The sequence below is a fragment of the Spirillospora sp. NPDC052269 genome (genome assembly GCF_040679435.1).
Lineage (GTDB): Bacteria > Actinomycetota > Actinomycetes > Streptosporangiales > Streptosporangiaceae > Spirillospora.
This window is the reverse complement of the sequence record NZ_JBFAUU010000012.1, coordinates 220821-278236: the sequence shown is the minus strand read 5'-3', so window position 1 is coordinate 278236 and position 57416 is coordinate 220821. Positions and strand designations below refer to the sequence as shown.

The following is a 57416-nucleotide window of genomic DNA, read 5'->3' as shown; positions in this document are numbered from 1 at the left end:
TTCCGGCCGGCATCACGCGGCGCGCGCCGAAGCGGACCACGAGCCGTCCGGTCAGCAGCGGGACGAACAGGACGGGCACGGTCATCGGCAGGAACGCCGCCCCCGCCCGGACCGGCGAAAGACCCTTCCCCACCACCATCCACTGGGTCAGCGCGAACAGGAGCCCGTAGTAGACGAACTGCGACATCACGCCCACGACCAGATCGACGCGGACGCGCCTCAGCGCCATCAGCGCGGGCGGCAGCACCGGCGACGCCGCGCGCCGCTGCACGGCCGGCAGGAAGCCGATGGCGATCGCCGCGACCACGAGCCCCGCGATCGGACGCGTCCGGAGCCAGCCGCCGGTCCCGCCGTCCACCAGGCTGAACGTGAGCGCGACGAGTCCGGTGATCGACAGCAGGATGCCTGAGCGGTCGACGGGCCTCGCCGTCTCGCCGCGATGCCCGCTGAGCCCGCGCGACGCCGCGAGGGTCAGCAGCGCGATCGGGATGTTCACCAGGAAGACCAGCCGCCAGCCGCCGAGCGCGACCAGCGCGCCGCCGAGCACCGGTCCCCCGACGACACCGATCCCGGTGATCGCCACGGACGCGCCGATGCGTCGCGACCGCTGGTCCGGGTCGGGGAAGAGCGCGGCGAGCAGCGCCATCGACGCGGGCGCGAGCCCGGCCGCGGGCACGCCGAGCAGCGCGCGTCCCGCGATCAGCACGGCGGCGTTCGGCGCGAACGCGCACAGCAGGGAGGCCAGGGCGAACCCCGCCAGCGCCACGCGGTAGACCCGGCGCGGCCCCCAGCGGTCCGCGATCGAGCCGGACGCCAGCATCAGCCCGGCGAGGACGACCGTGTAGGCGTCCACGGCCCACGGCAGCGCCGCCGCCGACGCGTGAAGGTCGGACCGCATGTCGGGCAGCGCCACGTTCAGGATCGTCGCGTCCAGCGCGATCATGAAGTTCCCCGCCACGATCCCGACGAACCGCAAAGCCGTCCGCCCCTCCGCAGAGGCCTGCTGCCGCGCAGACGCCACCTTCCCGGCGGGCGCCGCGTTCCCGGCGGGCGCCGCGTTCCCGGCGGGCGCCGCCTTCCCGGGGGGTGCTGCCTGTGCGACGGACTCCGCGTGCGTGACGGACGGTGCTTGCTGAGTGGGTGCGGCGTGCGCGATGGATGCCGTGTGCTCAGCGCACGTGGCTTGCTCGGTGGTTGCCACGTGCGTGGCGGATGTGGTCTTTGCGACGGATGTTGCCTGATCAGCGGATGCCGCCTGGGCGGCGGACGCCGTCCTCTCAACGGACGGTGCTTGCGCGACGGAGGTTGCTAGCTCAGTGGGTGCCGCGTGCGTGACGGGTGTCGGCTGTTGTGCTGGTGTGAGTTGCTCGGTGGGTTTTGGGCGTCGTGGGGGTGTCGGTGTTGCGGTGATGGCTTCGGAAGGTTCGGTGCTCACGGACATGGCTGCGGGGCTCCTGGTGGAGGGGGAGTGGGACGGTCTCCACTCCACTCCTCCGGCGTGTGCCGAACCAGGGGCACTACGCGCGCGCAGCGATCACGATCCGAGATCGCTGCCCGGGAGGCGGCAGGCGGCCAGGAGGGCGTCGGTGCGTCCGGGGGTGTTCGGCGGGACGACCAGCACGGCGGGGAGCGACAACGGCGGCCGGACGGGCCGGAAGGCGACGCGGGTGGTGCGGACCTGGTCGGCGGCGGTGGCGTAGAGGACGGTCCATCCGTCGGCGCCCGCGGCCAGGGACGCGAGGGTGTCCTGGAGCGTGCTGTGCGGCGGCCCGGGCACGGGAGTGAACCCGGCGTCCTGGCATGACCGGGTGACCAGGTCGACGAGCGCGGGGTTGGCCCGCCGCTCGGTCAGCACGAGGGGAAGCCGGGCGAGATCGCCGAGGTTCAGCGTGGACGCGTCCGCCAGTGGATGGCGGCTGGGGAGGGCCACCAGAAGCTCGTCCTGCCAAACAGGGATCAGGCGGACGTCGTGGGCGGTCTCGTCGTCCAGGCCGCGGATGAACGCGGCGTCGAGTTCGCGCTCGGCCACGCGGCGGAGGCGTTCCTCGGGGGAGACCGCGACCAGTTCGACCTGGTATCCGCGCGAGCTGAGCGCCTCGAGGACGTGCGTGAGCCGGTCGCCCATCCCGCGGCTCGTCCCGATGCGCAGGACGGTTTCACGTGAATCGACGTACGCGCCGATCGTGTCGAAGGCGCGGCGTTCGGCGGAAAGGACGGCGCGGGCGGCGGGGAGGAAGACGGCGCCCGCCTCGGTCAGCCGGACGTGCCGGGGCGAGCGGTCGAACAGCTCGACGCCGAGCTCCCGTTCCAGCCGTCCGATCTGCTGGCTCACCGCCGACTGAACGATCATCAGACGCTCGGCGGCGCGTCCGAAATGTAGCTCTTCGGCGACGGTGACGAAGTATCTGAGCTGACGCAGTTCCATGGCCTGATCAGGGTAATCCGTGCCAGGTGGCCACATTTGCGTGCCTGTGGCGGGACGGTATGGTCCGGGGCCCGCCTCGTGCGCGCGCGTGTCCGCGATGCTGGGACGCCCGGCACGAGGAGTCGCCATGTACGACGAGACGCAGAGTCCCGCCCGGGACGAGATCCTCGAAGTGGCTCGCGCGGACCGCACCTCGCTCTACACGCACTCGGTGATCGGCGCCGCCGCGCACGTGCTCTACGACATGGAGGAAGTGCTGTTCGAGCACGGCGTCTACGACCCCTACACGCGCTGGTCCGGGCCGCTGCCCGCGCGGATCCTGCGGGCCTGCGCCGACCGTTTCACCCGCGAGTGCCTCTATGTGGACGAGGACGTCGAGCCGGTCAAGCTGCTGGACACCGTGGTCTGGCAGGCGTCCGTCCACCTGGACGCCGAGCTGACGCCGGTCGAGGGGCCGGTGATGGCCGTCTGCCGCGCCGAGGTCGGCTACGTGAGCCTGCCGCGGGCGGACGCCGCTCCCCTGCTGGTGACGCTCGGCCGCCCGGACGAGTCCGCCGCGCAAATGATCATGAGCTCGGGCGGCGGCTTCCTCGGGCCCTACCGGCCCGGCCCGTGGACGTGGAACCTGACCACCCGGACGCCGGGCACGTACTTCATCGGCGATGGGACACGGATCGTCGCGCCCGCGCCGTCCCACGAGACCGCCGCCGAGGTCGGCGCGCTGGTCGCGGGCGTCCTGGTGGGCGACATCGTCCCGCCCTGCGGCGTCGACTGACCTCGGCCCCTCCATCCCCGGCCCGACCGCCCTCGGCCTTCCCCGACCGCCCTCGGCCCTCCGCGGCTGACCCTCGACCTTCCATGACCGGACCCCCGGCCTTCCGCGACCGGTCCTCAGCCCTCCACATCGGCCTCGGTCCGGCGTCGCAGGATCAGCCGGCGGCCCGCGAGACCGAGCGCGAACATCGCGATCCCCGCGAGGACGGACTGCCACGGCAGCGTGACGACCAGCACCAGGCAGCCGACGAGACCGAGCACGTTGAGCCTGCGCGGCCAGCGGCGGTCGGACGCGGGTTGCGTCAGCGCCGACGCGTTCGCGATGGCGTAGTAGACGAGCACCCCGAAGGACGAGAAGCCGATCACCCCGCGCAGATCCACCGTGGCGACCAGGACGCTGACGACGACGGCCAGCGCGATCTCGGCGTGGTGCGGAACCTTGTGGCGGGGATGGACGGCGGCGAGCCAGTGGGGTAGATCGCGATGGCGCGCCATGGCGAGTCCGGTCCGTCCGATCCCGGCGATCAGGGCTAGCAGCGAGCCGAGCGCCGCGAGGGCCCCGCCGATCCGGACCACCGGGGCGAGTCCCGGGGAGCCCGCCGCCTCGACCGCGGCGGTCAGCGGCGCGGACGCGCCGGCGAGCACGTCCGGCCCGGCGCCCAGCAGCGCCGCGACCCCGACGACCAGGTACACGATCACCGTGATGAGCAGCGCGATCGGGATCGCCCGGGGGATGACCCGACGCGGGTCGCGGACCTCCTCGCCGAGGGTGGCGATCCGGGCGTATCCGGCGAACGCGAAGAACAGCAGGCCGGCGGCCTGGAGGACGCCGTAGGGCCCGCCGGTCGTCCAGCCGTCCAGGTTCGCGGTGGTGGCGTGCCCGCCCGCCGCGATCCCGATCACGACGACGGCCAGCGCGGTCAGGCTCGTCCCGACGAGGACGCGGGTGATCGCCACGGTCTTGGTGACGCCGCGGTAGTTGAGCGCGGCCAGCGCCAGGACGCCCGCGACCGCGACGATCCGCTGCGCCCACCAGGGGCCCGGAACCGCGTACGAGGCGAAGGTGAGCGCCATGGCCGCGCATGAGGCCGTCTTGCCGACCACGAAGCCCCATCCGGCCGCGAACCCCCACCAGTGGCCGAGGCGCTCGCGTCCGTAGACGTACGTCCCGCCGGACACCGGATAGGCCGCGGCCAGCTGAGCGGACGCGACCGCGTTGCAGTAGGCGATCAACGCCGCGAGGACGAGCCCTATGAGCAGTCCGGTCCCGGCGGCGCGCGCGGCCGGGCCGAACGCGGCGAAGACCCCGGCGCCGATCATCGAACCGAGTCCGATCACCACCGCGTTGCCGGTGCCGAGCCGTCGCGCCAGCGCGCCGTCCTGAGCCGCCTCCGCCGATGTCCGCTTTCGCACCGGGTCATTCCATCAAACGAACGCCGAACACCTACGGCCCGGGACGTTCCTCACGGCTCACGGCTCACGCCTCATGCGCGCGCGTTGGTGCGAAGGTGGTCGGCCAGGGCGAGGAAGACGAAGAAGTTCGGGATGCTGCTGACGGACGTCGTCGACAGCGACAGCCACTTGCCGGTGACGCGCAGCGAGACGATGCCGTTGCGGATCTGCACCTCGTCCACCTTCGGCCAGGCGACGGACTTGCTGCGGGAGCCGACCTCGGACGCCGTCAGCCACAGCGGGCCGAAGTCGAGGCGCTCCCCCGCTCGAAGACGCGCGACGGCGTTCGGGAGCTGCGCGTCCGTCACGGCCTTCTGGATCGCCGGCCCCCACAGCTCCGGGTGGGCGAGACCTTCCCTCAGCGTCATCTTCTCGCCCGACAGGTCGGTCATCGTGTAGGCGTAGGTGATGCGGACGGTCTGGCTGCCCCTTTTGTGCCGGGTGATGGCCTGCTGGACGCTCGTGCGGTCGTAGCGGAAGGCGCGAAGCCGCCCCTCGAAGGCGAGGATGAGGCCGCGTTCGAAGAGGTCGAGCCGTCCGTCCCTGTTGCGGCCGGCCACCCGCGCGAGGCGGATGGCGCGGAGCCCGGCCACGAAGACCGCCACGCCGCAGATGGCCACCATCCACGCCACCTGGAAGGCGAGGAACGCCAGCGCGAGAACGAGCGAGCCGATCGCGATGCGGCCGAAGAACTTCGCCTGCCGCGCCTGGGCTTCGGCGAGGGACCGGTAGGTGGCGCGGTGGGCGCCGAAGTCGGAGCGTGCCGCCAGGTCGCGGATCTGCTGCTCGGTCACCGTGCTCGCCCCTTGGATCGACCGCCGGGTGCACCCGGACACCGATCCCGGGTCGCCCGCGAGTTTCCATCAGCCATGTGTGCCTGGCAAGGACGGATGAGGAGCGGTACGACCCGATAGATCACGATTTGGTGTTCACTGTCAACCGCGGGCTCCCCTGGCGCGTCGCCCTTTCACCTACTTCTGTTCCACCCCACGTTCACACCCCACGCACACCCCACGTTCTCGACACCCGCTTCCTCCACACCCACCTTCTTCACACCCGACGCGGAGGGAACACCCTTGCTTCGCATCGCCACGGTCGGCGTGACGAGCACACTGCTGCTCGGCACCCTGGCCGCCGTCCCGGCGTTCGCCGAGGACGGGACGGCCACGATCACCATCGCCGCCGCGCCCGCCTCGGTCGACCCCGAGCACCCGACCGCCACGCTCACCGGCAAGGTCACCGGCGCCGACGGCCTGCCCGTCGCCGCCGGAACGGCCGTCGAGCTGTCCGCCCCGGCGGGCCAGGGCGACGTCACCGGCGGCACCACCGACGCCGACGGCAACTACACCGCGACCCTGTCGCCGAACGGCACGTCCGACTCGGTCCCCGTCGAGGCGAGCGTGCCGTCGCTCAACCTCAAGTCCGAGTCCGTGACGGTCTCGATCGACCGCGGCCAGACCAACACGGTCATGAGCGCCGACAAGTCCATCCTGGACGAGGGCCAGGCGCTGACGCTGAGCGGCGCCGTCACCTACAAGGGCGCGGCCGTCGCCGGCGGCACGGCCGTCATCGGCCAGACGCCGGACGGCTCCTGCACCGGGACCCCGATGTCCCCGGTGACGCTGACGGTCGGTGCGGACGGCAAGTTCAGCACATCCGTCAAGCCGCACTGCGCCGGGACGTTCTACGTCGACACCGCCCCGGCCGGCCTGTTCAAGGGCGGGCGGGTCGCGCTCGGCCACACCAACGTCCGGTACTCGGGGAACCTCGCGTTCTCCGCCACCATGGACGCCTACGGACAGGTCACCGCCTGGACGAACCTGAAGTCGGCGTCGGGCGGCGGTCAGGTCTACGACCGCAAGGTCATCCTGGAGTACTCCAGCAACGGCACGTCCGGCTGGAAGAACATGAAGACCTTCTCGGGCTGGGGCACCGGCTACAAGGCCACGCTTAGCGTCTACTACTCGGGCTACTGGCGGGCGCGCTTCCTCGGTGACTCGGGCTACGCGCCGGCGGTGTCGCCCACCAAGAAGCTGTGGCGCTGGTCGACCAAGATGTCGAAGCTGAGCGCCTCCAAGACCTCGATCAAGAAGAACAAGTACATCTACGTCTCCGGGAACCTGTACCGCTGGAGCACGGCCAAGAACGGCTACGGCGCGTTCGGCGGGCAGAGCGTCCGGATCATCTTCCGCTTCAAGGGCAAGAAGACCTGGTACCACGTCAAGTGGGTGAAGACGGACCGCAAGGGCCACTACAGCGCGAAGGTCCGCGCCTACGGCGACGGCTACTTCGCCGCCGTCTTCGCGGGCACCAGCGACACGTGGTCGGCGGGCACGCCGAACGACCGGTACGTCAACACCTACGCCGTCCCGTCGCCGGGTCAGCGCTCCGGTCCCGCGCCGATCGTGGACGTCCGTCCGTGGCGCGGCTGACCCGACCGCACATGACCGGCCGCGGGCCTACGCGCGGGCGCGCGGCTGTGCGCGGCTAGTCGTACTTGGGTGACGTGTAAGGGAGGCCGGGGACGCCGGGCCGTTGTTGATACGGCCGCGGCCCGCCCGGCCTCCTGTAGTCCACGCCCATGGCGCCCAGCCGGGCGTAGTGCTCCTCGCGCATGCGGCGCTCGAAGTCGTCGTAGTCGCGCCCCTCGGACGGGGACCAGACCGCCTCGGCGAACGCGACGAGGCGCGGGAACACCATGTAGTCGATGCGCTGCTGGCTTTCGGTGTGTTCCGTCCACATGTTCGCCTGCGCGCCCAGGACACGGTCCGTGCTCTCGGTTCCGGCGAGTTCTGCTGGGACGGGCTCGAACTCGTAGATGTCCCTTAGCGTCTGCACCCAGCCGAACGCGATCGGCTCGTCCGGACGCGCGCTCTGCCTGTGGTCGAGATAGACCTCTTGCGTCGGGCACATGATGACGTCGTGGCCCGCCTTGGCGGCGGTGACGCCACCTTCACGTCCACGCCAACTCATTACGGCGGCCACCTTCTGCGAGGCCGCCTTCGAGGATCTCGTCCCAGCCGACCAGTCGACGGCCGCGTTCGGTCAGCCAGCGGTCGAAGTGACGGATGATCCACGACTGGAGGCCGTCCTCGTCGCCGACGCCGAGTTCCCTGATGCGGCCCTGAGCGGACGGCGACGCCTTCCACTCGTCCTTGGGGCACTCGTCGCCCCCGATGTGGACGAACGGGCTCGGGAAGATCTCGAGCACTTCCTCCAGGACGCCCTCGAGAAAACGCAGCGTCTCCTCGTTCGCGTTGAGGACGTGCCGGTTGACGCCCCAGTCCGTCTTCACGCCGAGCGCGGCGGTGTCGACGACGTCGGTGTTGCCCAGCTCCGGATACGCGGCGATCGCGGCCTGCATGTGCCCGGGAAGGTCGATCTCCGGAACGACCGTGATGTGCCGCTCCGCCGCGTAGGCGACGATCTCGCGGAGGTCGTCCTGGGTGAGGAACCCGCCGTGCGAACGCTCGTCCCAGAGCTCCGATCCGTTCCGGCCGATCCGCGTCCTCTGGCGGGACGATCCGATCTCCGTCAGCCTCGGGTGCCGCTTGATCTCGATGCGCCAGCCCTGGTCGTCGGTCAGGTGCAGATGCAGGACGTTCAGCTTGTGCGCGGCGATCAGGTCGATGTACCGGAGGATGCCGCTCTTGGGCGTGAAGTGGCGCGCGACGTCCAGCATGAACCCGCGCCAGCGGAAGCGCGGCGCGTCCTCGATCTCGACCACGGGCAGCTCGCGCGGCGCGTCGAATCCGGCCTGGCGGAAGGCGTTCGGGCCGAGCATCTGGCGGAGGGTCTGACGTCCCCAGAACACGCCCGCCTCGTCGCCGCCGACGATCTCGACGGCGCCGTCCGCGCCGACCGTGAGGCGGTATCCCTCGGGCGGAAGCGCGGCGTCGACGCGGGTGCGGACGACGCCGTCGAACGGCACGCGCGCCGCACCGGACGAGCCTCCGGACGCGCCTTCGGACGAGTCGCCGTGTGAGATCAGGACAGGACGGGGCACCAGATTCGAGATCGTCACCCTGACGATCCTCTCCGCGTCCACATCCCTCCAAACCGGCGCTTTACGCCCGCCACCGGCGACAACACGGTGTCCTGGGCGGGACGAAGAAGTGGCCGGAACGCGGCGCACAGGATTTTGGCCACTCTTGCCATATTTCGGACGTGCCCTGGTTGGCGAACATGACGGTGTTCGTCCCCTCGCCAAGGAGGCCCCGTGAAGCAGCTCGTGAAGCAGAACACCCGGCGGACGGCCCGCGCGTCCTGGACCAAACGCGCCGTCGTCTCCGTCGTGGCCGCCGCGTCCGTGACGGGTGTCGTGGTCAACAACGTCCCGGCCGCCAACGCTTCGGTCTACCAGACGTGCACGATGTCGACGTGCGCGGACGGCAGCGCCGCGGCGTCGATCTGGGCGTCGAAGGGTTGGCCGTCGAGCAGCGGCTGGTACTCGTGGCCGGACGGCCTCTACAACTACACCGGCGGCGTGTTCCAGAACCGTGAGGGACAGCTGCCGAGCGGCGTGTCCTACCACGAGTACGACGTGTACTCGCGGGCCAAGGGCGCGCACAGGGACGCCGTCCGGATCATCCACAGCAGCACCGGCACGGTCTACTACTCGCCGGACCACTACGCGAACTTCTACCTGCTCAGCAAGTGAAGTCTGAGCGCTAGCTGAAGTTCCAGCGCGCGGGACGGGCTGTTCCAGTCGTCGCCGAGGAGCTGCCGAACGCGGTCGAGCCGCTGCACGACCGTGTTGACGTGGACGTGGAGGGCCTGCCTGGCCTCGGTCAGGCTCGCGCCGCTCCGGTAGTACGCGTCCAGCGTCCGGACCAGCTCCGTCCCGCGCCGCCGGTCGTAGTCGATGACCGGCCCGAGAACGTCGCGCACGTACCCCTGGACGTCCGCGCGATCGCCCAGCAGGACGCCGAGGAAACCGAGCGCCGAAGCGTCCGCGCCGTCGCCCGTCCGGCCGAGCGTGTGCAACGCGCGGACGCACCGCAGCGCTTCCTCGTACGCACCGGGAAGACGCGCCGGCCCCGTCACCGCATCGGACGCGCCGGTCGTCACCGGAACGCCTCCCAACACCTCGCCCAACTCGTTCGACAACGTCTGGGCAAGTGCGCCGGATGCGTCGGTCGGTGCGAGCAAGACGACGTTCCCGTTGTGCGTTCCGGCGAGCCCTTCCAACGCGCGCGCACGACGCGAGACCTCGGCCAGCAACCGCTCCCGCCGGGACGCGTCGCAGTGCAGAACGAACACCGCGTGCGCACGAGAGAAGACCACGCCGAGCTTGCGCGCGCGCAGCGTCAGACTGTCGGCATGGCCTCCGGTCAGGAGGTCGCCCAGAAGGTCTCCGCGCACGCGGTCTTCCGCTTCCGCGACCGACCGCCGAAGCAGCAACAGAAGCGCCGTGACGAGCCCGGCGCGTTCGAAGAGCCGGCGGTCGCCATCGGTCAGATCGGGGCGGTCGAGCAACGCCATCGTGCCGAGCGGTTCCGCGCCCGCGAGCACCGCGTAGATCCACGCGCCGTCCACCGGGACGGCCTGCCCGCTCGCGCCCGACGCCGCAACGCCTTCCGCCGGCGGGACGAACGGCTCGGCGCCGACGCGGGCGAGCTCCGCGCCGTCCGCGTCGTGCACGACGAGCCCGCCGCCGAGCAACGCAACGATCTCGCGTGCTACGTCCGTCGCGTCCCCGCCGCGTAGCACGAGCTCGGTCAGCCTGTCGTGGATCGCGGCGGCGCGGCGCATCTCCGCGCTACGCGCGCGTGCGGTCTCGGTCGCCGTGTTCAGCTCGGTCAGCGTCGCGCGCGTCTCCTCCAGCAACCGCGCGTTGTCGATCGCGACGGCGGCGTGGTCGGCGAGCGACGACAACAGCGTCACGGCGTCCGGATCGAATTCGCGCGGGCGCCGGTCCGCCGCGTACAGAACGCCGATGACGCGCGTCCCCACGCGCATCGGGACGCCGAGGATCCCGCGCAGCCCTTCCTCCCCGACCGCGTCGTCGATCGTGGTCGTGTGGTGGAAGCGCGTGTCGGTTCCGTAGTCGCGGCTCGCGTAGGGGAGCGCGGTCTGCGCGACGAGCCCGCCAAGCCCCTCGCCCATACCGAGTCGCAGCTTCTGGAAATTCGCGGAGACCGAGCCGTCCGTCACGCGCATGAACGTGTCCCCGGCGGTCGGGTCGTTGATCGTGAGATACGCGGTGTTGGTTCCGAGCAACGTGCGCGCGCGGTGCACGATGGCGCGCAGCACGGCGTCCAGGTCGCGGAGCGCGGCGAGGTCCCCAGCGCTGTCGAAGAGCGCCGCGAGCTCCCGTTCGCGGCGGCGGTGCTTCTCGAGCGTCCGCCGGATGTCGAGCGCCGTGCGGGTCGCCTCGTCCACCAGCGCCTGCTCGTCCGGGACGACCCCGGCGGCGCGCGCCTCGGCGGCGGGACGGGCGAAGTCCTCGGCGGGGGCGCCGTCCGCGAGCAGTCCGAGCAGGACGCGCATCGCGGACAGGGCGGGGTGGTCCATGCGGTTCATCGTCGCAGCCTCCGCGCCGAGGCCGTCCGTGCAGACGGACTCGGCCATCGCACTGGGTCCGTCCGTGCGGGCGGACTCGGCCATCGCGCCGGGGCCGTCCGCGTTGGCGGACGACCCCGGCGTCCGTGGACGGTCAGGTCGTGTTCTCCGCAGAGCGCGTCACGTGGCGCGGGCGGTCACCGCGGTGCGGCTCGTGCCGTCCGCCTCCGCGCGCGCGAGGTCGCGTCCGCGGGTCTCGCGGGCGACGGCCACGGTCAGCGCGGTGACGAGGGCGGCGAGGCCCATGTAGATCGCGATCGGGACGGACGAGTCGTACTCCTTCAGCAGCTCGACCGCGATGATCGGAGCGAGCGCCCCGGCGAGGATGGACGACAGCTGCGACCCCATCGACGCACCCGAGTACCGGACGCGCGTGTCGAACAGCTCCGACACGTACGCGGCCTGGGGCCCGTACATCGCGCCGTGCAGGACGAGCCCGGCCGTCACCGCGAGCGTGATCGTCGCGAACGACCTGGTGTCGAGGAGCGTGAAGAACACGAGCGTCCACAGCGCCATCCCGCCCGCGCCGACCAGCATCACCGGACGCCGGCCGATCCGGTCCGACAGCGCGCCCCACGCGGGGATCACCAGGAAGTGCACGGCCGAGCCGATCAGCACGGCGTCGAGCGCGGTGGACTTCGGCAGCTTCAGGTGCTCGGTCACGTACACGAGCAGGAACGAGGTGAGGATGTAGTACGAGATGTTCTCGCCGAACCGCGCGCCGATCGCGACGAGGACCTGCCGCCAGCTCGTCCGGAACACGTCCACGACCGGGACGCGCTCGTCCGTCCGCTCCCGCTTCCTCGCCTCCAGGAACAGCGGCGACTCGCTGACCGACACGCGGATCCACAGGCCGATCACGACGAGCACGCCGGACAGCAGGAACGGGACGCGCCAGCCCCACGCCCGGAACGTCTCGTCCGACTGGACGGACGCCAGCAGCGCCAGCACGCCGGTCGCGAGCAGGTTGCCGCCGGGCGCGCCGGACTGCGGCCAGGACGCCCAGAACCCGCGCTTCCGGTCGCCGCCGTGCTCGGACACGATCAGCACCGCGCCGCCCCACTCGCCGCCGAGCGCGAACCCCTGGACGAGCCGGAGCGCCGTCAGCAGCATCGGCGCGCCGACCCCGAGTGTCGCGTACGTCGGCAGCAGGCCCATCGCGAACGTCGCGCCGCCCATCATCACCAGGCTGACGACGAGCAGCTTCTTGCGTCCGACGCGGTCGCCGAAGTGACCGAACACGACGCCGCCGAGCGGCCGCGCCGCGAACCCGATCGCGTAGGTGAGGAACGCGATGAGCGTCCCGGTCAGCGGGTCGGCCTTGGGGAAGAAGATCTTGTTGAAGACGAGGGCGGCGGCGCTTCCGTAGAGGAAGAAGTCGTACCACTCGATCGTGGTGCCGATGAGGCTCGCGCTGACGATCCGCGCCATGCCTTTCGAGCGCTCTCTCCCGTTTTCGGGCATGGCTGTATCGGGGTGGGACATGGGGGGCTCCGTCCTGGGCTGAGGATGGGGGACTTGCGGTGCCTGTGGGGAGGGGCGACTAGGCGGTCTTGGGGAGGGGCTACTGGGCGGTCCAGCCGCCGTCCATGGAGAGGGACGAGCCGGTCACGAAGCTCGCGTGCGGGCCGCAGAGCCAGAGGACGGCGGCGGCGACCTCCTCCGGCTCGATGAGGCGCTTCACGGGCGTGCGCGCGAGGAGGACGTCGTCGACGACCTCGTCCGGCGGGACGCCGTGGACGGCCGCCTGGTCGCGGATCTGCCCCTCCACGAGCGGTGTCCGGACGTATCCGGGGTCGACGCAGTTGCTCGTGACGCCGTGCGGGGCGCCTTCCAGGGCGGCCACCTTGCTGAGCCCTTCCAGGCCGTGCTTGGCCGCGACATAGGCGGACTTGTAGGCGCTGGCGCGCAGGCCGTGGACGCTGGAGATGTTGACGATCCGTCCCCAGCCTCGCGCGTACATGTGGGGGAGCGTCCGCCGCATCAGCAGGAACGGCGCGGTCACCATCACCTGCTGGATGCGGACGAACCTTTCGGGCGGGAACTCGGGGATGGGCGCGACGTGCTGGAGGCCGGCGCTGTTGACGAGGACGTCGGCCGTGGCGGGCAGCGTGTCGACGGCGGACGGATCGGCGAGGTCGGCGACGTGCGCCCGCCCGCCGATCCGCTCAGCGACCGCCTTCGCCGCCTCGCCGTCCAGGTCCACCACGTGCACCTCGGCCCCCGCGGCGGCGAGCGCGGCCGCGCACGCCCGGCCGATGCCGCTGCCACCGCCGGTCACGAGCGCCGTCCGGCCGTCCAGCGCGGTGGCGCCGTGCCGCGCGGACGGGCCGTCGAGCGGTGGTGTTCCCGCAGGCCAAGAGTTCGTCATGGCCCGAACTGTAAGGTGGGTCACACGCGCTGCCCATGGTGTCGACCCACACACTGTGTCCGTTCCGAGTGGTGGTTCAGCCCAAGGGGCAGGACGTGACGAGGTCCGTGTCAGGCGCGTCCGGGCGCGGGACGGTCCGGCTGGGCGGAGGCGCCTCGGCGCGTCCGATCCAGCTTTCGAGGGCGGTGAACGCTGCCCGGTGACACGGGACGAGCGGACGCAGCCGGTCCGGGAACGCATCGAAGAGCGAGTCCACGTGCGTCCCGTCCTCGATGCGGTAGTACCGGAACATCGCGCCGCGCCCCTGCGCGCGCACGAGCCGCGCGTACACGTCCGAGTCCTGGCTGATCGGAAGCAGGCCGTCCAGCGTTCCGTGGATGGTGATGAGCGGCTTTCCTATGCGTCCGGTCAGCGCCACCTTGGCGACGGCCCGGTGCACGCTCGCCGGACGGCTTCGGTAGTCGTAGTCCTCGTCCGCGCCTGTGTAGCCGGGGTCGAACTCGGCGCGGTAGATGCGTTGCGTGAGCCCCCAGTAGTACTGGCTGTAGAACGGCCACAGGAACTCGGATTCGGCCGGGAACCCACCCTGCTGTGGCTGGCCGCGTAGTGCGGGCGGCAGGAAGGTGAGCAGGTTCGGTCCGTCCGTCCGCCAGAGCGTCCCTTCCCAGTCGACTCCCCCGTCGTACAGCTCGGGATGGTTCTCCAACTGCCAACGCACGAGATACCCGCCGTTGGACATGCCCGTTACGAGCGTCCTACGCGCCTGCTCGCGATACCTCTGCCGGACGACCTGCTTGGCCGCCCGTGTCAGCTGCGTTAGGCGGAAGTTCCACTCCGCCATGGCATCGCCCGGTCGCTTGCCGTCCTTGTAGAAATCGGCTCCGGTGTTGCCCTTGTCCGTAGCGGCGAACGCGTACCCGCGCGCGAGCACCCAGTCGCCTATGGCGCGGTCGTTGGCGTACTGCCCGCGCACGCCCGGGGAGCCGGACACGACCAACCCGCCGTTCCAGTGGTCGGGTAGCCGGATGACGAACTGCGAGTCGTGATTCCACCCGTGGTCGGCGTTGGTCCTGGACGAATCGGGGAAGTACCCGTCGATCTGCACGCCGGGCACACCACTCGGCACCGGCAGGTCCTTCGGCGTCAGCCCCGCCCAGTCCGTGGGCACGGTGTGGCCCGACGCCACCGTCCCCGCCGTCGTCAGTTCGGGCAGGCACGCGACCTGCTGATACTCCGCTCCAGGCACCCTGATCCCGGACGGACAGGACTCGGCGCGAGCGTTCGTGGCCGCAGGCGCGACGACCACACCCGCGGCGACGAGAAGCGCGGTCAACGATCTGAACGGCATCGGGAACCTCCCGGTGATGGGGGACAGATGCCGCGGACGCTAAATCCCCCCGCCGCCCCGCGACATGGTCACACCCACCACCATCGCTCCCCCGCCCATGTCGCCCACCGCCACGCACGGCTCAGGGGGCTTCGGCGACGCTCCCCCGGATCCCGCTGATCAGGTATCCGAGCCCGCGTCGGAACGCGTCGTCCCAGTCGTTGTCACTGGGATGCCCGTGTTCCGCGAGCGTCGGGTAGCGGTCGCGGTCGGCCGCGAGGATCCGGTCGGCGACGTCCCGGGTGGACGGCTCGTCCGACCCGCGCCACGACGCCTGGCTGATCGCGGCCCCGACCACGAAGTGCGACAACCCGTAGGCCGCCGCGGTCAGCGGCGCACCCGCCAGCCCGGCGCGCCGCAGCGTCGCGTGCAGGAACTCCGTGCGCGCCAGAACGTTCGGCCCGAGCATCGGACGTCCCATCAGCGTCGCGCTCCACGGATGCCGGAGCATGACCGCCCGCCAGCGCCCGACCATCGCGGTGACGTCCGCCGCCCAGTCCCCGGACGCGTCCGGCACCTCGGCCTCGGCGAACACCGTGTCGAGGGCCAGGTCGAGCACGTCGTCCTTGGTGTCGACGTGCCAGTACAGCGTGGTCGAGCCGGTGCCGAGCCGCTCGGCCAGCCGCCGCATGGTCAGCCGGTCCACACCCTCCTCGTCCAGCAGCGCGACCGCCTCGGCGACGATCCGCCCGCGGGACAGGGGAGGGGCCTCGCGCCGTCCGCCCGTCCGCTTCAGCCAGATGTCGCCCGCGCGTCCTCGCCTGGTGCTCATGGCCGTCCACTCTAGTACGGTGAGCGAGAACCGGATCAATGTTCTAGTGACTGGATCAACGTTCGAGAGGTGTGGCCGTGGGACACATCGACGTGAGCGACCTGGCCTATGCGCTGCCCGACGGGCGGCCGCTTCTGCACGACGTCTCGTTCCGTGTCGGGCGCGGCGCGAAGGCCGCGCTGGTCGGGCCGAACGGTGGTGGCAAGACGACGCTGCTGAGGCTCATCGCGGGCGATCTGACACCGTCCGACGGGACGGCCCTGAGTACGGGCGGTCTCGGCGTGATGCGGCAGTTCACGCCGGACGACAAGACCGTCCGCGAGCTTCTGCTTTCGGTCGCACCGCCGGAGGTCCGGGCCGCCTCCGCCGTGTTGGCGCGGGCCGAAAACGCGCTGACCGATGACTCGGACAGTCAGCTTGCCTATGCCGAGGCCATCAGCGAGTTCACCGACGCGGGCGGTTACGACCTTGAAGTCGTCTGGGACACCTGCACGACACTGGCGCTCGGGCTGCCCTACGCGACCGTCCGAGATCGGCGGGCTGGAACGCTCTCCGGTGGCGAGCAGAAGCGACTCATGTTGGAAGCTCTGCTGCGCGGCCCTGACGAGGTTCTGCTGCTGGACGAACCCGACAACTACCTGGACATCCCCGGGAAGGAGTGGCTGGAAGAGCGGCTGCGCGCGACCGCCAAGACCGTCCTGCTCGTCTCCCACGACCGACGCCTTCTGGCCGGAGCCGCCGACCGGATCATCACGGTCGAATCCGGAACGGTCTGGGTGCACGGCGGCGGCTTCACCACCTACGCGGACGCGCGTCGCGACCGTGCCACCCGCATGGACGAACTCCGCCGGCGCTGGGACGACGAGCACGCCCGGCTGCGTCGCCTCGTCCACACGCTGAGACAGCGCGCGGCCGCCAGCGACGCGGTCGCCTCGTCCTACCAGGCCGCCCGCACGCGGCTCGCGCGCTTCGAGGAGGCCGGGCCGCCCGAACCACCGCCGCGCGCCCAGAACATCCGCGTCCGCCTGCACGGCGGACGCACCGGCAAACGCGCCGTGACCTGTGAGGATCTCGCACTCACCGGATTGACGGAACCGTTCGGCCTGGAGGTCTGGTACGGCGAGCGCATCGCCGTCCTCGGGGCGAACGGATCGGGCAAATCGCAGTTCCTCCGCCTGCTCGCCGACCCGTCCGCGGTCCCTCACCACGGTGCCGTACGGCTCGGCGCGCGGGTCGTTCCGGGCCACTTCGTCCAGACCCACACGCGTCCCGACCTGCGCGACCGCAGTCCTGACGAGATCATCACCACCGACTTCGGGGTGACACTGAACGACGCCATGCGCGCGCTCGCGAGGTACGAGCTCGCGCGCACGCGTGGGCAGTCCTTCCAAACCCTGTCAGGCGGACAGCAGGCACGGCTTCAGATCCTGCTGCTCGAACTCTCCGGCTGCACGCTCCTCCTGCTGGACGAGCCGACCGACAACCTCGACCTGGCCAGTGCCCAAGCCCTCCAGGACGGCCTCACCGCCTACAAGGGCACCGTCCTGGCGGTGACCCACGACCGGTGGTTCGCCGAGGATTTCGACAGCTATCTGGTTTTCGATCCGGACGGGGGCGTCCGCCAACAAACCACCCCGATGTGGCAGTGTGGTGAACGGGCTCGTGAATGACCGGGGGCGCGGGTGAAAGACAAGCGCGGCAACCTCATCTGGTTGGTTCTGCCGTTGGCCGTCGTGGCAGCGCTGCTCACGGTCAAGAACGGGGACTCCGCCAAGCCGGACGCTGCGGAGAAGCCCGCCGCCAAGCCGTCCGCCACGCGCGCGGACGAGGGCCGGCCGAACGATCGGTCACCGGACCACTTCGCCTCACAGGTGCGGCAGTACGCGCGCGAAGCGAAGGTCGACCCGACGCTGCTGATGGCGATCCTCTACAACGAGTCCGACAAGCCCCACGATCCGGAGCTGGAGCGGACCTGGCAGCGGTTCAAGCCGGACGCCGCGTTCGGCATCGCCAACATGCACAAGGCCGCGTTCAACGACACCAAGGACGGCCGTCCCTTCCAGAACCGCCGCTGGGAGGAGCTGCCGGACGATCCCGCGCTGGCCGTCCGCGCCGCGGCCTGGTTCCTGCACGATCTCGCCCGGCAACTGCCGTCCGACCGGTCGTCCGATTTCAGCAAGTCGGACCTGCTGGCGCTCGGCTACAACGCGGGCGCGGGGAACATGCGCCTGTTCGCCCAAGGGACGAAGCCGGGCGCGATGGCTGGTTCCTACCTGAAGCGCCTGCACGACAACTGGGCCAAGGCGCAGAGGGCGCTGGGCCACTAGCTCAAGGACAGCCCCGGGCCTGGGGAAAGACCCCCGGGCCGAGCCGGAGCCGCGATCGGGGAGCGGCTCCAGCTCGGGCGGGCGATGTCGCCGCCTCCCATGCCGATCAATTCGCGACTTCGCGGATGACCGTGGCGACCTGGCCGCTGAAGCTGACCTTCGCGTACCGCGGCGCGGACTTGACCCACATCTCCATGTTGTCGGTGGTGCAGCGGTTGTCCGGCCGCGCCGCGTCGTCCGGGCACTTGCCGCCCGCGACGATGATGACGGTGTCGGTGGCGGTGAAGAACGCCGTGTTGCCCACGAGGAACTTGCCCGGCGCCAGGTAGGACAGCTTGCCGGTGACCGGCTTGCCGGCGTTGGCATCGGGGGTGGCGCCGCCGGCGTCTCCGCCGCCCTGGTTGGACGGCGCGGTGTGGTGCCCGCCGCCGTGGGTGCCCGGCTTCGCCGGCGCGCTGGACGATCCGCCCTCCGACGCGGAGGACGAGGGGGCGGAGCCCGCCTTGTCGTCGCTCTTCGCGTTGATGTCGCAGGCCGACAGGCCAACGGTGAGGGCGGCGGCGGTCACGGTCAGGAGGATCTTGCGCATGGGGGGTCTCCGCAGGTCAGGAGCAACTCAGGGGGAGCGTGCTCACAGTCTGGTGAGACCCCGCTACCGCCGTTTTGGTTGTCCGGAACCCGGGTGATCAGAACCACGCGAGATCGGACGAACTTCTCACTCCGCCCAGTCGATCGAACCCCCTTTCGCCCCCGGCCGTCATCCGTGGCCCGGAAAGTACTTGACGGATTGGAAAGGAGAAAGTATTTTCCATCATGGAAAGTATTTCACGAGCCGGACAGGAGACCCCCATGGACCGAGTGCCGAGCCCCGCCGAGGCCCTGGCCGAGATCGAGCGCACCCAGCGGAAGGGGTACGCCGGGCAGCGCCTCCCGATCTGGTGGCTGCCCGCCGTGGTTGCCCTGATCACGGTCCTGTCGACCGCCTTCGAACTGCACGGCGCGGCCCGATCCGTCCTGCTGGTCGCGGTGGCGCTCGGGCTGGCCGTGATGACCGCCGTGCTCGCCCACCGGGTTCGCGTGAAGAGCAGGCGCCAGGTCTGGACGCCCCGCGCCACCGCCTGGCTGGTCGCCTGGGTCGTCCCCTTCCTCGTGCTCTTCGGCATCACCCCGCCCCTGGTCTGGCTCGTCACCGACTCGGCGATCTGGCCGAAGATCATCTCTGGGATCGCGGTCTCGCTCTACGGTGTGTTGACGCTCCGGTGGGCCGAGCGTCAGATCATGGCCGGCGCGAAGGGAAAGGTCGCCCAGTGAACCTCGACCCGGTGATCCACGCCCCCGTGCGGCTCCAGATCGTGTCCCTGCTCGCCACCGCGAACGAGGCCGAGTTCTCGTTCGTCCGCGACAGCCTCGAGGTCAGCGACTCCGTCCTCTCCAAGCACGCCGCCGCCCTCGAGACCGCCGGCTACGTCCACATCCGCAAGGGCCACGTCGGCAAGCGTCCCCGAACCTGGCTGAAGCTCACCGACCAGGGGCGCACCGCCTTCCGCGAGTACGTCGCCACGCTCCAGCAGATCGTCGGCCAGCCCCTGACCGATGTCACCCAGGAAGCCGGCTGACCTCCCCGCTCCCAGCACCCGCCCCTGCCACCGCGAACCAGCGCCCCGCCACCGCTGTCCGCCCGCCACGGTCACCTGGCATCGCCCGAATGCGCTTGGATGCGGGCATGCCGATCAGCCCTCCACCGGCCGCGCTGCCCGTCGCCGAGCCCGTCCCTTACCTGCTCCGATTCAAGACGTCGCTGGCCAAGCGCTGGTCCCACACCCGGATGCGGGAGCTGTACCAGGAGTTCGACCTGGCGACCTATCTCTGGGCCCTGAACCGCGAGCCCGAGGCCCTCGACGTCCTCGACTCGATCACCACCGCGATCCCCACGTCGAACGACGACTACAACGTCTGGTCCCCCGTCGTCGCGATGCACGCCCTCCAGGCCCGCATCCTGCGCGCCGGCTCCGCCGCCGGTCCCCCGGACGACGAGGACGGCTCCGCACCCGCCGCGTCCCGCAACTCCGCAGCCGTCCTCGCGGATCCCGGACTGGCCGACAACCCGTCCTACATCGCGTCCTCGGTCACGGAAGCCGAGTCCAAGTTCCAGGCGGCCGCCGCCGAGCGAAGCCTCGCGTCCTCCTGCCGGAACACATCCCGCGCCCTTCTGCCCCTCTTCGTCCTCTCCGAACTGGCCCTCGCCCGTCACCCCTTCGCCGCCTACTACTCCCCGTCCGAGCCCGACCGCCTCATCCCCGTCGGCCGCGAAGCCCTGGCCGCCCGCCTGACCTCCTGACGGCCACCGCCGCCAAAGGCGGAACCCGGTCGGCAGGCAGTTCCCCGCCGCCGTGAGCACCGAGCGCCGTCACCGGTCGTACGTCCCCATGCGAAGCCATCACAAGGCTGACTGCACGGCAGCCCCCTGCACGGCAGCCCCCTGCACGGCAGCCCCCTGAACGGAAGTCCTTGGATGCCGACAGCCCCGTGGGTTGCGTAGCGGGTGGCCTGGATCGAGTTGTGCAGGAGGCGGCCACGGGGGTGGCGCGACGGACGCCGACAGCCCCTCGAAGGTGGCGCGAGGGTGTCCGCACGGCTCCGGATCACCGACAAGCTCCGCCGGGGCGGCCCGGGCCTACTCGTTCGGGGACGCGGCGGTGATGAAGCGGTTGATGACCGTCGCCCAGTCCGCGTCGTCCACGGGGGCGAGGTCCATCATGCTGGTGAAGAGGGTGCCCAGCGAGACGGCCAGCAAGAACCGGGCCAGCGCGCCGGACGGAAGGGACGCGTCCACCGCCCCCTCCTGCTGGGCCGCCGCGACCAGGCCCTCCACGGCCTCGAGATGCGCGGTCAGCTCCCCGGCGAAGATCTCCGCGACCCGCGGATCCCGCCGCGCCGCGGCGGCGCCCTCGACCAGCATCGCGGCGATCTGCCGGGGCCGGTGCGGAAGCTCCTCGCCGAGATGCTGGACGACGTCCTGCACCGGCACGCCCGGCACTCCGTCGCTGATCAGCCGCGCCAGCTCCCCGGGGATGTACGCCTTGATGGCGTCCGCGAGCAGCTCCGCCTTCGACGCGTACCGCGAGTAGATCGCCCCTGTGGACAACCCGGCCCGCCGAGCGATCTCGCTGGTGGCCGTCCCCGAGTAACCCCGCTCGACGAACACCTCGGCGGCCGCCGCCAGCAGTCGCTCACGCGCCTCTTCGCTCGTCAGCCCGGCCACTCTCCCCATGCCCTCACCCTAAGCGCCTCCACCCGGCCGCCGTCGCCTCAGCGTGCGGCCGGAACGGACAGGAAGTCCGGTCAGCGGCGGGGGAGGGAGGCCGGGACAGGGGTTTCCGGCGTGGAGAGCATGCCGGTGCGGTGCCAGATCCGGGCGCTGGGACCTTCGATCATGCCGATGTCGGTGAGGAAGCCGGTGGCCCGGCGGAAGGCCCAGCGGAGGGTGGCCTGACGATGGGGGCTGGTCTTCGCGGTGCGATAGGCGACACGTGGGTCGAGGCCGACGGCCCGGTACACGGCGGGACGGGTGAGACGAGGAGCCATCCGGAACCCCACGCCCGCGATGCCGGACGCCTGGACGCGGCGGAACGGGCGCGGCGTCGAGGCCACCTGATGCTTGAGCTCCTCACGCGCGTACGAGATGTGCCGGGCCTCCTCGGTCACGTGGATGCGGCTGATCGTCCGGACGAGGGGCTGGACACGCTCGTCCGACATGGTCACGCGCTGGACGGCGTCGGTGACCTCCTCGACGAGCAGGACGGCGGCGAACATCGCCATCGGCGGGTCGATCAGCCCCGCGACCTTGCCGAGTTGGAACTCCGGCCAGGCCATCGGGTACGGACGCAGGCCGATCTTGCCGATGAAGCGCCCGAACATGCTGGAGTGACGGCACTCGTCGGCGGTCTCGGTGAGGGCGTAGGCGATGTGCCTGGAGGTCGGATCGCCCCGGTAGACGTGGCTGAGCAGGCCCTTCATCAGCATGATCTCCGACCAGATGCCGAACGACAGCATGCTGACCAGCTCGTGCCGGGACAGCTCGACGCGTTCCTCGTGGCTCATCCGATCCCACAGCGGCGTCTCGTAGAGGGAGAGCGTCTCGGGCGGGAGATAGAAGAGGTCCGGGTCGAGCGGCGTGTCCCAGTCGACGTCCACCTCGGGGTCGTAGGACTTCCTGGCCGACGCCTTGATCAGGCGTTCCGCCACCCGTTCCCGGTCGCGCAGCTCCACCGTGTGATCGCCGTCCGCGCACCGCACCAGCGCCGTCGTCATGCTCGTCACGCCTCCCTGGGGATGGGCCGTGAAAATAGTAGGCATTATTTTTATCGTGACGACAAGGGGCCGGACGGTGTGACGTGCGTCGCGTCGCCCGTCCGGAGCCGGGGCGCGTGACGCCGCGGTCCCCCGGTCGTGTTCACTGTGTGGCAGGGGAATCGACCTGCGGAGGGTGGATGGCTGTGGGCGGTCAGCGGCTGACGGCGACCTGGGCGGGACCGCGCCCGGAAGGACGGCCCGTCGTCGCCACGGGCGTGTTCGATGTCCTGCACATCGGGCATGTCCGCTTCCTTCGAGAGGCCGCGGCACGCGGCTTCCCGCTCGTGGTCGGCGTCGAGGACGACGACCGGGTCCGCGCGTGGAAGGGCCCGGGCCGCCCGGTGAACGCCGCCGCCGAACGCGCCGAGGTCCTGTCCGCCCTGCGCTCGGTCGCCGGAGTCTTCGTCATCTCCGGACCGCCCGAGGTCTCCAAATGGGCCGACTACTCGGAACTACTGGCGTCCCTGCAACCCGTCGCCCTCGCCTACACGGCTGGCGACCCGCACACCGAGGCCAAGCGCCTCGGCGCCGAGGCCATGGGCGCCCAAGCATGGGAGTTCGGCCTGACCGAAGCCCACTCCACCAGCGCCATGCTCGAGGCCATCACCTCCCTGGGCTGACCCCACCCCCATCACCACCCGCCTAACCCCGACCACCTTCCGCTCCAGCCCGTCCCCCAAGCCAGCCTCCTCAGCCGTCGACCATGCCCACAAGACACTGGACGCCCGGCTGCCCCCACACAGACCAGCCAAGCCAGCACCCAAGACGCAGCCCACGGGCCGCCCCACACTCCACCCTCCTCCTGGTCCGCTCAGCGACTCTCCAAGCGGACCAGGAGGGACACGAACACGGACGCCCAGAGCCCCGCCGAGCACGTCCACCGACGGCCCCTTCTCCACACCCGCGTCTGCTGGCCCGCCGGTTCGCGGACCGCCCGGCGTCGATTGTCTGGGCACCCACACACGCGACACCAGCACCGCCCATGGGCGCCACGCGGACGCCACCCACGGGTGCGACGCGGGCATCGTCCAAGGGCGCGACGTCGGCACCGCCCAGGGCGCGATGTTGGCATCGCCCACAGTGCAACGCGGGCGCCGTCCGCAGGCGGGACGTGGGCGCCGTCCATGAGTTCGAGGAGAGTCCGGTACCGAGCGCGTGGGGCGCGATCCCAGGGACGAAGGTTCCTGGGGGTGGGACGTGGAGGTGGGGAGTTGGCTGGTCGTCGTGTCCTTGCCGCCCTTGCCGCCGAGGTTGTGGCTGTCCGCAGCTTGCTGCTGGATGCCGAGCTGAGCCGTCTGGCAGCAGCCTGCCGAACGGCCCTGGAGGGCGAGACGGGGGAAGGCGTACGGGGCGGGGGTGTCCGTGGGGAGCGGGCGGTCCTGGCCGCGTTCCTTGGATGCCCTGCGGGTGGTTGACGCTGTGCGCCACCGGCGTGCGGATGTAGGGGAGGCGGCGGTGCTGAGCATGCTTGAGCGTCCGTGTTCCGAGTGGTTCCTGCGATGTCGGTGGGTGGGGGCTGTGGCATGCGGCTTGGGCCATGGACGGCGAGCAAATCCGATTGCAGCGACTTCGTTCGGTTTCTAAGGTCGGTTCTGATCAGCGTGTAGCTCAGATAGGAGAGCACCGGGCTTGAGACCCGGAGGGCGCGGGGGCGGAGCCCGCCACGCTGGCTATGAACATCGGAGACGGATATCCGCTCGGGCAGCTCGCACGCGCTTTCACCACCGCCGGGCAACACGAGGACCCGGCCACCCGGCGTCGTGCGGAGGAGCGTGTTCGGGCGTGGAGGAGAGTTCTCGACGGGAAGACCGATGGGACGCTCAGCATCGGCAGCCGTACACCGGTGCACGGGCTTCCGGCATGGGTCACCCTTGAGGTCGTCCGCGGCGGGTTCGCCACCGGCAGGCCGCTGGCGGGAGGTCCGCTGCTCCCCCATGAGCTCGCCGTCGCGCCAGACCGAGCGGCCGTCTTCGCGCACTACCTGACCGACGCGGGCCAGGCGGAGCTCCAGGCCATGCTGGACGCCGCGGACTACGAGATCACCCTTCCGGAAGAGGCTGCGCTTCTCACGGTCGCGTGGTTTCTGCGGGACGGCGACCGTGCCGGCGCGTTCGACATCGTGGACGCGATCGCGCCGTTCGCGGATCGGCTTCGCTTCATTCCCGCGCGCCGTCCCGGACGGCCAGGACGCGACCCGGAGCATGTGTTCCGGAGTTCGGTCGGCGAGGTGCGCTCTGCCCTCCTCGCACGCCGGACGCCTCCCGCGATCGACGCGATGCACGAAGCGCTGAGCGTGTGGAACCCCTTCGCCGATCGCCTCCTCGCTCACTGGCTGACCACCGTTGTGGACGGTCGTGTTGCCGCGGTCTTCCCCGAGGGCTGGACGGACCAGACCATCGCGCTGCTGGCCGAGTACCAGATGCTGGCCTCCGAGCACCGGCTGTGCGCCAAGCACCGTCGCCCTAAGGAGAACGCGGCGATCCTGCGCACGGCCATGGAGGACGTCGTCGACGGCCGCGCTCCGAAGCGTGGTCTGCTCCAGCATGCCGTCGATTCGATGGTCGCTCGGAGGGGGCGGCCTGGCTCCCCCGAGCACTCGGCCCTCCGCGAGCGCCAGGCGGCGGACGCGGCGCGGCCGCCTCATCGCGCGCTGGCCACGATCGCGGCGGACCGCCTGGCCGTCCTCCCCCAAGACGACGGCATCCCTGACACGACCGCCTTCATCCACCCGGTGACTCAGGACGAGCACGCCCGACCCCAGCCGAACAGTGGCGCCCACGGACAGGCGAACGCGCGCAGCAACGATCCTGAGAACGACGAGAACCTTCTGCAAGGCACGCGGCCTTCCGCAGAAGACCAGTGGCAGGCGGACGCCCGAGGCAAGGAACCGGAGGGCCACCAGGACGTTCCGCAAAGCGTGGCGTCTTCCACGGAAGGCCGGCGGCAGGCGGACGTGCAAGGGGATGAGTCCGGGCCCGAGAACGGCGAGATGGCTCTGTCGACCGCAGAGTCCGCTGTTGGAAGCCGAGGGTGGGTGGACGGTGGTTCGGGCGGCCGACTGGCTGAGCGCGCTCGGGTGCCCGTCGGTGCGGTGATGCCGGACGTGGTGGTGCGGACGATCGGGCAGGCGCTGAGCGCGCCGGTCGGGACGCTGGTCGAGCGGCGGATCGTGCCTTCGGCCGAGGTGCTGTCGGGGCTCGTTCCGCAGCTGGTGGCGTCCACGGTGGCGCTCGACTATGGCGATCGGGCCTTGGTGGCGTTGGTGTCGGCGGGCTACCGGGCGTTCCGGGGACGGCGGTCGCTGCTGCTGGTGAACCTGGAGCACCAGGTGCGGTTCGATGAGCTGCCCTGGGTTCGCGCGCTCGAGTCCCGGCGGGGGAGCGGCGGCGACGCGGCGCGCGAGGCGGCGCGGACGACGCTGACCCGGCTCGGCGGCCTCACGCTCGGCGCGTTCCCGGGGACGATCATCCCGAACCGGATGGTCACCGAGCTCTCCGCGCTGGCGCGGCAGGCCGGGCTGGACGCGCCGTTCGTCGAGGAGCTCGCCGCGGACATCTTCATGGGTACGTTCTCCCCGAAGTTCGTGCGGGCAGCGGAGCTCGCCGCCGAGCTGCTCGACGGGTCGCTCTACGCCCGCTACTACGGCATCGACACCGCACGGCTGTGGACGCTGCGGGCCGCTGCCAAGACCTCGTCCGAGAAGACGGCGCAGGCGAGGAAGACGCATGCCGGTTTCACCTCCGATCCTGAAGCGGACGCCGCGAGGGAGTTCGCGGCGTTGTGTTCGGCGCGCGCGGTAGCCGCGGGCGGCTCGTGGGTGGTCGCGAACGGACGGGTCATCGAGCAGTCCCAGATCCTGACCACGCACAATCTCGCCGTGCTCGCCGGAACGGTCGGCGTGACGCCCGAGCCTGGCTGGCCCGAGTCGGCGCGCCGCGCCTTCACCGTGATGTGCGACCGGCTCGTCACCGCGCACCGGTCGGCGCTGCCGCTGCGCGCCGTGAAGGACGCGGCGTACGCGTGGCGGCAGGCGTTGTTCTTCCTGTCGATGGCCGGTGACGCCGAAGCACGCGCCTTCGCCGCGTGGGCCCGGGACGAGACCGACCGCCTGTTCGGACCGGTGGCCACCCGTACGGCCGCGCCGGCGGCGGGGCTCGACCGGGTGCTCGCGGGGCTGGACCACGTCCTGGACGGCGGCGGGCTGGACGGGGACGAGGCGTACCCGCGCCGCTTCCTGGGCTGGTCCGGCCGCTGGATCCTCGGCCGCTGACCACTGATCGAAAACTGGGGACGGAACGTTCGCCCCGCTCCCGAGATCCAGTGTTCCCGCAGTATGCGGCCGGGGAAAGCACGTCCACAGATTGTGGATAACTCGCCGCCCAGGGAGCGTCCGCCTAGGTGTGGGCACCCAACCCTAAGGCCCCGGACAGCCGGACAACGTGCTGCCTCAGCGTGTCGGGTGGAGGGGGCTGTGGATGCGTCGCACAGTGTGATTCACAGGAAGATGATCTGGGGATGCGACTGGGGATTTCCCGTGGGCAGACGGTTTCCACCGGATGGGGCACACTGTGGAGGCCCGTCGCCCACAGCCTGTGTACAGCGATGGGACGTCACGGCCGAAGCGGTGTTCCGACACTGGTCAGAACGTTATCCACCAGGTGGATAAGCGGATGTCCATCTGGGGGTGACCTGGGGACGAGAAGTGGATAGCGAGCAACCCCGTCTCCCCACAGGTTGTGCACCGAAGTTATCCACAGGCTGTGGAGGACGGGGATCGCCGCGAGCGTCGCCCACAGCTCGTCCCCACCGTTGTCCAGAGGAACGGTCCGGCGCACGAACCCTTGGCCAACTGGGGATTCTCGTGTGGACGACGACCTCGAAGACCCCCGCCCAAGCAGGCAAGAAAGCCTCCAAAGCACCACTTTTGGCCTGTGGATGAAGAGTCCTTCCGCGACCGTCCGCCATGCCGGTCGCCCCGAAAGGCCGGCAGACGCCCTCACCGGATCGCGGACGATCCGTCCGTCGCATTCGCGAAGGCATGCGGTTCGCTGATGGCGATCACGCGCCCCGCGTCCGGCGTCACAGCCCGGCGCGCCACAGCAGCAGGATCAGGGAGGAGAGGACCAGTCCCACGACGCCCAGCGGTCCCTCGCCCAAGGTGATCAGGACGGTGCAGCCGACGGCCATGATTCCCGCGATCACGAGCGGTCCACGCAGGCCCGACGACTCCGGACGATCCGCCGACCCGGTCCCCAGCTCCTGCTCCCAGAGACCGAAATCGTCCTCTGCGCCCATAGGGACTCTCCTGACGTCGATGCCCCGGATTATCCGGCGGATCCGCGTCCGAATCGAGATGGCGCGTCCGCCACAGCACCCACACCGTCTTTGGACGGCACGTCCGATAACGGCACAGGGGGTGCGGATCGCTCGGCCCGGGTTGCTAGGCTGCGGAGAGCCTGGGGGGAAGAGTCTCTTGACATCCATGTCCCTCGGGTTGACTTCATAGTCGAGGTGAAGGGGTCCCCACCGTGAAGAAGCTTCTCGTTCTGGCCGTTGTGGCTCTCGGCGGGTTCGTCGTCTGGCGTCGCCTTCAGCAGGACCGGGCGGAGCTGGACCTGTGGACCGAGGCCACGTCCAACGACAGCTGAACCGGCATCCGCCGTGCAAGGCCCCGGCGTGACCGGGACGGACCACCGTTCCGATCCCGCCGGGCCCAAAGCGCATGGCTGCTTCCTGGACGCGCACACCACAGCGATAACCGGGCGCGTGCGATGTCCATCCCCCGGTAAGCTTTGACCCGCCAAGGGGCCTTAGCTCAGTTGGTAGAGCACCGGCTTTGCAAGCCGGGTGTCAGGGGTTCGAATCCCCTAGGCTCCACCCACCAGAAAGCCCAGGTCAGGACCGATCTCCTGACCTGGGCTCTCGTCTTTCAGGACCGCTTCTTGCGGTTGCGTGCCCGCTGCGTGCCCGATCCCTTCTTGCCCTTGAGCTCGGCCTTGGCCATCCCACTCAAGGGGCGGCGCTCGTGCCGGTGGCGCGGCCCGCCGCCCGCGCGTCCGGGGCGTGCGGCGTGGGCGCCGGTCCCCGGCCGCGCATGCGTTACTGGGAACCCCAGGGTTCCCAGACCCCTCCCGGACACGGAGGGCACATCCGCGCGGCACGGTCCATCACGGCGTTCTCACCGTTCGCGCGGATGCACCCTCCGGACGGGGCCGTTGTACCTGCGGCCGCGGCCAAGACGTCGTGCTGGAGCGGGCGGCGTTGATCTGGAGGGCCTAGCATCGGCCTGCGGTGTCAGAATCCGCCGTGCGAGATAGGTCCCCACATGTTCAAGCGAGCCAGCTTTCCGGTCATCGTTGTCGCCCTAGGCATCGCTGGTTGTACGGCGAAGAGCCAGGAGAACACTGCAGCGGCCACTCCGAAGTCCACGCCTTCTGCCACGAGTCCGGCGGGGGCGCGCACGTGTTCTACCGACAACGGCAATCAGAGCATTCCCACGACCGCGCCGAGACAGGTGTACTGGAAGCGTTTCGAGGGCGTTGCGGTGCCGTTCTCGCCGTTGGTCGGGCCGCTGGACGTCCAGGGCGACATCGCACGCTGCTACGAGCACACGCCGCGCGGAGCCCTGTTCGCCGCTGTGCAGATAAGCGTGCGGCTCGACCGGTCGACACGATGGCAGAAGATCTTGGAGCAGCAGGTCGTGGAGGGAAGAGGCAAGGCGGCCTACGCGCGGGTGCGTGCCTCCGAGCAGCCCGTACCGGCCAGGAAGGCAGCACAGATCACGGGCTTCAGAATCGTCTCCTATACGCCTCAGACCGCAGTGGTCGGCACGGTGTTGCGGGACCCTGGGCGCGGCCGCACCGCCAGGACCACGACCGTGAAATGGCAGGGCGACTGGAAGCTCGCGCCAACCCCAGACGGATTCACAGGCTCAGCACCCCAAAACGTTGACTCGCTCTCCGGGTTTGTCTTCTGGGGCGGCTTCTGACGGCAAGAAATCCGGGAGCCACGGGGACGGGCGATCTCGGGTTGCGATGAACCAGTTCGGACGAGGCGCAGGTCATCGACCCAGCGTGCGGACGGGTTCGGACGGGGCAGTGATCGTTTGGGAATCTACAGACCAGACGGTCTGGGAGGGTACCTGAGGCGGGGGAACGTGCCCGATGGAGTGGTGATCAAGGGGACTCGCGGTCACTTGCGGAGTGATCGGCGAGACGCGCCAGGTCGGCGGGGTGCCAGGTCGGGCGGCAGGGGCGAGGTAGGTGAGGACCATCCGGAACCCGCCACCAGGCCGGGGATCCCTCGCTCGCCCCGCCCGCACATGCCGTCCGTAGGCGACTGTGCCTCGAAGGACTCGCGGTCGAGGAGGGTGCCGTGAACGGGTCGCCGGCGGTGCCGCGCCTCTAGGACCGATAGCGGGGGATTGCGGATCCTCACGAGATCGTTGGGTGGAAAATGGATCAAGGTGGGGCCTAGCGCGCTCCTGGTGAGGGCATCGGCTGTATGGCGCCTGTCGGCGTGACGGCAGGCTCGACAGCACAAGGAGATCCATGACCTCTCGCATTCGATCCGTGGCACTGGCGGCAGGCGCGTTGCTGCTCAGCGGTGGTGTGGCCCTGTGGTCCCCGACCTCGGCACACGCTCTCACCGCCCAGACGCACACCGCCCAGACGCACACCGCCCCGGACCAGCCCGCTGCCAGCTGGCCCAAGCACCGCTGGGGCTGCCACAAGTGCCATTGAAGCTGCCACAGGTGCCATCGCGGACGGCCGGGTCCGCCCGGACCGCAGGGAGAGCCGGGCCGGAACGGCGTCTCCGGACGGGAACTCGTGGAGGAGGACTTCACGGTGCCCGGGGGCGATACGGCCGTGACCCACACGGTCATGTGCAGGAACGGAAGGCACGTCCTGGGCGGCGGCTACCGGGTCGCGCCGGAGAGCATCGACCTCGGCTCCAGCTTTCAGGCGCTCGCCTCCGGCCCGCTCGAACCCAACGGCTGGCAGGTGACGCTGCGGCACGCGGGGGCCCTTCTCCCGGTCACCGTCTACGCGATCTGCGCCTACTCGGACTGACCACAGGGCTCTACGGCCGAAGACAGGAACCAGGCTCCCGAGCTGGACCATGGCATGGTGGAGCGAACGGCCTCGGCGGCAGCGGCATCCAGGGGGTGCCTCGCGTGATCGTGTGCCGACCCGGCTTCGGTCGCGTCGTCTCGCGCGGACAACTTGTACGGCCCACCCGGCACTTAGACGTCGGTCGCGTTTGGTGGGATCGACCTACCAAACGCAACGATGTGTTGGGTCACCGGAACCAGCACGCCAGCTGTGCCATCGTCGTCCGGGTCGTCCTGGATGGCTGCCTTGGTCTGCGCAGCGATGGCCTGTCCCGCCGTTGAGGTCTCGTGCTGGTAGATCATGGCTGCGAGTGGCGAGTCCCGCCCCATGCGCGCCATGAGATCACGCAGGCTCGCCCGGCTTCCGGCCGCGAGGGTGTTGCCCATGTGGCGTAGGTCGTGGAAGTGCGGCTCCGGAACGCCGAGCGCCTCGACCGCGCCTGCCCAGCGAGAGCCGCGGCGGAAACATGTGGCGTGGGCGCCGGTCATCGGGCGGCCGCGCTGGCCGTGCAGTCGCAGTTGCTCATGTGCCTGCAGGAGGCAGGCCAGGAGCCGCGTCGGCTCGACCCGCAGTCGGCGTGGAGAGCATTCGGCCGGTTCATGCGTCATCCGGTTGAGACCGAGGAGGACGCTCTGCTGTATGAGTACGGCACCTTCTCCTTTGGGGGGCAACGACGCTTCACCCTCAGCTTCTGCCGTCAGTTCGACGTCGACGAGGACGGTGCACCGGCTCTCGTCCAACTGCGCTGCGAGATCGAGTACGAGCCCACACCCGCGCTTGAAGCCTTGGGGGCACACAACCAATGGTGGTCCGGTGTGGAGGGCGAGCCGCCGCTCGCCGCAATGCTGGACGAGATCGAACGCCGGTCGGAATGGAAGGTCATTGGCGCACACCGATCAATAGGCAGCTCGGTGTATCAGGAGCGTCCTTGCTGATCCCGAGCCCCCACGGTCTCGGTTCCATGGCTGAGGTTCGTCCCACGGGCTCCCGGCTGAGTGAGCGTGAACCAGGAGGCTGCGCCGCACCCTGGATCCCGCGGACCGGAGCACTCCTTCGCGCGAATCTGTCTGTCACGGGGTCCGCGCTGTTCGCGCGAACGAGCATTCCGGAGCGATGCGCGGTTGTGCGGGCAGGATGGCGCCACCCCGCCAAGTCAGAGGGGTTTCAGCGTCACGTCGACCTCAGTAGCGAACTGGGGATGGTTGCGGACGATCGTCACATGCACGGTTCCCGCATCGACCGGCACGACGACGCCGAGTTCTTCCTCGCGCGTCAGGTCACCGATGACCAAGACGCCGCTTGCCACTTGCAGAGGTCCGGCGAACACCGGAGTTGACGGAATGCGCGAGGCATTCCTGCGGACGCGCACCTCCACGAGATCGTCAACGAAGCAAGCCGCGCCGACGATCACGAAGGTACGGCCGACGACGAAGCCGCTCACGCAGTCGTCGGGATCGAAGTACTCACGGGACTCCGAGTCGGTCACGTGCAGTAGGCCGGCTTCCAGGCCACCCCGAAATCGTGCGATGACTCCTGGATCAGCGTTCTCGCTCGCCATCGGCGAAGCGTAGCGCGGGGTAATCGCAGGCGTCACAACCCAGGGTTGTGCGCGGTGGCACCGCTTGTTCGCCGCATCTGGGAGAGGTTACTGAACTTCTTCTTTTGAATCCTCCCCACCCTGTCAAGGGGCAAGTTCAGGCCGAGCCCGTTGGCAAGGGGATCTCGATGGAGACCAACAGGCGATTCATTTCAGGATTGCCGGTTGCGGAGAATGCCGCCCGTGCTGTTCAGTGACTCCTCTGATGGTTGGCGATCGGCGGCGTGTTCGGATCTTGGTGATCACGATGGTGTTCGCCGCTTCGTTTCGTCGGTGTCTTTCTGATGCGACTCGGAGTGCTGCTGGTTTCACTGCTTGAGCTGTTTCGGTTGAGCTCGTCGTGTGCGAAACCGGGTTGATGTGCTCGGGAGAGGGCGGCCGGGTCCGGGGACGACGCCCGGGATTCGTGGTCGAGAACTGGACGCCTTAGCCCGTCCAGGAGGGCGTTCGCAAGTGGGATCGGCGGACGAGGGACAAGTCTTCTCGGACATCGAACGACCCTGGCTCGGGCGTGTCGGAGGCACGTCCGGTGGCCCGCTGGCGCGGCGCGTCCGGCAGTGACGGAATCGTGTCTTGCCTGGTCAGAGCGGTGGATGACAGGCAGAGCCAGCCCGTTTGATGCATCTGTGGGCCGTTTGTCTGGTTGTGTCATGAGTGTCGTATTTGTGCATCAAGTCGCCTGTAAGGCGGCGGGTGCGAATGTACGGGGAAGCGCCGAACAGGCTGACAACAGCGACTTATTGCGAACAGCTGATCGTCCCCGGAAGTGTTGGTGGCACCTCGAGCACGCCCCCCGCTGCACATCCAGGAGATTTGATGAAGCTGCCCAAGTACGCCGCTGCCGCCACAGCGGCCGTTGTGCTCACCTCGCTCGCCGGTGTGACCGCGGTTTCGGCGGCGCAGGGGGACAGCAATCACAAGGCGGCTCCGACGGCCAATGCCTCCGCGCTTCCGGGCGTGAACATGGAGGCGCTTGTCAAGGCCGCGCAGATTGATCCGCGCCGCCCTGACAACAAGCTGACCCCGGGCGCCAAGGCCAGCGTCCTTCTTGTCGAGAAGGCTCTCGCGGACAAGAAGTTCCTCGACAAGAAGTGGGTGGACGGCTACTTCGGCACCACGACGATCGCCGCCTACATCAAGTTCCAGAAGTCCCTCGGTTACAAGGGACTCAGCGCCAATGGCCTGCCGGGCAAGACCTCACTCGCCAAGCTCGGCGCCGGGCGGTTCACCGTCAACCACGTCATCGTGCCGGGCCCGAAGGTGAAGTTCGGACCCAAGTACGTCGTCGACACCCGCACGCAGAAGATGCTGCTCCGGGCGGAGAAGCTGCTGCACCGCAAGCTCGTCCTGGACCAGGGTTCCTACAACCCGGGCGGAGACCACACGTCCGCCGGCACGCACGACGGCGGCGGCGTCGTCGACATCAACGTCAAGGGGATGAGCGCCGCCACCCGCACCAAGGTGGCCAAGGCGATGCGCCAGGTCGGATTCGCCGCCTGGGTGCGCAACCCCAATCAGGGCGAATGGCCGTGGCACATCCACGCGACCGCCATCAACGACACCGACCTCTCCGTTCAGGCTCAGCACCAGATCGGTGACTACTACCTCGGCCAGAACGGTCTCGCCAACCGCGGCAAGGACGACGGTCCGAAGGTGACCATCCGCACCTGGGAGGAATACCTGCGGGTCCGCTGATCACGGATGACCGCAGAGTTCCACTGACCCCGTCCGAATCCCAAGCCCCGCCAGAAATCAAGGAGAACTGCCCCATGAGAAAGCTCACCAAGGTCCTCACGACGGCGACGGCGGCTGCTGCTATCGGCGGTGCGGTCGTTGCCACCACCGCCTCCGCCGCTGACGCGGCGGGCCGCAACGGCAAGTGTGAGACCGGCGAGTTCTGTCTCTATTACAACAGCAATCAGAAGGGCTCGGTTTCCGACTTCACCAAGTCGGTGGCGGACTACGGCGCCAAGCAGCCTGGTTGCTACGAATTCAAGAGCGCGGGCGCTGGCAAGGGCAAGTGCGTCAAGAACTCCACCGCGTCGGTCTGGAACCGCACCAGCAAGACCGTGCGGGTCTACTTCAACAGCAACTTCGGCGGCCGTTACCAGGACTTCAAGGCCGGGGCCAAGGGCAACCTGAACTCCTCCCTGAAGAACCAGAACGCCTCGCACGAGTTCTCGCCGACCAACCGCGTGAACATGTCGTGGGCGCTGTACAAGGCCAGTGGCGGCCACATCTCCTGCCCGTTCGACGGTTACCACGGCATCAAGGGCCGTCACGAGGGCACCGACATCCAGCGCACCATCGGCTCGGACGTGCACGCGCTGGTCTCCGGAAAGGTCACCTACTTCAAGAACGGCTACAACGGCAAGGGCGGCCTCTCCACGATCGCGATCTACAACGCGGCGTCGAACAAGACGGTCATCTACCTGCACTCCGCTCCGCGGGCACTGCATATCGGCCAGAACATCTCCCGCGGCCAGATCATCGCGGACGAGTCCTACCGCGGCATCACGGACAAGAGTGCGCACCACACCCATGTCGAGATGCGGCCCGGCCGCCAGACCCACGCCTCCATCAGCATCGGCGACATGACCCTGGACAACCCGAAGCCGTACTCCTTCTGGACCTCCCAGGGCTACAACTACCGCTGATCACCGCGACCGCTGACCTGAGAGAGGGATGACCATGGCGAAACAGAAGATGTTCGCGCGGGCCGCTGCGGTGACCGCGGCGATGACGCTCGGTGGTGCGGCGATCGTGGCGAGCACGGGTGTCGCCGATGCCGCCGGACGCAACGGCAAGTGTGACACCGGCGAGTTCTGCCTGTACTTCAACAGCAATCAGAAGGGCTCGCTGTCGGACTTCACCACCTCGGTGAAGGACTACGGCGCCAAGCAGCCGGGCTGCTACGACTTCAAGAGCACCGGCGCGGGCAAGGGTGTCTGCGTGAAGAACCACACGGCGTCCGTGTGGAACCGCAGCAGCAAGACCGTGCGGGTCTACTTCAACAGCAACTACGGCGGCCGTTACCAGGACTTCAAGGCCGGGGCCAAGGGCAACCTGAACTCCGGGCTGAAGAACCAGAACGCCTCGCACCAGTTCAACCCGTCGAGCCACCCGGCGCCCTCCGGCTGCAAGACCGACGGCACGAACACGAAGCTCCCCTCCACGATCCTCGTGTACCGCGAGACGAGGCACAAGGTCGAGCGGGTCAACTTCAAGTACTACGTCAAGAACGTCCTGCCCAAGGAGTGGATGCCGAACTGGAAGTCCGAGTCCCTCAAGTCCGGGGCCATGGCGGTCAAGGGCTTCGGTTGGTACCACGCGCTGACCTCGACGAAGAAGACGCCGTGGGGAGCTTGCTACGACGTCACTGACAACACGAAGAGCCAGGTGTACGTCCCCGGTTCCGCGACCGCGCGTACCAACGCCGCGGTGGACGCGACGTGGGGGCGCAAGATGACCCGCGGCGGCAAGATCTTCGAGCCCCACTACTGCCAGACCACGACCGCGTGCGGGCGCGACTGGGTCAACGGTGAGTGGATGTCGCAGTACGGCACGCGCGACAAGGCCAACGCGGGCTGGGGATACGCCAAGATCCTCAAGGCCTACTACCGCGGGATCACGATCTCCTAGTTTCCAGGAGACCGTCTGACCTCTGGTTCCCCGTCGTGCTCCCACGACGGGGAGCCATTGGTCATTCGATCGGCCGGGCCGCCGGTCGGCTTTTCCGCCGGTCGTCTACGCCACCGGCCGCTGAAGCAGGGGGCTAACCGTCGTGGACGACGAGCTGGAAGTTGACCGGACGGTTCCCGGAGAAGGCGACGCGTCCGGCGGAGTCCAGCATCTTGAAGCGGGCGATGCAGAAGCCCGCCTTCTTCGGTGTGGTGATCTCGACCCGGATGTCCACCGTGTCGCCGGCACGCGTGGTGTTGATCGGCACGCGGTTCTTGGTCCGGCAGTCGGTCGGCTTCTGCGGGAGCTCGAGGCGGCGCAGCGAGTACCCGCGCCAGTTCAGCGCTCCGGTGTTCCTGATCCGCCACACTTTGACGACGGTCATGTCGGGGCCGACCCGCGTGCAGTCGCGCAGCGTGATGTCGTCGACGAAGGCCGCCGCGTCGCCCTTGTGCAGGGGCGGAGCCCACGCGGGCTGGGTCGGTTTCACCGGGCAGCCGACCGCGGCCGCCGCAGCGGACGCGTTGTCGGTAGCTTTGGGAGCCGACTTGTGGGACTTGGAGTGACCGCTGGAGTCGAACACCGCGTAGACCAACGCTCCCGCACCGGCCGCGAGGATCACGGCCGCGGACACGTAGGTCACCAGGGTCTTCCTGCCGCGCGTCTTGCGCGGAGGAAGCGTGACCGGCTGAATGTCGCCGCCGTGACCAGCGAGCAAGTGCGGTGCCGGCCCGCCGGGCAGGTTGTGCAGCGGGGCGACGGCCGTCGCGGGGACGCCGGGGGGCTGCGCCGGCACGGGCACGGACGCCGCCGCCCGGCCCGATGGTCGAGGCAGAGGCAGAGAGGGAGCGGACGCCGTGGCCTCGCCGTGTGACCCCACCGACGGGGGATGCTCCGCCGAGGTCTCGCCCGGTGGCATGGGCGGTGCGGTCATGGATGCCGCAGGATCGCCGACCGTCGAAGGATCGCCAGACGTCGAAGGATCGCCGACCGCCGGGGGCGTCTGCGATCCGAAGACCACGTGCAGGGACGGACGCTCGGCGGTCTCGCCGGGGTCCAAGTGGCTCGCGTCGTCCTCGCGACCAGCGATGCTCGCCCTGGGCACGGCGTCCTCGCGACCAGTGATGCTCGCCCTGGGCACGGCGTCCTCGCGACCAGTGATGCTCGCCCTGCGCACAGCGTCCGTCCGGCCTGCGAGGTTCGCCTGGCCTGCGAAGTTCGCCTGGCCTGCGGCGTTCGGACCCTTGACCCTGAGGTTCGCCTGCTCCCAGTGTTCGCGGTACGCCTCGGGGTCCCCACCGCACGCCTTGACGAACTCGACGGTGGTTCCCCAGCTCGGGAGCCGGTTCCCCTTTGTGGCTTCGTGCAGCGTTGTGTGTGAGATCGCCCCAGATCGTCCGGACATCTCCCGGAATGATGGGTTGCCGACCGAGTTTCGGAGTTCTCGCAGAACCTCCGCGAAGTCCTCGATCGTCTCCGCTCGTGCCCGCCTCTCGTCCACCGGCCGAAGCTAGCAGCGCTCACGGTAATCACTCAAGGCGTAACCCGTATTGCGGACGACCCTACAAACCACAACTGTCCTAGCTCCTCCGTCATGTCTCGGAGCGTGCCCTCGACCCGCTCCGAGCTCCCGTACCTACCCGCCGGTATTCGACACCGACTGGAGCATGATCCAATTCTCCCTGCTCAACACCCGTCGCGTCGGCGCGGAAGGTGTCGTCCAGCACCGGTGAGTCGCTCGCCGTGACACCTCCCGGCCGAGCTTCGGGGGTGCGGAACGCCCGCGTGGAGAGCGGTTCCCGGCCTCTGCCGTCCCGTTCGACGTCGTGGCGAACATCACTGAGCGTGAGGAAACGCCGGGCGTCGCCTCGCCGCACCGGCGGACGCCCGGCAGTGATCATTCCAGGATGGCGAGAGGACGGACGCAGCGTCATTCAGAAGCGATAGCGAAGAACACGCGCGCCTTGTCGTGACAGAGCGGCGCTGTGTGCGGTAAAGCGAGTCAGCGCGCCAAGCGGCTGCGGAAACCGCGTCGCTTCCGAGGCCCGAGTGAGGATTTCCTCCTCGACCAGGGGAGGCCCGCGACCCAGGACTCGGGTTCGCGTCGAGTCGGCCGGACGGAACGCCTCGGTCAGGCCCGCTCTACGGCGAAGCGGATGGCGGGCCGCGACGTTCGCAGCCACGCCAGGGTCGTGGCGTCAGGAGCGGAGGAAGGCCAGGACGGCCAGGACGCGGCGGTGGACCTCGGCGTCCGGCGGGAGGTCGAGTTTGGCCAGGATGCTGTTGATGTGCTTGCCGACGGCGGCGGCCGAGACGGTGAGCTCCTGGGCGATCGCGGCGTTCGAGTGGCCTTGGGCGATGAGCGCCAGGACCTCGCGCTCGCGAGAGGTGAGGCGGTCGAGGGGGTCGCGGCGGCGGGTCAGCAGGTTGCGGACGACCTCGGGGTCGATGATCGTCCCGCCGTCCGCGACCTGGCGGACGGCGTCGGCGAAGTCCGTCACGTCGATGACGCGGTCCTTCAGCAGGTAGCCGACCGCGCGGGCGTCGGTGGAATCGAGCAGCTCACCGGCCGAGGCGGCCTCGATGTACTGGCTGAGGACGAGCACCGGCAGGCGGGGGTCGCGCTCGCGCAGGGCGATCGCGGCGCGCAGCCCGTCGTCGGTCAGCGTCGGCGGCATGCGGACGTCGGTGACCACGATGTCCGGTTCGTGGGATTCGACGGCGGCGATGAGGGACGGCGCGTCCGCGACGGCCTGGACGACCTCGTGCCCGAACCGGGTGAGCACGGCGGTCAGGCCGTCGCGCATCAGGGCCCCGTCCTCGGCGAGGACGACGCGGAGGGGACGGGCTTCGGGCACGGAATCTCCACTCTGATCAGGGTCGGACCACCGGACGGGCTGGTCAGGGCGAGGGTTCCGCCGACGACCGCGAGCCGGTCGGACAGCCCGGTCAGGCCGCTGCCGCCGGCCGGATCGGCGCCGCCCGCGCCATCATCGCCGATCTCCAGCCGCAGGGTGTCGCCGGAGTGCGCGGCGGTGATCCAGGCGCGGTCCGCACCGCCGTGCCGGGCGACGTTGGCCAGGGCCTCGCAGACGACGAAGTACCCGGTGGCCTCGACGGCGGCGGGCATGCGTCCGGTGACGTCCCAGGTCAGGGCGACCGGGACCGGGCAGCGGCCGGCGGCGTCCTGGACGGCCGCGCCCAGCCCGTGCTGGGTCAGGACCTGCGGATGGATGCCGTGGATCAGTTCGCGGAGCTCGACCAGCGCCTTCTTCGCCTCCCGGTGGGCGTGCGCGACCTGGTCGGCGGCGGGGCCGGGCGGCAGGTCGAGCATCGCCAGGCCGAGGCTGGTCGCGACGGCGACGAGCCGCTGCTGCGCGCCGTCGTGCAGGTCGCGTTCGATTCGGCGGCGCTCGGCCTCGAACGCGTTGACCAGTCGCGCGCGGGATCCGGTGACCTCCGCGAGCAGCCGCTCCGCCTCGTCCGGACGCGGGGAGAGGAGCCGCCGGGTGAGCGCGGCGCGTCCGGACGCGACCACGGTGACCAGGTAAGCGCCGGCCACCAGCAGGACGATCCCAGCGGGCAGCGCCGCGAGGGCCTGTCCGGGAGTGTGGATCGAGAAGCCGGGCCAGAGCCCGCGCCGTCCACCGGACAGGACGGGCGTCCAGGCGGTCAGCAGCGTGAGGGGGAGGAGGGCGCCGAGCGCGGCGACGGCCAGATCGAAGGGCCACAACAGTGTGGCCAGTAGGGCAGTGAATCCCAGCTCACGCCAGGTCGCGGACTCGCGCACCCGCACGGCCAGCCAGCCTCCGACACCTGGACGGTCCGGGGAGCGGTGCGGATCGGCCACCGGCACGGCGTCCACCAGGCGGATCCGCCACCGTTCGAAAGCCGCGACCGGAACCCCCGCGAAGGCCAGCGCCGCCAGCATCGGAAATCCGACGAGCACCGAGGACAGCGTCCCGCCGACGAGCAGCACCGCCACGACGACCGTCAGCACGAGCGCACCCGGAACCAAGCTGGTCACCAGGTACGCCAGGCTCCGCCACGGCAACGCCGACCGCAGGAACCCGCGCCGCCGCAACGCCGCCATCGCCTCCACCTGACCAGCATAGAAGCCACTTTTGGGACGTCCCATAGGGCGTGGACGACGGTCGGGGGTAAGGCTGGGCATACCCCGAGACGGTGGCCCGGCTGATCGACCCGGCCCGGCCCCGGGCGCTTGGGTTGAGGGCATGGACATCGTGCGGCTCACCGCGGTGAGCAAGACCTACGGGACGGGATCCGGTGCCGTCACCGCCCTGGACAAGATCTCGTTGGGTTTCGCGGAAGGCTCGTTCACCGCAGTGATGGGCGCGTCCGGATCGGGCAAGTCGACGCTGCTCCAGTGCGCCGCGGGGTTGGAACGTCCGACGGCGGGGGCGGTGTCGCTCGAGGGCGAGGACCTGTCGCGGCTGCGCGAGTCCGCGCTGACCAGGCTGCGCCGCGAGAAGATCGGCTTCATCTTCCAGTCCTACAACCTGCTGCCCGCGCTGAACGCCGAGCAGAACGTCGGCATGCCTTTGCGGCTGGCCGGACATCGCCCCGACGCCCGCGCCGTCCGCGCCGCGCTGTCGGCCGTCGGCCTCGCCGACCGGGCCCGGCACCGCCCGGCGGAGCTGTCGGGCGGCCAGCAGCAACGCGTCGCCATCGCCCGGGCGCTGGTCGCCGCGCCGCGCGTCCTGTTCGCCGACGAGCCGACCGGCGCCCTGGACAGCGCCTCCTCCCGCACCGTCCTCGCGATCCTGCGCGGCCTGGTCGCCGACCACCGCCAGACGATCATCATGGTCACCCATGACCCCATCGCCGCCGCCCGCGCCGACCGTGTCGTCTTCCTCGCCGACGGCCGCGTGTCCGGCACCCTCGAGCACCCCGACGCCCCCACCGTCGCGGCCCACCTGACCTCCCTCGAATCCGCTGGTCAGGCCGGGGAGGTGACGTCGTGCTGAGCGTCGCGGTCGCGGGGTTGCGGGCCCGCTGGGGGACGCTCGTGGGGCCGCTGGCGGCGTTGGCGCTCGGTGTCGCGGTGATCGCGACGATGGCGTTGGTGCTGGGGGCGGCGTCCGCGGATCCGCACCGGTCGCCGCAGCGGTTCGCGGCCGCGCCGGCCGTCGTCCAGGCCGATCCGAATCTGCGGTTGCGGGATCGCTACGGGACGCCGACCGCGGTGCCGTTCGCCGAGCAGCCCGCACTGCCCGCCTCGGTCATCGCGCGCTTCCCGGGCGCGGCGTTGGACCGGAGCTTCCCGGTGCGGTTGTCCGATGGGGCTTCCGATCGGGTCGGGCATGGCTGGGCGTCGGCTGCCTTCGCTCCTTACTCCTTGGTCTCAGGGCGTGCGCCGGTTCGTCCGGACGAGATCGTCATCGCAGGTGAGGGCCAGGTTGGGCAGCAGGTGACGGTGCGCGCCGGTGAGCGGGACGGCGCGTACACCGTCGTCGGCATCGCCCGGCCGGGCCCGCGCGCGGTGGAGGTCGAGCGCGCGGTCTTCTTCAGCGATGCCGAGGCGGCGCGGTTGTCGCCGTCCGTGGACGCGCTGGTGCCCGCCGACCGGGCCACAGCGCAGCGTGCCGCCGGAATTCCGGGCGTCCGGGTTTTGACCGGACGCGATCGGGCGCTCGCCGATCCCGGCGCGCTGCGCGATCGGGCCGACCTGATGTCCCTGACCTCCTTCCTCGGCGTCGCGGCGCTGCTGTCAGCGTCGGTCTCGCTCTACGTCACCGCGAGCGCGTTCGGGCTGTCGGTCGCGCGCCGCCGGCGTGAGTTGGCGTTGCTGCGGACGCTCGGCGCGACTCCGGTGCAGGTCGTCCGGGCGGTCGGCGCCGAGGCGGTGCTGGTCGGGGTGGCCGGATCGGTCGCCGGATGCGTGCTCGGGCTGATCGGCGGCCCGCTTCTGGCACGGTGGATGGCCGGGCACGACATGGCGCCCGCCTGGTTCACCGTCCCGCGCGACGCCGGAGCGGTCGGGCCGCTGGCCCTCGCTTTCGCGGCCGGTGTGCTGGTCGCCGTGCTGGCGGTGGTGGCCGCCTCGGTGCGCGCCGCGACCGTTCGTCCGTCCGAGGCGATGCGCGAGGCGGACGTCGAGCGCGGAGGCTCGGGCCTGCTGCGACGCCTGGCCGGCCTGGCGGCGTTCGCCTGCGGCGTGGGGTTCCTGCTGCTGACCGCGGTCGTGGCGCCCGACATGGCACTCGACGCCAAGACCGACGTCGAACTGGCGCTGCTGGTCGTCGGCGGCGCGGCGATGCTGGCCCCCACACTGCTTCCGCCGCTGGTCAGGATGCTCACCTGGCCGTTCACGCGGGGTGCCGGGCCCGGCGGACTGCTGGCTCGCGAAAGGGTGGCCACCGGATCGCGCCAGGCCGCCGGGACGATCGTCCCGCTGGTGATCACGTTGGGACTCGCGCTGGCCGTCCTCGGCGCGACGGGGATCGCCCAGTCGGTGCAGAGTCGCGGGCTTCACGACCAGGCCGCACCCGCTGACCTGGTGGTCCTCCCGTCCGGCGGGGGCGGTCTGCCCGCCGCGCTGGTCGCCCGGGTTCGCGCCGTGCCGGGCGTGGCGGCGACCGCCGTCACGAACACGAGCGTGCTCGCCCGCGAACCCGCGTTGACGCCGTTCCACCTGGAAGCGCCGACGCCGGTGCCGTTCTCCGCCATCGCCGTCGACTCCACGGCGGTGCTCGGTCTGCACGTCCGGCAGGGCTCCCTGGACGGCCTGAACGACACGACCGTGGTGCTCGACGGCTCCTGGCACAAGCGTGTCGGGCAGCGGATCCAGCTGTGGCTGGCCGACGGGACCCCCGTATCGCTGCAGGTCGCGGCCGTGTTCGATGCCGCGCCCGGTGCTCCGCGGATCGTCCTCGGGCCGCATCGTGCCGGCGCCACCGCTCAGCCCGACCGCATCTATCTGCGAGCCTCGTCGGGTGCCGTCCCGGCGGTGCGGGGAGCCATGGCCGCGAACGGCGGTGCGTTCGGCGCGCCCGATGCCAAGGTCGTCACCAAGTCCGGGTGGACGGCCGCCGTCAGCGACCGCCAAGCCGAGCAGACCCGGATCGGGCTGCTCGTGATGATCGGTATCGCCGGGGTCTACGGGGCCATCGGCACCATCGCCACGGCCGCCACCGCGATCTCCGGACGCCGCCGTGAGCTGGCGCTTCTTCGCCAGATCGGGACGACACGCCTTCAGGCGCTGCGGTTCGTCTGCCACGAGTACGCGCTGCTCGCGGTCGCCGGGACCCTGACCGCCGGAGGCGCCGCGGGCGTCGTCCTCCTCGGCCTGAGCGGCGCGAGCTGATGCGCATGGCGGTCGGCCCGGGTCGTGCGGGGCCGACCGTCCATCGTGGTGCGAGCGACGTCCTCAGGCGCGGGAGATGATGATCTTGCCGAAGCTCTCGCCCGACGCGCAGTGCTCGAAGGCGTCGTGGAGCTTCTCGAAGGGGAAGACACGGTCGATGACGGGACGCAGCCGATGCGCCTCGACGGCGCGGTTCAGTTCGAGGAAATGGGCTCGGCTGCCGGTGGCGACGCGGTGCAGTGCGGCGCCCGCCATGAACAGGACCGACGGGTCGACGGGCCTCGCCCCTTCGGCACCGGACAGGAAGTGGCCCACGAAGGCGACCTCGCCGCTCATCGCGACCGACTTCAGCGACTTCTCCAGCGGGCCGGACGTGTCGACGACGCGGTCGACGCCCTCCCCGCCGGTCAGGGCGCGGACGGTCCCGTCCCAGTCCGGGTCCTCGCGATAGTTGATCACCTCGTCCGCGCCGAGGGCGCGCAGCCGCTCGGCCTTGGCGGCGCCGGACGTCGTGACGATCACCCGCGCCCCGGCCGCCTTGGCGAATCGCAGGACGAACAGCGACACCGCCCCCGACCCGAGGGTGAGCACGGTCGCACCCGGGCGGACCGGGTTGCCGCTGGTCAGGGCGTTCCACGCGGTCACCGCGGCGAGCGGGAACGCGGCGGCCTCCTCGTCCGACAGATGGTCCGGGATGGGCACGACGCCGTCCTCGTCCAGCAGCGCGTACTCGGTCAGCATCCCGTCGATTCCGGTTCCGAGCTGGGCGGCGTTCTCGCGGCGGAACGGGCCGTCCAGCCATTGCGGGAAGACGGTGGCCGCCACGCGATCGCCCAGCTGGACGCGGCCGACGCCCTCGCCGACGGCCACGACCTCCCCGACTCCTTCGCAGCCGGGCACGACGCCGGGACGGATCGGCATGACGTACCTGCCGGCCAGCACCATCAGGTCGCGGGAGCCGATCGAGGCCGCGCGGACCCTCACCACGATCTGCCCGCGTCCGGGCTCGGGCTCGGCCCGTTCGTGGAGTGTCAGCCCGGCAGCCCCTTGACCTGGGGTGAATTGGTAGCTCTTCATCACGGCCTTCTCTCAGAGGTGTTCGTCCGGGGACGATCGTCCGAGTGGACGCCGTGCCCGGCAATTCCTCCGGGGGAATCGCCCGGAGCATGGACGGCCTTTAGAACGGTGTGGTGAGCGATACCTATGTGCGGAAGAGCATCGGGACCGAGCTGAAGCAGTGGCGTGCGGCCCGGCGGGTCAGTCAGCTCGAGCTGGCCCTGCAGGCGGGGACGACCCAGCGGCACCTGAGCTTCATCGAGAGCGGCCGCTCCCGTCCGGGACGCGCGATCGTGATTCGGCTGGCCGAATCCCTCGGCCTGTCGCTGCGGGAGCGGAACCACCTGCTCGCGACGGCCGGTTTCGCACCGGTGTTCACCGAGTCCGGGCTGGACGAGGCGGCACTGCGTCCCGTCCGCACCGCGCTGGAGCAGATCCTGCACGGCCACCTGCCATATCCGGCGCTGGTCATCGCGCCGTACGGCCGGGTCGTGGCCGCCAACGACGCCGTCGAGGTCTTCACCGAGGACGCCTTGCCCGAGCTGCTCGAACCGCCGATCAACATGCTGCGGCTCATGCTCCACCCCGAGGGGATGGGGCCCAGGGTGGCGAACCTGGACGAATGGGGACGGCACGTCATCGAGAACCTGCAGGCCAGGGCCATGCGGAGCCCGGACCCACGCCTCGACGCCTTCGTCGACGAGCTCGCCGGATACGTCCCGCCCGCCCCGGTCAGGCCCGGCCACCTGGGGTTCTCCGTCCCCATGCGACTGGCGTCGGCGGACGGCGAACTGCGCCTGATCACCACACTGACCTCGTTCGCGACCGCCACCGACATCACGCTCGCCGAGCTCCATCTGGAGGCGTTCCTGCCCGCCGACCAGGCCACGGCCGACCTCCTGCGCATCCGCGCCGAACGCCGCCGCCCGTCCTAGCCCAAGGCCGGTCTGGACGTTCCGCTAGCCGGATGGCGGGTTGCCCGGCGAAGCGGTTTCCGCCTGACGCTCCGCCAGCCGGATGACGGCTGCCCCGCGAAGCAGGTTCCGTCTGAGGCTCCGCTGGCCGGATGCCGGCTGCCGGCGAAGCGGTTCCGTCTGACGCCACGCTGGTCACGCCGCCAAGACCGTGGCCGCTGGGCACCGCGAAAACGGCGGCGCGGCGGACGAGTTCGGCACGGCCTCCCGGGAGCTGAGCTATGGGCTTCGAGGTCATCCGCGCCTACGCCTGGTGAGGGGGCCTCGTCCCGTTGGCGATGCGCGATGTTGGGCACGACGGCCAGAGCGTACGGGTTGTCGGCGACGAAGAACGGCACCATGTCGACCACGACCAGAGCCGTCCGAGTCGGCCGCAACACGGGATACGCGTGACGACGTCCCCGTCGTGCCTCATGCCTGGCGTACTCGCGAGCATCGATGTGCCAGCGATGAGTGCTCGCCATACACCCGATCACGCATCAGCCGCCCTGGCCGTCGGCACCTTCGACAACCGCAGACACCGGTTGCCCCGTGCCGTCCAAGGAGGACGGCACGGGGCACCGCCACGATCCACCTGCCTGGCGAGAGCGCTGGCTCGTGCGCGCCCGGGGGGTGGGATGCGTGCGGCTGGGTCAGCGGGCCAGGGAGCGGGCGATGACGAGGCGCTGGATCTGGTTGGTGCCCTCGAAGATCTGCATGATCTTGGCCTCGCGCATGAAGCGCTCCACGGGGAAGTCACGCGTGTAGCCGTTGCCGCCGAGAACCTGGACGGCGTCCGTGGTGACCTTCATGGCCGCGTCGGTGGCGGTGAGCTTGGCGACGGACGCCTCGCGCGAGTACGGCAGTCCCAGGTCGCGGCGGCGGGCCGCGTCCAGGTAGGTGGCGCGGGCGGACACCACGGCGGCGGCCATGTCGGCCAGCAGGAAACCGAGGCCCTGGTGGTCGATGATGCGGCGGCCGAAGGTGGAGCGCTCCTTGGCGTAGGCGACCGCGTGGTCGAGCGCCGCCTGGGCGAGGCCGACCGCGCAGGCGGCGATGCCGAGGCGCCCCGAGTCCAGGGCGCTGAAGGCGATCCGGAGGCCCTCGCCCTCGGCGCCGATGAGACGCTCGTCCTCGATCAGGGCGCCGTCCCAGTTCGCGGTTGTCGTGGGGACGGCGTGCAGCCCCATCTTCTCTTCCGGACGTCCGAAACTGAGACCCTCGGTCTGACCGGGCGTGAGGAAGCAGGAGATCGAGTCGCCGGTGCGGGCGAACAGCGAGTAGAAGTCGGCGCGTCCGCCATGGGTGATCCACGCCTTGGTGCCGGTGATCCGGTAGCCGCCGGTCGTCCGCTCGGCCTTGCAGGTCAGGGCCGCCGCGTCCGACCCCGCTTGCGGCTCGGAGAGGCTGTAGCCGCCGACCACGCCTCCGGCGAGCATCTCCGGAAGCCAGCGCTCCTTCTGCGCGTCCGTCCCGTACGTGAACAGCGGGAAGCATGCGAGCGTGTGGACGCTGGTGGCGACCGCGATGGCCGCCCAACGCGCCGACAGTTCTTCGATGACCTGGAGGTACACCTCGTAGGGCTGCCCGCCGCCGCCGTACTCCTCCGGGTAGGGCAGGCCGAGCAGACCCGCTTCCCCGAGCATCGCGAAAAGACCCTCGGGATAGGTCTCGGCACGCTCGTGCTCGTGCACGCGCGTCAGGAGCTCCTTGTCAGCGAGCTCTCGCGTCAGGGCGATGAGGTCACGTGCTTCATCGCTCGGCAGTAGACGATCGACGGTCATTGTCTTCCTCCAGAGGCACCCACAGGCGATCCCACCTTGCCACGAAGTTATCCACAGTTCGGAGCGCGGCTTTCCCCACAGGTCACCGGCCCGCGACGATGGATCTCACGGGCCGATGACCGGTCCTGGGCCAGGCTCACGCGAGTCGTTCGGCTCGGGGGTTCGGGGTGGCGGGGGCGCCCGACCCGGCCGGACGGTGCGCCCCCGGACGGTGCGCCTCCCAGACGCACCGGCCAGGGGCGGCCGGCGATCGGGTCAGGCGAGCTGGTGCGGACGGTCCGTCCGGTCCGCGGCGGTGAGGTCGGCGAGCGTGGCCTGGGCGCGCTCGCGGTACTCGGCGACGCGGGCGAGCTTGATGTCCTCGTAGCCGCGGACGGTCTCGGGCAGCCGGGCGAGGTCGACCACGGCGGCGACGGTGCCGGGGGTGAGGTGCGCCAGGGCGCTCCGCACCAGGTCCCGGTACTCCTGGACGAGCTCGCGCTCGATCCGGCGGACCTCGGCGTAGCCGAACAGGTCCAGGGTCGTGCCGCGCAGGCCACGCGCGGCGCGCAGGGCACGGAACGCGACCGGGGCGGTCCGGGTCAGCCGGATCTTCCGCTTCATGCCGAGCGCGCGAAGGATCGGCGGGTGCAGCATGACCGAGACCTTGGCGTCCGGGCCGAACTCCTCCTCGCGCTTGGCCCGCTCCACGGGGTCGAGGTGCAGCCGGGCGACCTCGTACTCGTCCTTGTAGGCCATGAGCTTGTGAAGGGAGGTGGCGTAGGCGAGACCGACGCGCAGGGCCGCGTCCTCGTCGACGTGCTCGGCGGCGAGCGCGGTGACGCGCCGGACGTCCTCGGCGTAGCTGCGTGCGTAGTTCTCGTTCTGGAACTCGATCAGATCGGCGACCCGGATGCTCAGGGCCTCCTCGAACTCCGCCCCGCTCCGCGCGGGCACGGCCTGCTCGGCGATGGTCCGGGCGACCGGCGTGAGCGAGATCAGCGGACGCGCCGGGGGCTCGACCGCGGCCTGGACGGCCTTGAGGTCCAGCGCGGCGGCCCGGCCCCAGCGGAAGGCGGCCAGGTTCTTGTCGACGGCGGCGCCGTTGAGCCGGATGGCGTCCTCGATCGCGTCGGCGGAGACCGGCAGGCAGCCGTGCTGGTAGGCGGCGCCGACCAGGACCATGTTGGCGGGCATGTTGTCGCCGAACAGGGTCTCGGCGATGCCCTGCGCGTCCAGGTACAGGTTGTCGGGGCGGCTGGTGACCGACTCGACGCGGGTCAGCGCCTCGTCCGGGGAGCCCGGGAGCGCGACGCGGCCGGTGATCATCGCCGCCGTCGGGACGAGCGCGGTGTTGACGACCGCGACCGTCCGGCCCGGCTCGGCGGTGGCGAGGTTGCCCTCCGCGGCGGCGCCGAGCAGGTCGAAGCCCAGCAGGACGTCGGCCGTGCCCTGGGTGGCGCGCAGCGCGCCCGGCACCGGCCGGGCGGAGAAGCGCAGGTCGCTGACGACCGGGCCGCCCTTCTGCGCCAGTCCGGTCTGCTCCAGGCCGGCGGCGTAGGAGCCGTCCAGCCGGGCCGCCATCTGCAGGATCTGCGAGACGGTGACGACTCCGGTGCCGCCGATTCCGGGCATGCGGAGCAGCACGTCGGCGTCGCCGAAGCGGCGGACGGGCTCGGTCAGCGCGACCGGGAGCGCGGGCAGCGACCGCTGCCGCCGCGTTCCCGGCTCGACCAGCAGGAAGGACGGGCAGTCGCCCTTGAGGCAGGAGAGGTCGGTGTTACATGACGGCTGGTGAATGCGGGTCTTGCGACCGAACTCGGTCTCCACCGGCTGCACCGAGAGGCAGGTGGACTGCTCGCCGCAGTCCCCGCAGCCCTCGCACACGCGCTCGTTGATCAGCACCTTCTCGGCGGGGGTCGGGAGCTTGCCGCGCTTGCGCAGGCGGCGCTCCTCGGCGGCGCACCGGTCGTCGTGGATCAGCACGGTCACGCCGTCCAGCGCGGCCAGCTCGGTCTCCACCTCGGGCAGGTCGTCGCGATGCCGGACGTGCGCGATCGGGTCGAGCGTCACGCCCCGGTAGTCGGCCGGGGAGTCCGTCGTGATCACGACGCGGCGGACGCCTTCGAGCGCGAACCAGCGGGTGAGCGTCGGGATGTCCAGCCGGCCTTCGGCGGTCTGCCCGCCGGTCATGGCGACGGCGTCGTTGTACAGCAGCTTGTAGGTCATCTTGACCCCGGCGGCGACGGCGGCGCGGACCGCCAGCGAGCCCGAGTGGTGGAACGTGCCGTCCCCGAGGTTCTGCACGAAGTGCTTGTCCTTGGTGAACGGCGCGAGGCCGATCCACTGGGTGCCCTCGCCGCCCATCTGGGTGAGGCCGAGCTGGTTGCCGCGTCCGGCGCCGTCGAGCGCGATCATCACGTGGCAGCCGATGCCCACGCCGACGAGCGTGTCGTCCGACGCCTTGGTGGACGTGTTGTGCGGGCAGCCCGAGCAGAAGTACGGCGTGCGCGCCGCCACGACCGGCAGCGACAGGCGCCCCTTCTTCCGCGGCTTCCGCAGCACGACGGCCGCCCTGGGCAGCCGCTTCTCGCCGAACCGCGCGACCAGGGCGCGCACGACGTCCTCGGACCCGACGGTCCCGCGAGAGGGCAGCAGCTCCTTGCCGTCCAGCCCACGACGTCCGATCACCCGCGGCACCCGCACCTCGGCGACGCCCGCGGCGTCTGCGCTGTCCGCGGCAACTACGGCGTCCGCGGCGTCCGTGGCGGCTGTGGTCACGGCGGCGGCGTTCTGTGCGGGCGGCCCTGCGGGGAGGGCCGCGGCGCGGCGGACGGCGTCGGCGTGGTCGTAGAGGACGGCCTTGAGGTGCTGCTCGAGGAAGGGGACCTTGTCCTCGACGACGAGGACCTCGTCCAGGTCGGAGGTCATGCGGGCCAGCTCGGCGTCGTCGAGCGGGAAGGGCATGCCCAGGCGGATGAGGCGGAGGCCGAGGTCGTTCATGGCGGCCTCGTCCAGGCCCAGGTCGGTCAGGGCGCGCTGGACGACGGCGTACTGCGTGCCGGAGGCGACGATGCCGAGGGCGGTGTTGTCCGCGCCGAAGGCGATGCGGTTGAGGCCGGCCTCGCGGGCGTAGGCGCGGGCGATGTCGAGGCGCCGGGTGAGCATGTCGTGCTCGGCGTCCAGGGAGGCCGGGCCGACCAGCGTCGGGGCCTTGCGCTCCTCGTGGACGGGCATCGGGATGTTGCGGCGGATCTCCTCGAGGTCCACCACGGCGGACGCGTCGGCGATGTCGGCGACGATCTTCAGTCCGGCCCAGAGGCCGCTGGCGCGGGACAGCGCGACGGCGTGCAGGCCGAACTCGATGATCTCCGCGACGGTGCCGGGGGCGAGCAGCGGCAGCGAGAGCGACTGCGCCATCGGCTCGCACGAGCTCGGCACGGTCGACGACTTGCTGGCGGGGTCGTCCCCGATCCACGCGACCGCGCCACCGAGGGCGGCGGTCCCGGCGAGCTGCGCGTGCCGGATGGCGTCGGCGGCCCGGTCGAGGCCGGGGTTCTTGCCGTACCAGTACCCGGTCACGCCCTCGTGACGGCGGCCCGGCACCTGGCCGAGCAGCTGGGTCCCGGCGACGGCGGTGGCGGCGAGCTCCTCGTTGAGTCCCGCCTGGAAGACCACCCCGGCCTCGTCCAGGAACTTCGCGGCGCGTCCCATCTCCAGGTCGACGCCGCCGAGGGGCGAACCCTGGTAGCCGGAGACGAACGCGCGCGTGTCGATGCCGCGCGCCGCGTCCAGCCACCGTTGTTCCAGAGTCAGCCGCACCAGGGCCTGGACGCCCGAGATCAGTACTCGCCCCTCGCGCGCGGTGTACCTGTCGTCAAGCCGGACGCCCATCGAACCTCCTCGTTCACGCCCTGTGGCGTGGAGCACAGCACCTGGAAACGGTCAAACGCAAGTAACTGCCGACATACGCCCCACAAGACGCAAAGATTTATACTGAGGGTCGGCATTTCGCCGTGGACTTTGCGTGAGGAGCCTCGTGATGACCGAGCTTGATGACATCGACCACTCGCTGCTGCGCCTGCTCCGCCAGGACGCCCGCCGCACCTTCTCCGAGATGGCCGAGAAGGTCGGCCTGTCCGTCGCCGCCGTGAAGCGCCGCGTCGACCGGCTGCGCGACCTGGGCGTCATCACCGGCTTCACCGCCCAGATCGACTACGCCAAGCTGGGCTGGGGCATCGAGGCGTTCACCGAGCTCCGCTACGCGGGGTCCGCCCCGGTCAGCGAGATCATCCGCACCGCGACCGTCGCCCCCGAGGTCCAGGCGATCTACACCACCGCCGGCGACCCCGACGCCCTGGTCAGCATCCGCGCCCGCGACATGCGCCACCTCCAGCAGGTCATCGACACCCTCCGCCGCGCGGGCAACGTCACCGGCACCAAGACCCTCATGGTCATGGACGTCTGGACGCGTTCCGACGTGGACCCCTCCACCCCCACCCGCCCGTCCGCGCCGCTCTCCCCCACCCGTCCCACCACCACCTCGTCCCCCCGCCCCTCCACCTCCCCTCGCGACACCCCCTGATCCCGCCCCACCCCGGTTCAGCGCTCCCGCCCCGCCACCTCACTCCGCGACATCCCCCTGATCCCGCCCACCCTCGTTCAGCACTCCCGCCCTTGTGCGACCGTCCGCGCACCCCTGTGTCACTCGCTCCGCCTCGCTTCCCTGCTGCAGCGCGCGTCCGCGCCCGTGACGGAGTCCGCGCCTGCGTGGGAGTCCGCGCTCGCGTTGGGGTCCGGGGTCGCGTTGGGGTTTTGTGTCCGCGCTCGGCGTGGTCGCGCTGGTCTGTGTTTGGGGTGCGTAATGAAGGGGTGGGGCTTGCGCGGGACGGGGTGTGTTCGTCATTTATGCCAAAGAGGTGGATGGCGTGTTAGTTGGTGGGTCGAAAAGGTTATATGTGGTGGGTGATCTCTAAAGAGCGGTACATCGCGGAGTCTCTGTTTCAGGAGGCGGAGCGGGACTTTGAGCAGGCTCGGGCGGACGTCCGGGGAGCTGCTCGCGCGTATGAGGTGTGCCGGGATCGGGGGCCTCTCAGTAAGTGGACGAGAGAGGCGCGGTCGGCGTGGAATCTCAACGTGATGGAGTGGATCGCGGCGACCGTTCGGCTGGAGGAGGCACTCGAGAGGGTGCTGCTTCTGGAGCAGGTGGACGGGAATGGGGCGGCGCCGTCCTCGGGGCTTCATGACATGGCCGGGGTCGAGGCGCATTTCGGTGGGGCGCTTCCGGTGAGGGAGATCATCAGGAACCTTGACCGGGCCCTCGAGGACCGGGTGCATCGGACGGGTGAGACGTTCGAGAGCGCCACCGAGAAGGTGCAGAAGTGCCGTGCGATGACCGACCGGGCCTTTGCGGTGTACCGGGAGAAACGGCTTGTCGTCGCTCCGGAGGAACGCGAGGCGCTTCGCGAGGCCTGGAGGTCTTCGCTCGTGATCTGGTCGCAGGCGCTGCGCGATCGGGAGACAGCGCGGGAAAAGGCACTGGCCGCGCTTCAGCGGGCCGACTGGCATCTCGCTGGAGTTGAGGGCGACTCAGCGGCCTCGCTCAGTCCTCACGTCAATGACTACGAGCCCGAAGAGGACGCCCTCTTCTGACGCCGTTCGTGAATGGCCTTGCCCCAAGGCTTGCCCCGCGAACCGAACCGTCCCGTCAGGTGAGAGGACGGCGGAGGCGGTAGGGGCGGACGCGGCCCAGGCCCTGGAGGTGGCGGGGGCGGAGCGGGCTGATGTCGTAGTCGGCGTCCGCCAGTTCGGCGGCCAGGGGCGCGTCGATGAGGAGGGTGCCCCGGTGGGCGGCGGCGGTCAGGCGGGCGGCGAGGTTGACGGGGGTGCCGAAGACGTCGCCCAGGCGGAGGACGACCTCGCCGTACGCGAGGCCCACGCGGACGAGCGGGAAGTCGGGGTCGGTGGTGTGGCGTTCGGCGAGGCTGAGGCCGATCTCGGCGACGGCACGCGGGTCCGCGGCGACGAAGAAGGCCTCGTCGCCGAGCGTCTTGACGATGCGTCCGCCCAGGTCGGCGACGGTCTCGGCGGTGACGGCCTCGAAGCGTTCGACGAACTCGGCGAGGGCCGGGCCCTCCATGCGGCGGCTGAGCGAGGTGAAGGAGACGATGTCGGCGAAGCCGACCGCGAGGCGGGCGACGCCCAGGTCACCCGATCCGGACGCGTCGCCGCTGGCGGCCGTGACGCGCAGTCCGGCGGCGGCGAGCTGGCGGCGCCAGCCCTGCAGCAGCAGCCCTTCGAACCGGGGACGCAGCTGCTCGGTGAAGCCGAGGATGGTCTGCATGGTCTCCGGGGTCAGCTCGACGTCCTCGGGCAGGCGGGCGGCGGCGCTCGGCAGCCAGACGTCGACGACCCAGCTCGCCAGGCGGCCCATGGTCTGGCCGACGGCCCGGACGAGCTGGAGCATGCCCTCCTCGTCGACCAGGCCGTCCGCGACGAGCCGGTCGATCTCGACCAGCGCGCGGACGTCGCCCTCGGTGAACGCGACCTCGTCGTCGGACGGGGCGGGGAAGCCGAGCGTCTGCCAGATCCGGCGGGCCTTCTCCGGGGGCATCCCGGCGAGCTCCTCGACCTGCGCCCGGGTGTACTTCAGGCGGTCGGCGAGCAGGCTCTCCTCGATCTCCTGCGCGACCTGCGGATCGATCACGGGGTCACCTCGCGATGTCTCATCCGGCGATGTGCCAAGGGTGGCGCGTAAGATCGACCCGGGTCAAGCGGCGGAGGGCACGAGGCAGGGCGGGGGCATGGCCGGGTACCGGATCGACGAGCTCGCGCGGGCGGCGGGGACGACCGTCCGCAACATTCGCGCGTACCAGGACCGGGGGCTGCTCCCCCCGCCGCGGCTCGAGGGACGCGTCGGCTTCTACGACGACAGCCACCTCGCCCGGCTGCGCCTGATCGGCAACCTGCTCACCCGCGGCTACTCGTCCGCGATCATCAAGGACCTGCTCGCCGCCTGGGAGACCGGCCGGGACGTCGGCGACGTGCTGGGCCTGGAGAAGGTCCTCACCGATCCGTGGTCGGACGAGCTGCCCGGCACCGCCACGCTGGACGAGCTGATCGACAGTTTCGGCCCGGACCGCGATGAGGCGCGGATCGCCGCGGACCTGGAGCGGGCCGTCGAGCTGGGGTTCGTCGAGCCGGACGGCGACCACTTCCGCGTGCCGTCGCCGCGCCTGCTGCACGTCGGCGCCGAGCTGGTCGCGGCCGGGATCCCGCTGGACGCCGTGTTCGAGATCGCGCGGCAGATCCGGGACGACTGCGACGTCATCGCGGGACGTTTCGTCGACCTCGTGCACGAGCACGTCTTCAGCCGCCTGGAGGACGGCCCGGTCCCGGCGGGCGAGGATCTCGCGGAGGTCGCCGAGGTCGTCAGCCGCATGCGTCCGCTGGTGAAGATGGTCGTGGACCCGTTCATCGCCCGCGCGATGGAGACCCGCGTCCAGTCGGCGCTCGGCGAGCAGCTCGAGACCCTCAGCGACCACCTCACGCGCGCGTCCGCCGCCGCCGCGTCAGAGGACTGAGATCCCCCAGACGACGGTGACCGCCTGCGGCGGGCCGTGCGGGCCGGTGAAGGTGAGCGTCGCGCGTCCCGGCAGGTTGATCAGGCCGGTGTGCAGGGTGACCATGACGTCCCGCGAGCCGTTGGGGGACAGGCCGCCGCTCTGGTCCTGCAGCGTGATCTGCTGACTGGACGACTCGGCGCTCCAGGTGACCGGGCCGTCCTCGGCCTTGAGTCGGATCGACCCGGAGCTGCGTCCGTACAGTTCGAGCCGCGTCGTCAGCACCTTCAGCGTGCCCGAACGCGGTGTCACCGGCGGCGTGGTGGGTGGGGGCGGGGGCGGCGGGGCCGCCGGAGGCCTCCCGCGCTTTCCGGGGTAGGACGGTGCCTTCGAGTGGTCACCGAACTGTGGCGCCGGCGGTTGCTGCCCGCCGCCTCCGGCCGGTCCGCGCGCCTGCGGATGTCCGCCTCGTCCGGAAGGCGCGTGCGGCGTCGTCGCCGTGACGGACGGCAGCGGACGCAGTGGCCAGTCGAACGTCGGGACGCCCAGCTGCGACCCCATGAACACGATCGCGGCGAGCGCGGTGAGCAGCGCGCCGCCCATCCCGCCGGTCGCGAACATCCAGCGCCGCGCGTACGGGGACGCGATGTCCGGCTGCGTCGGCAGCCCTTCGGGCGTCAGCGCGCCGCCGCGTCCGGCGATGTCGGCGCGGTATCCGGCCAGCTCAGGATCCGTCGCCGTGTGCAGGACGCGTCGTCGCAGCGCGTCACTCGGCGCGGACGCGGGCGCGAGCACCAGCAGTCCCGCCGCGCGCACCTGCCCTCGTGCGCGGCATGCCGTGCACCCTTGGATGTGCTCGTTCAGTGCGCCGTCGATGACGTCCTGCGAACCCGTGCCCGACTCGGTGCGCCGTCCACAAAGCCTGGACGAGGCGCCGGGCCTGGGCCGCGCGTGCGCCGCGGCCCGCCGTCCGCTTCCTGACTCCGGACGCGCGCCACCCGTGCCACGTCCTCCGAACCGCGCCGGTGCGTCGAACCGCAGGACCGACCGTGCCAGTCCACGCACCCGCACCACGCTCTGGGCTCCGAATTCGCCGCTCCCGACGGGTGACCGCGCAGCGGACTCCCCACACGACGGCGAGGTGCGAGGCCCGGGGGACGTGCCCGTTCGGTCCGTGGACGTGCCGTTCGCCCAGTCCGTCCGGCGGGTGGACGCGGGCCGCCGGGCGCAGGAGCCCGCCGCCAGGGCGAGCGCGTCCTGAAGAGAGGCCTCGAGCTCGACGCGCGCCCCGCCGATGAGCGCGGTGACGCGCCGGCGCGAAAGACCCCAGAGAAGTCCCAGCTCAGCGGGGTGCAGACCATGCCGGACGGTCAGCAGCAGCAGTTCGCGTTCGTTCGAGTCCAACCGGTTCACCGCGGACTCGAGCAACGACCGCAGCTCGGCGGTGGGCGGCAGGACGGCGCTCGGACGCGCGTCCGGACGCCGGCTCCGCCGCGGACTCGGGTAGCTGAACGGGCGGTTCGGCTCCCACCGGAGATCGGGCGCGTGGCCGCGCTGCAGGCAGCGGCGCCGGACCGCGCCGTACAGCCAGATCCGCAGGTTGGCGTGGTCGCGGACGCGCGGTGCGCGTCGCCAGGCGTCCACGAACGCGTCGTGGACGATGTCGTCGGCGGCCCGGACGTCGCCCGTCATCGCGGCGGCAAAATCGAACAGTCGCTCCGCGTAGGCGTCGTAGAGCATGGCCAAGGCCTCCGCGTCGCCGTCGTTCAGCCTTCGGACGAGGCGTCGGGTGGCGACGTCGGGCGGTGACCACCTGGGCATGTGCGCTCCCGCAGCGAACGGGGCCCCGCACGCCACGGGACGTCCGGACAATAGGGCCCACTCTGGATACACCCACGTACCCCTCCAGCACCATTCGAACCCGGGAAAAATCACCGCGCAGGGGTTTCCCTATGCCCCCGAACCGGGCTACCCGGTCGTTTGGGCTGAAGCCTGGCGGTGAACATGGCACAGTGCCCTCTGATCGGCCCACCCCGACCAACAGGAGGGAGTCGAGGTGAGCATCTTCGGCATCGACTACGCCTGGGGACGCCCCGGCCCCAGCGCGCTCAACCGCGCCGGGGCGAGGTTCGTCTGCCGGTACCTCTCGCACGACTCGTCCGGCAAGACCCTTACCAGGGCCGAGGCCGACCAGCTCTCGAAGGCCGGCCTGTGGCTGGTCGTGGTCTGGGAGAGCACGGCGTCCCGTGCCCTCGCCGGACGCGCCGCCGGAGTCGCGGACGCGACCGAGGCCGCCAGGCAGGCCCGCGCCTGCGGCATGCCCGCCGACCGTCCGATCTACTTCGCGGTCGACTTCGACGCGTCGTCCGGACAGCAGGCGGCGATCAACGCCTACCTGGACGGCGCCGCATCGGTCATCGGCCGCGCGCGCGTCGGCCTGTACGGCGGATACGGCCCGGTCAAGCGCGCCTTCGACGCCGGGAAGATCCACTGGGGCTGGCAGACCTACGCCTGGTCGGGCGGACGCTGGGACAAGCGCGCGCAGCTCCAGCAGTACTCCAACGACCACACGATCAACGGTGTCGGCGTCGACTACGACCGCGCCGTCCACTCCGACTACGGCCAGTGGCGCGTCGGAGTCTCCCCGACCCCGCCGACGACCCCGCCGCCCCCTCCGACGGAAGAGGACGACATGCCCTACGGCCAGCTGAACAACGGCGCGAACGCCGTCACCCCGATCTCCTTCCCGAGCGGGAAGCACGCGATCGGCTTCCTCTGCGACAACGGCCTCCAGGGGCTTCCGCCCGCGAAGCTGCGCGTCGCCGTCCACGACAAGAACGGCTGGTCCGTCGACGAGGTCACCGTGGACAGCACCCGGTCCAAGACGGTCGTCCACTTCAAGGACGCGTCGAGCACGGACGGCGTGTCCGTCCAGCGC

General features: G+C 70.5%; 48 protein-coding genes, 2 tRNA genes and 1 pseudogene (2 of these 51 cut by a window edge). 27 read left to right on the top strand and 24 right to left on the bottom strand.

Annotated features, from left to right (window positions below):
* Window positions 1–976, bottom strand: partial view of an MFS transporter gene (locus AB0L06_RS26475; protein ID WP_500233788.1) — the 5' portion only. 344 nt of this gene lie to the left of the window's left edge; the window shows 976 of its 1320 coding nt (coding positions 1–976); it begins with the start codon at window positions 974–976; its stop codon lies off the left edge, out of view.
* Between the two features lie 558 nt (window positions 977–1534).
* The gene (locus AB0L06_RS26470) at window positions 1535–2425 is read right to left on the bottom strand and encodes a LysR family transcriptional regulator (protein WP_500233787.1); all 891 of its coding nucleotides are present in this window, start codon (window positions 2423–2425) and stop codon (window positions 1535–1537) included.
* Between the two features lie 127 nt (window positions 2426–2552).
* On the opposite strand from AB0L06_RS26470, the gene AB0L06_RS26465 reads away from it, so the two are divergent.
* Window positions 2553–3200: a hypothetical protein gene (locus AB0L06_RS26465; protein WP_500233786.1), complete on the top strand. Its 648-nt coding sequence runs from the start codon at window positions 2553–2555 to the stop codon at window positions 3198–3200.
* Between the two features lie 116 nt (window positions 3201–3316).
* Here AB0L06_RS26465 and AB0L06_RS26460 read toward each other — a convergent pair whose 3' ends face one another.
* Window positions 3317–4612, bottom strand: coding sequence for an APC family permease (locus tag AB0L06_RS26460; protein WP_500233785.1), 1296 nt, complete (start codon window positions 4610–4612; stop codon window positions 3317–3319).
* 71 nt (window positions 4613–4683) lie between these two features.
* A complete protein-coding gene (locus AB0L06_RS26455) occupies window positions 4684–5445 on the bottom strand; it encodes a DUF6585 family protein (protein ID WP_500233784.1) in 762 nt (253 codons plus the stop codon).
* A gap of 282 nt (window positions 5446–5727) precedes the next feature.
* Here AB0L06_RS26455 and AB0L06_RS26450 point away from each other — a divergent pair, with 282 nt between their 5' ends.
* Window positions 5728–7083 carry an Ig-like domain-containing protein gene (locus AB0L06_RS26450; RefSeq protein WP_500233783.1) on the top strand — a complete coding sequence of 452 codons (1356 nt, stop codon included), beginning with the start codon at window positions 5728–5730 and terminating at the stop codon, window positions 7081–7083.
* 55 nt (window positions 7084–7138) lie between these two features.
* On the opposite strand, the pseudogene AB0L06_RS26445 reads toward AB0L06_RS26450, so the two are convergent.
* Window positions 7139–8582, bottom strand: a pseudogene (locus AB0L06_RS26445) (beta-N-acetylhexosaminidase).
* 288 nt (window positions 8583–8870) lie between these two features.
* Between AB0L06_RS26445 and AB0L06_RS26440 the strand changes: the two are divergent.
* Window positions 8871–9311, top strand: coding sequence for a ribonuclease domain-containing protein (locus AB0L06_RS26440; RefSeq protein WP_500233782.1), 441 nt, complete (start codon window positions 8871–8873; stop codon window positions 9309–9311).
* Here the strand turns inward: AB0L06_RS26440 and AB0L06_RS26435 are convergent.
* From AB0L06_RS26435 to AB0L06_RS26415, 5 genes are all read right to left on the bottom strand, one after another.
* Window positions 9293–11224 carry a helix-turn-helix domain-containing protein gene (locus tag AB0L06_RS26435; protein WP_500233781.1) on the bottom strand — a complete coding sequence of 644 codons (1932 nt, stop codon included), beginning with the start codon at window positions 11222–11224 and terminating at the stop codon, window positions 9293–9295. The two genes, AB0L06_RS26440 and AB0L06_RS26435, sit on opposite strands and share 19 nt — an antisense overlap.
* Before the next feature lie 111 nt (window positions 11225–11335).
* The gene (locus tag AB0L06_RS26430) at window positions 11336–12646 is read right to left on the bottom strand and encodes an MFS transporter (protein ID WP_500233780.1); all 1311 of its coding nucleotides are present in this window, start codon (window positions 12644–12646) and stop codon (window positions 11336–11338) included.
* A gap of 133 nt (window positions 12647–12779) precedes the next feature.
* A complete protein-coding gene (locus AB0L06_RS26425; RefSeq protein ID WP_500233779.1) occupies window positions 12780–13586 on the bottom strand; it encodes a 3-hydroxybutyrate dehydrogenase in 807 nt (268 codons plus the stop codon).
* Between the two features lie 76 nt (window positions 13587–13662).
* Window positions 13663–14934 (bottom strand): 3-hydroxybutyrate oligomer hydrolase family protein, encoded by a 1272-nt coding sequence (locus tag AB0L06_RS26420; RefSeq protein WP_500233778.1) that lies wholly within the window; start codon window positions 14932–14934, stop codon window positions 13663–13665.
* Between the two features lie 121 nt (window positions 14935–15055).
* On the bottom strand, window positions 15056–15745 hold the full coding sequence (locus tag AB0L06_RS26415) for a TetR/AcrR family transcriptional regulator (protein ID WP_500233777.1): 690 nt from the start codon (window positions 15743–15745) through the stop codon (window positions 15056–15058).
* 77 nt (window positions 15746–15822) lie between these two features.
* On the opposite strand from AB0L06_RS26415, the gene AB0L06_RS26410 reads away from it, so the two are divergent.
* Entirely contained in the window at window positions 15823–17415 is a 1593-nt protein-coding gene (locus AB0L06_RS26410) for an ABC-F family ATP-binding cassette domain-containing protein (RefSeq protein ID WP_500233776.1), read from the top strand.
* Between the two features lie 12 nt (window positions 17416–17427).
* On the top strand, window positions 17428–18072 hold the full coding sequence (locus tag AB0L06_RS26405; protein WP_500233775.1) for a transglycosylase SLT domain-containing protein: 645 nt from the start codon (window positions 17428–17430) through the stop codon (window positions 18070–18072).
* 106 nt (window positions 18073–18178) lie between these two features.
* On the opposite strand, the gene AB0L06_RS26400 is transcribed toward AB0L06_RS26405, so the two are convergent.
* Window positions 18179–18661 (bottom strand): hypothetical protein, encoded by a 483-nt coding sequence (locus AB0L06_RS26400; RefSeq protein WP_500233774.1) that lies wholly within the window; start codon window positions 18659–18661, stop codon window positions 18179–18181.
* A 260-nt stretch (window positions 18662–18921) separates the two neighbouring features.
* On the opposite strand from AB0L06_RS26400, the gene AB0L06_RS26395 reads away from it, so the two are divergent.
* The 3 genes from AB0L06_RS26395 to AB0L06_RS26385 all read left to right on the top strand — a co-directional run bounded on the left by AB0L06_RS26395 (window position 18922) and on the right by AB0L06_RS26385 (window position 20410).
* Window positions 18922–19383 carry a hypothetical protein gene (locus AB0L06_RS26395; protein ID WP_500233773.1) on the top strand — a complete coding sequence of 154 codons (462 nt, stop codon included), beginning with the start codon at window positions 18922–18924 and terminating at the stop codon, window positions 19381–19383.
* Window positions 19380–19688: a winged helix-turn-helix domain-containing protein gene (locus AB0L06_RS26390; RefSeq protein ID WP_500233772.1), complete on the top strand. Its 309-nt coding sequence runs from the start codon at window positions 19380–19382 to the stop codon at window positions 19686–19688. Before AB0L06_RS26395 ends, AB0L06_RS26390 begins: the two co-directional genes overlap by 4 nt.
* 107 nt (window positions 19689–19795) lie before the next feature.
* Window positions 19796–20410 (top strand): hypothetical protein, encoded by a 615-nt coding sequence (locus AB0L06_RS26385; protein ID WP_500233771.1) that lies wholly within the window; start codon window positions 19796–19798, stop codon window positions 20408–20410.
* A 336-nt stretch (window positions 20411–20746) separates the two neighbouring features.
* On the opposite strand, the gene AB0L06_RS26380 is transcribed toward AB0L06_RS26385, so the two are convergent.
* Both AB0L06_RS26380 and AB0L06_RS26375 read right to left on the bottom strand, forming a co-directional pair.
* Complete coding sequence (locus AB0L06_RS26380) at window positions 20747–21343, bottom strand: TetR/AcrR family transcriptional regulator (protein ID WP_500233770.1); 597 nt, start codon at window positions 21341–21343, stop codon at window positions 20747–20749.
* A 71-nt stretch (window positions 21344–21414) separates the two neighbouring features.
* Window positions 21415–22383: an AurF N-oxygenase family protein gene (locus AB0L06_RS26375; RefSeq protein WP_500233842.1), complete on the bottom strand. Its 969-nt coding sequence runs from the start codon at window positions 22381–22383 to the stop codon at window positions 21415–21417.
* A 179-nt stretch (window positions 22384–22562) separates the two neighbouring features.
* On the opposite strand from AB0L06_RS26375, the gene AB0L06_RS26370 reads away from it, so the two are divergent.
* From AB0L06_RS26370 to AB0L06_RS26360, 3 genes are all read left to right on the top strand, one after another.
* Window positions 22563–23045, top strand: coding sequence for an adenylyltransferase/cytidyltransferase family protein (locus tag AB0L06_RS26370; protein ID WP_500233769.1), 483 nt, complete (start codon window positions 22563–22565; stop codon window positions 23043–23045).
* A 977-nt stretch (window positions 23046–24022) separates the two neighbouring features.
* Window positions 24023–24095: transfer RNA gene (locus tag AB0L06_RS26365), tRNA-Ser, on the top strand.
* A gap of 2 nt (window positions 24096–24097) precedes the next feature.
* Window positions 24098–26695 (top strand): transcriptional regulator, encoded by a 2598-nt coding sequence (locus AB0L06_RS26360; protein ID WP_500233768.1) that lies wholly within the window; start codon window positions 24098–24100, stop codon window positions 26693–26695.
* Between the two features lie 809 nt (window positions 26696–27504).
* Here AB0L06_RS26360 and AB0L06_RS26355 read toward each other — a convergent pair.
* Window positions 27505–27720, bottom strand: a complete 216-nt coding sequence (locus AB0L06_RS26355; protein WP_500233767.1) for a hypothetical protein — start codon at window positions 27718–27720, stop codon at window positions 27505–27507.
* A 233-nt stretch (window positions 27721–27953) separates the two neighbouring features.
* On the opposite strand from AB0L06_RS26355, the gene AB0L06_RS26350 reads away from it, so the two are divergent.
* From AB0L06_RS26350 to AB0L06_RS26330, 5 genes are all read left to right on the top strand, one after another.
* The gene (locus tag AB0L06_RS26350) at window positions 27954–28073 is read left to right on the top strand and encodes a DLW-39 family protein (RefSeq protein WP_500233766.1); all 120 of its coding nucleotides are present in this window, start codon (window positions 27954–27956) and stop codon (window positions 28071–28073) included.
* 156 nt (window positions 28074–28229) lie between these two features.
* Window positions 28230–28302: transfer RNA gene (locus AB0L06_RS26345), tRNA-Ala, on the top strand.
* Window positions 28303–28750: 448 nt separating this feature from the next.
* Window positions 28751–29413, top strand: a complete 663-nt coding sequence (locus AB0L06_RS26340) for a DUF8175 domain-containg protein (RefSeq protein WP_500233765.1) — start codon at window positions 28751–28753, stop codon at window positions 29411–29413.
* A 562-nt stretch (window positions 29414–29975) separates the two neighbouring features.
* Window positions 29976–30167: a hypothetical protein gene (locus AB0L06_RS26335; protein ID WP_500233764.1), complete on the top strand. Its 192-nt coding sequence runs from the start codon at window positions 29976–29978 to the stop codon at window positions 30165–30167.
* 105 nt (window positions 30168–30272) lie between these two features.
* Window positions 30273–30497 (top strand): hypothetical protein, encoded by a 225-nt coding sequence (locus AB0L06_RS26330; RefSeq protein ID WP_500233763.1) that lies wholly within the window; start codon window positions 30273–30275, stop codon window positions 30495–30497.
* A 173-nt stretch (window positions 30498–30670) separates the two neighbouring features.
* On the opposite strand, the gene AB0L06_RS26325 is transcribed toward AB0L06_RS26330, so the two are convergent.
* Entirely contained in the window at window positions 30671–30925 is a 255-nt protein-coding gene (locus AB0L06_RS26325; RefSeq protein ID WP_500233762.1) for a hypothetical protein, read from the bottom strand.
* 12 nt (window positions 30926–30937) lie between these two features.
* Here AB0L06_RS26325 and AB0L06_RS26320 point away from each other — a divergent pair, with 12 nt between their 5' ends.
* Window positions 30938–31474 (top strand): hypothetical protein, encoded by a 537-nt coding sequence (locus AB0L06_RS26320; protein WP_500233761.1) that lies wholly within the window; start codon window positions 30938–30940, stop codon window positions 31472–31474.
* 218 nt (window positions 31475–31692) lie between these two features.
* Here the strand turns inward: AB0L06_RS26320 and AB0L06_RS26315 are convergent, their stop codons facing one another.
* Complete coding sequence (locus AB0L06_RS26315) at window positions 31693–32097, bottom strand: hypothetical protein (protein WP_500233760.1); 405 nt, start codon at window positions 32095–32097, stop codon at window positions 31693–31695.
* A gap of 855 nt (window positions 32098–32952) precedes the next feature.
* On the opposite strand from AB0L06_RS26315, the gene AB0L06_RS26310 reads away from it, so the two are divergent.
* The 3 genes from AB0L06_RS26310 to AB0L06_RS26300 all read left to right on the top strand — a co-directional run bounded on the left by AB0L06_RS26310 (window position 32953) and on the right by AB0L06_RS26300 (window position 35778).
* Window positions 32953–33831 (top strand): peptidoglycan-binding domain-containing protein, encoded by an 879-nt coding sequence (locus tag AB0L06_RS26310; RefSeq protein WP_500233759.1) that lies wholly within the window; start codon window positions 32953–32955, stop codon window positions 33829–33831.
* 74 nt (window positions 33832–33905) lie between these two features.
* Window positions 33906–34793 (top strand): peptidase inhibitor family I36 protein, encoded by an 888-nt coding sequence (locus AB0L06_RS26305; protein ID WP_500233758.1) that lies wholly within the window; start codon window positions 33906–33908, stop codon window positions 34791–34793.
* A 34-nt stretch (window positions 34794–34827) separates the two neighbouring features.
* On the top strand, window positions 34828–35778 hold the full coding sequence (locus AB0L06_RS26300) for a peptidase inhibitor family I36 protein (RefSeq protein WP_500233757.1): 951 nt from the start codon (window positions 34828–34830) through the stop codon (window positions 35776–35778).
* Between the two features lie 133 nt (window positions 35779–35911).
* On the opposite strand, the gene AB0L06_RS26295 is transcribed toward AB0L06_RS26300, so the two are convergent.
* From AB0L06_RS26295 to AB0L06_RS26285, 3 genes are all read right to left on the bottom strand, one after another.
* Window positions 35912–36613 (bottom strand): NBR1-Ig-like domain-containing protein, encoded by a 702-nt coding sequence (locus AB0L06_RS26295; RefSeq protein ID WP_500233756.1) that lies wholly within the window; start codon window positions 36611–36613, stop codon window positions 35912–35914.
* Window positions 36614–38015: 1402 nt separating this feature from the next.
* Window positions 38016–38624, bottom strand: coding sequence for a response regulator (locus tag AB0L06_RS26290; protein WP_500233841.1), 609 nt, complete (start codon window positions 38622–38624; stop codon window positions 38016–38018).
* On the bottom strand, window positions 38624–39910 hold the full coding sequence (locus tag AB0L06_RS26285; RefSeq protein WP_500233840.1) for a sensor histidine kinase: 1287 nt from the start codon (window positions 39908–39910) through the stop codon (window positions 38624–38626). Before AB0L06_RS26285 ends, AB0L06_RS26290 begins: the two co-directional genes overlap by 1 nt.
* A 142-nt stretch (window positions 39911–40052) precedes the next feature.
* Here AB0L06_RS26285 and AB0L06_RS26280 point away from each other — a divergent pair, with 142 nt between their 5' ends.
* Together AB0L06_RS26280 and AB0L06_RS26275 are read left to right on the top strand one after the other, a co-directional pair.
* A complete protein-coding gene (locus AB0L06_RS26280; protein WP_500233755.1) occupies window positions 40053–40805 on the top strand; it encodes an ABC transporter ATP-binding protein in 753 nt (250 codons plus the stop codon).
* A complete protein-coding gene (locus tag AB0L06_RS26275; protein ID WP_500233754.1) occupies window positions 40799–43144 on the top strand; it encodes an FtsX-like permease family protein in 2346 nt (781 codons plus the stop codon). Before AB0L06_RS26280 ends, AB0L06_RS26275 begins: the two co-directional genes overlap by 7 nt.
* A gap of 63 nt (window positions 43145–43207) precedes the next feature.
* Here the strand turns inward: AB0L06_RS26275 and AB0L06_RS26270 are convergent, their stop codons facing one another.
* Window positions 43208–44221 carry a zinc-dependent alcohol dehydrogenase family protein gene (locus AB0L06_RS26270; RefSeq protein WP_500233753.1) on the bottom strand — a complete coding sequence of 338 codons (1014 nt, stop codon included), beginning with the start codon at window positions 44219–44221 and terminating at the stop codon, window positions 43208–43210.
* Between the two features lie 113 nt (window positions 44222–44334).
* On the opposite strand from AB0L06_RS26270, the gene AB0L06_RS26265 reads away from it, so the two are divergent.
* The gene (locus tag AB0L06_RS26265; RefSeq protein ID WP_500233752.1) at window positions 44335–45135 is read left to right on the top strand and encodes a helix-turn-helix domain-containing protein; all 801 of its coding nucleotides are present in this window, start codon (window positions 44335–44337) and stop codon (window positions 45133–45135) included.
* A gap of 671 nt (window positions 45136–45806) precedes the next feature.
* Here the strand turns inward: AB0L06_RS26265 and AB0L06_RS26260 are convergent.
* Window positions 45807–46937 (bottom strand): acyl-CoA dehydrogenase family protein, encoded by a 1131-nt coding sequence (locus AB0L06_RS26260; protein WP_500233751.1) that lies wholly within the window; start codon window positions 46935–46937, stop codon window positions 45807–45809.
* A 255-nt stretch (window positions 46938–47192) separates the two neighbouring features.
* On the bottom strand, window positions 47193–50810 hold the full coding sequence (locus AB0L06_RS26255; RefSeq protein WP_500233750.1) for an indolepyruvate ferredoxin oxidoreductase family protein: 3618 nt from the start codon (window positions 50808–50810) through the stop codon (window positions 47193–47195).
* 148 nt (window positions 50811–50958) lie between these two features.
* Here AB0L06_RS26255 and AB0L06_RS26250 point away from each other — a divergent pair, with 148 nt between their 5' ends.
* Together AB0L06_RS26250 and AB0L06_RS26245 are read left to right on the top strand one after the other, a co-directional pair.
* Window positions 50959–51501 (top strand): Lrp/AsnC family transcriptional regulator, encoded by a 543-nt coding sequence (locus AB0L06_RS26250; RefSeq protein ID WP_500233749.1) that lies wholly within the window; start codon window positions 50959–50961, stop codon window positions 51499–51501.
* 380 nt (window positions 51502–51881) lie between these two features.
* Entirely contained in the window at window positions 51882–52568 is a 687-nt protein-coding gene (locus tag AB0L06_RS26245; protein WP_500233748.1) for a hypothetical protein, read from the top strand.
* Window positions 52569–52623: 55 nt separating this feature from the next.
* On the opposite strand, the gene AB0L06_RS26240 is transcribed toward AB0L06_RS26245, so the two are convergent.
* On the bottom strand, window positions 52624–53622 hold the full coding sequence (locus AB0L06_RS26240) for an adenylate/guanylate cyclase domain-containing protein (RefSeq protein WP_500233747.1): 999 nt from the start codon (window positions 53620–53622) through the stop codon (window positions 52624–52626).
* Between the two features lie 40 nt (window positions 53623–53662).
* Between AB0L06_RS26240 and AB0L06_RS26235 the strand changes: the two genes are divergently transcribed.
* Window positions 53663–54499 (top strand): MerR family transcriptional regulator, encoded by an 837-nt coding sequence (locus AB0L06_RS26235; protein WP_500233746.1) that lies wholly within the window; start codon window positions 53663–53665, stop codon window positions 54497–54499.
* Here AB0L06_RS26235 and AB0L06_RS26230 read toward each other — a convergent pair.
* Complete coding sequence (locus AB0L06_RS26230) at window positions 54488–56299, bottom strand: RNA polymerase sigma factor (RefSeq protein WP_500233745.1); 1812 nt, start codon at window positions 56297–56299, stop codon at window positions 54488–54490. The two genes, AB0L06_RS26235 and AB0L06_RS26230, sit on opposite strands and share 12 nt — an antisense overlap.
* 235 nt (window positions 56300–56534) lie before the next feature.
* Between AB0L06_RS26230 and AB0L06_RS26225 the strand changes: the two genes are divergently transcribed.
* On the top strand, window positions 56535–57416 hold the 5' portion of the coding sequence (locus AB0L06_RS26225; RefSeq protein ID WP_500233744.1) for a DUF1906 domain-containing protein. 42 nt of this gene lie beyond the right edge of the window; 882 of the gene's 924 nt are visible here — the first part of the coding sequence; its start codon is at window positions 56535–56537; its stop codon lies off the right edge, out of view.

Bases quoted from the DNA above. Each gene is read 5' to 3' on its own strand.
- AB0L06_RS26470 (WP_500233787.1), bottom strand. From the start codon at position 2,425: ATGGAACTGCGTCAGCTCAGATACTTCGTCACCGTCGCCGAAGAGCTA.
- AB0L06_RS26465 (WP_500233786.1), top strand. From the start codon at position 2,553: ATGTACGACGAGACGCAGAGTCCCGCCCGGGACGAGATCCTCGAAGTG.
- AB0L06_RS26435 (WP_500233781.1), bottom strand. From the start codon at position 11,224: ATGGCCGAGTCCGTCTGCACGGACGGCCTCGGCGCGGAGGCTGCGACG.
- AB0L06_RS26430 (WP_500233780.1), bottom strand. From the start codon at position 12,646: ATGGCGCGGATCGTCAGCGCGAGCCTCATCGGCACCACGATCGAGTGG.
- AB0L06_RS26425 (WP_500233779.1), bottom strand. From the start codon at position 13,586: ATGACGAACTCTTGGCCTGCGGGAACACCACCGCTCGACGGCCCGTCC.
- AB0L06_RS26420 (WP_500233778.1), bottom strand. From the start codon at position 14,934: ATGCCGTTCAGATCGTTGACCGCGCTTCTCGTCGCCGCGGGTGTGGTC.
- AB0L06_RS26415 (WP_500233777.1), bottom strand. From the start codon at position 15,745: ATGAGCACCAGGCGAGGACGCGCGGGCGACATCTGGCTGAAGCGGACG.
- AB0L06_RS26400 (WP_500233774.1), bottom strand. From the start codon at position 18,661: ATGCGCAAGATCCTCCTGACCGTGACCGCCGCCGCCCTCACCGTTGGC.
- AB0L06_RS26395 (WP_500233773.1), top strand. From the start codon at position 18,922: ATGGACCGAGTGCCGAGCCCCGCCGAGGCCCTGGCCGAGATCGAGCGC.
- AB0L06_RS26385 (WP_500233771.1), top strand. From the start codon at position 19,796: ATGCCGATCAGCCCTCCACCGGCCGCGCTGCCCGTCGCCGAGCCCGTC.
- AB0L06_RS26380 (WP_500233770.1), bottom strand. From the start codon at position 21,343: ATGGGGAGAGTGGCCGGGCTGACGAGCGAAGAGGCGCGTGAGCGACTG.
- AB0L06_RS26375 (WP_500233842.1), bottom strand. From the start codon at position 22,383: ATGACGACGGCGCTGGTGCGGTGCGCGGACGGCGATCACACGGTGGAG.
- AB0L06_RS26370 (WP_500233769.1), top strand. From the start codon at position 22,563: ATGGCTGTGGGCGGTCAGCGGCTGACGGCGACCTGGGCGGGACCGCGC.
- AB0L06_RS26360 (WP_500233768.1), top strand. From the start codon at position 24,098: ATGAACATCGGAGACGGATATCCGCTCGGGCAGCTCGCACGCGCTTTC.
- AB0L06_RS26355 (WP_500233767.1), bottom strand. From the start codon at position 27,720: ATGGGCGCAGAGGACGATTTCGGTCTCTGGGAGCAGGAGCTGGGGACC.
- AB0L06_RS26340 (WP_500233765.1), top strand. From the start codon at position 28,751: ATGTTCAAGCGAGCCAGCTTTCCGGTCATCGTTGTCGCCCTAGGCATC.
- AB0L06_RS26335 (WP_500233764.1), top strand. From the start codon at position 29,976: ATGACCTCTCGCATTCGATCCGTGGCACTGGCGGCAGGCGCGTTGCTG.
- AB0L06_RS26325 (WP_500233762.1), bottom strand. From the start codon at position 30,925: ATGGGCAACACCCTCGCGGCCGGAAGCCGGGCGAGCCTGCGTGATCTC.
- AB0L06_RS26315 (WP_500233760.1), bottom strand. From the start codon at position 32,097: ATGGCGAGCGAGAACGCTGATCCAGGAGTCATCGCACGATTTCGGGGT.
- AB0L06_RS26310 (WP_500233759.1), top strand. From the start codon at position 32,953: ATGAAGCTGCCCAAGTACGCCGCTGCCGCCACAGCGGCCGTTGTGCTC.
- AB0L06_RS26305 (WP_500233758.1), top strand. From the start codon at position 33,906: ATGAGAAAGCTCACCAAGGTCCTCACGACGGCGACGGCGGCTGCTGCT.
- AB0L06_RS26300 (WP_500233757.1), top strand. From the start codon at position 34,828: ATGGCGAAACAGAAGATGTTCGCGCGGGCCGCTGCGGTGACCGCGGCG.
- AB0L06_RS26290 (WP_500233841.1), bottom strand. From the start codon at position 38,624: ATGCGCGACGGCCTGACCGCCGTGCTCACCCGGTTCGGGCACGAGGTC.
- AB0L06_RS26285 (WP_500233840.1), bottom strand. From the start codon at position 39,910: ATGGCGGCGTTGCGGCGGCGCGGGTTCCTGCGGTCGGCGTTGCCGTGG.
- AB0L06_RS26280 (WP_500233755.1), top strand. From the start codon at position 40,053: ATGGACATCGTGCGGCTCACCGCGGTGAGCAAGACCTACGGGACGGGA.
- AB0L06_RS26270 (WP_500233753.1), bottom strand. From the start codon at position 44,221: ATGAAGAGCTACCAATTCACCCCAGGTCAAGGGGCTGCCGGGCTGACA.
- AB0L06_RS26260 (WP_500233751.1), bottom strand. From the start codon at position 46,937: ATGACCGTCGATCGTCTACTGCCGAGCGATGAAGCACGTGACCTCATC.
- AB0L06_RS26255 (WP_500233750.1), bottom strand. From the start codon at position 50,810: ATGGGCGTCCGGCTTGACGACAGGTACACCGCGCGCGAGGGGCGAGTA.
- AB0L06_RS26250 (WP_500233749.1), top strand. From the start codon at position 50,959: ATGACCGAGCTTGATGACATCGACCACTCGCTGCTGCGCCTGCTCCGC.
- AB0L06_RS26230 (WP_500233745.1), bottom strand. From the start codon at position 56,299: ATGCCCAGGTGGTCACCGCCCGACGTCGCCACCCGACGCCTCGTCCGA.